Origin of the sequence: Acinetobacter sp. Tr-809, from assembly GCF_011753255.1 — a bacterium.
Lineage (GTDB): Bacteria > Pseudomonadota > Gammaproteobacteria > Pseudomonadales > Moraxellaceae > Acinetobacter.
Map to the genome: position 1 here is coordinate 519,044 of NZ_VWVZ01000002.1, position 56,399 is coordinate 575,442.

At 40.1% G+C, this 56,399-nt stretch carries 61 protein-coding genes (2 of these 61 running past the window's edge); 23 read left to right on the forward strand and 38 right to left on the reverse strand.

Translation table 11 applies throughout. The annotated features are described in order from the left end of the window. On the forward strand, positions 1–367 hold the 3' end of the coding sequence (gene serC / locus F3J02_RS06420; protein WP_167248213.1) for a 3-phosphoserine/phosphohydroxythreonine transaminase. 713 nt of this gene lie to the left of the window's left edge; the window shows 367 of its 1,080 coding nt (coding positions 714–1,080); its start codon lies beyond the left edge, outside the window; it ends in the stop codon at positions 365–367. Between the two features lie 76 nt (positions 368–443). Here the strand turns inward: serC and F3J02_RS06425 are convergent, their stop codons facing one another. Together F3J02_RS06425 and F3J02_RS06430 are read right to left on the reverse strand one after the other, a co-directional pair. Then, a complete protein-coding gene (locus tag F3J02_RS06425) occupies positions 444–587 on the reverse strand; it encodes a hypothetical protein (protein ID WP_004654651.1) in 144 nt (47 codons plus the stop codon). A gap of 36 nt (positions 588–623) precedes the next feature. Then, complete coding sequence (locus tag F3J02_RS06430) at positions 624–1,562, reverse strand: hypothetical protein (protein WP_167248214.1); 939 nt, start codon at positions 1,560–1,562, stop codon at positions 624–626. A gap of 233 nt (positions 1,563–1,795) precedes the next feature. On the opposite strand from F3J02_RS06430, the gene F3J02_RS06435 reads away from it, so the two are divergent. Together F3J02_RS06435 and F3J02_RS06440 are read left to right on the forward strand one after the other, a co-directional pair. Further along, complete coding sequence (locus F3J02_RS06435; protein WP_167248215.1) at positions 1,796–2,266, forward strand: YaiI/YqxD family protein; 471 nt, start codon at positions 1,796–1,798, stop codon at positions 2,264–2,266. A 7-nt stretch (positions 2,267–2,273) separates the two neighbouring features. Beyond that, entirely contained in the window at positions 2,274–3,167 is an 894-nt protein-coding gene (locus tag F3J02_RS06440) for a DMT family transporter (protein ID WP_167248216.1), read from the forward strand. Between the two features lie 14 nt (positions 3,168–3,181). Here F3J02_RS06440 and F3J02_RS06445 read toward each other — a convergent pair whose 3' ends face one another. Then, positions 3,182–3,763, reverse strand: coding sequence for a PilZ domain-containing protein (locus tag F3J02_RS06445; protein ID WP_167248217.1), 582 nt, complete (start codon positions 3,761–3,763; stop codon positions 3,182–3,184). A 25-nt stretch (positions 3,764–3,788) separates the two neighbouring features. On the opposite strand from F3J02_RS06445, the gene F3J02_RS06450 reads away from it, so the two are divergent. The 3 genes from F3J02_RS06450 (at position 3,789) to F3J02_RS06460 (ending at position 8,216) form a co-directional block, all read left to right on the forward strand. After that, entirely contained in the window at positions 3,789–5,024 is a 1,236-nt protein-coding gene (locus F3J02_RS06450) for a lipoprotein-releasing ABC transporter permease subunit (RefSeq protein ID WP_005211449.1), read from the forward strand. Further along, positions 5,017–5,700 carry a lipoprotein-releasing ABC transporter ATP-binding protein LolD gene (gene lolD, locus F3J02_RS06455; protein WP_005151761.1) on the forward strand — a complete coding sequence of 228 codons (684 nt, stop codon included), beginning with the start codon at positions 5,017–5,019 and terminating at the stop codon, positions 5,698–5,700. The genes F3J02_RS06450 and lolD overlap by 8 nt, the downstream gene beginning before the upstream one ends. An 86-nt stretch (positions 5,701–5,786) precedes the next feature. Next, a complete protein-coding gene (locus tag F3J02_RS06460; protein WP_167248218.1) occupies positions 5,787–8,216 on the forward strand; it encodes a DNA internalization-related competence protein ComEC/Rec2 in 2,430 nt (809 codons plus the stop codon). A gap of 1 nt (position 8,217) precedes the next feature. Here F3J02_RS06460 and F3J02_RS06465 read toward each other — a convergent pair whose 3' ends face one another. Then, positions 8,218–9,174: a lysophospholipid acyltransferase family protein gene (locus F3J02_RS06465; RefSeq protein ID WP_167248219.1), complete on the reverse strand. Its 957-nt coding sequence runs from the start codon at positions 9,172–9,174 to the stop codon at positions 8,218–8,220. Between the two features lie 138 nt (positions 9,175–9,312). On the opposite strand from F3J02_RS06465, the gene sppA reads away from it, so the two are divergent. After that, positions 9,313–10,335 (forward strand): signal peptide peptidase SppA, encoded by a 1,023-nt coding sequence (gene sppA, locus F3J02_RS06470; protein WP_167248220.1) that lies wholly within the window; start codon positions 9,313–9,315, stop codon positions 10,333–10,335. Positions 10,336–10,469: 134 nt separating this feature from the next. Further along, entirely contained in the window at positions 10,470–11,261 is a 792-nt protein-coding gene (locus F3J02_RS06475) for an alpha/beta fold hydrolase (protein ID WP_167248221.1), read from the forward strand. Between the two features lie 36 nt (positions 11,262–11,297). Here F3J02_RS06475 and purN read toward each other — a convergent pair whose 3' ends face one another. After that, a complete protein-coding gene (purN, locus tag F3J02_RS06480) occupies positions 11,298–11,927 on the reverse strand; it encodes a phosphoribosylglycinamide formyltransferase (protein WP_251111497.1) in 630 nt (209 codons plus the stop codon). Next, positions 11,924–12,994 carry a phosphoribosylformylglycinamidine cyclo-ligase gene (purM, locus tag F3J02_RS06485; RefSeq protein ID WP_004805639.1) on the reverse strand — a complete coding sequence of 357 codons (1,071 nt, stop codon included), beginning with the start codon at positions 12,992–12,994 and terminating at the stop codon, positions 11,924–11,926. The genes purN and purM overlap by 4 nt, the downstream gene beginning before the upstream one ends. A 134-nt stretch (positions 12,995–13,128) precedes the next feature. On the opposite strand from purM, the gene cxpE reads away from it, so the two are divergent. The 4 genes from cxpE (at position 13,129) to F3J02_RS06505 (ending at position 19,532) form a co-directional block, all read left to right on the forward strand. Further along, positions 13,129–14,322 (forward strand): chloramphenicol efflux transporter CxpE, encoded by a 1,194-nt coding sequence (gene cxpE / locus F3J02_RS06490; RefSeq protein ID WP_167248223.1) that lies wholly within the window; start codon positions 13,129–13,131, stop codon positions 14,320–14,322. A 20-nt stretch (positions 14,323–14,342) separates the two neighbouring features. Next, complete coding sequence (locus F3J02_RS06495; RefSeq protein WP_167248224.1) at positions 14,343–15,041, forward strand: DnaA regulatory inactivator Hda; 699 nt, start codon at positions 14,343–14,345, stop codon at positions 15,039–15,041. A gap of 113 nt (positions 15,042–15,154) precedes the next feature. Beyond that, on the forward strand, positions 15,155–17,029 hold the full coding sequence (rbtA, locus tag F3J02_RS06500) for a rhombotarget A (RefSeq protein WP_167248225.1): 1,875 nt from the start codon (positions 15,155–15,157) through the stop codon (positions 17,027–17,029). Positions 17,030–17,045: 16 nt separating this feature from the next. Next, positions 17,046–19,532, forward strand: a complete 2,487-nt coding sequence (locus F3J02_RS06505) for a CSLREA domain-containing protein (protein ID WP_167248226.1) — start codon at positions 17,046–17,048, stop codon at positions 19,530–19,532. Between the two features lie 60 nt (positions 19,533–19,592). Here the strand turns inward: F3J02_RS06505 and F3J02_RS06510 are convergent, their stop codons facing one another. From F3J02_RS06510 to F3J02_RS06530, 5 genes are all read right to left on the reverse strand, one after another. After that, complete coding sequence (locus tag F3J02_RS06510; RefSeq protein ID WP_167248227.1) at positions 19,593–19,982, reverse strand: DUF3106 domain-containing protein; 390 nt, start codon at positions 19,980–19,982, stop codon at positions 19,593–19,595. Beyond that, positions 19,972–20,295 (reverse strand): hypothetical protein, encoded by a 324-nt coding sequence (locus tag F3J02_RS06515; protein ID WP_167248228.1) that lies wholly within the window; start codon positions 20,293–20,295, stop codon positions 19,972–19,974. The genes F3J02_RS06510 and F3J02_RS06515 overlap by 11 nt, the downstream gene beginning before the upstream one ends. Next, complete coding sequence (locus F3J02_RS06520) at positions 20,282–20,899, reverse strand: RNA polymerase sigma factor (RefSeq protein ID WP_167248393.1); 618 nt, start codon at positions 20,897–20,899, stop codon at positions 20,282–20,284. The genes F3J02_RS06515 and F3J02_RS06520 overlap by 14 nt, the downstream gene beginning before the upstream one ends. Positions 20,900–21,058: 159 nt before the next feature. Continuing rightward, positions 21,059–21,835: a TrmH family RNA methyltransferase gene (locus F3J02_RS06525; protein ID WP_167248229.1), complete on the reverse strand. Its 777-nt coding sequence runs from the start codon at positions 21,833–21,835 to the stop codon at positions 21,059–21,061. Positions 21,836–21,891: 56 nt separating this feature from the next. Next, positions 21,892–22,863: a class 1 fructose-bisphosphatase gene (locus F3J02_RS06530; RefSeq protein ID WP_167248230.1), complete on the reverse strand. Its 972-nt coding sequence runs from the start codon at positions 22,861–22,863 to the stop codon at positions 21,892–21,894. Between the two features lie 177 nt (positions 22,864–23,040). Between F3J02_RS06530 and F3J02_RS06535 the strand changes: the two genes are divergently transcribed. Next, positions 23,041–23,226, forward strand: a complete 186-nt coding sequence (locus F3J02_RS06535; protein WP_167248231.1) for an NF038105 family protein — start codon at positions 23,041–23,043, stop codon at positions 23,224–23,226. Positions 23,227–23,283: 57 nt separating this feature from the next. Here the strand turns inward: F3J02_RS06535 and pal are convergent, their stop codons facing one another. The 11 genes from pal to F3J02_RS06590 all read right to left on the reverse strand — a co-directional run bounded on the left by pal (position 23,284) and on the right by F3J02_RS06590 (position 33,113). Further along, positions 23,284–23,850, reverse strand: a complete 567-nt coding sequence (gene pal, locus F3J02_RS06540) for a peptidoglycan-associated lipoprotein Pal (RefSeq protein ID WP_167248232.1) — start codon at positions 23,848–23,850, stop codon at positions 23,284–23,286. A gap of 22 nt (positions 23,851–23,872) precedes the next feature. After that, a complete protein-coding gene (tolB, locus tag F3J02_RS06545) occupies positions 23,873–25,156 on the reverse strand; it encodes a Tol-Pal system beta propeller repeat protein TolB (protein ID WP_167248233.1) in 1,284 nt (427 codons plus the stop codon). 99 nt (positions 25,157–25,255) lie between these two features. Further along, the gene (tolA, locus tag F3J02_RS06550) at positions 25,256–26,641 is read right to left on the reverse strand and encodes a cell envelope integrity protein TolA (RefSeq protein ID WP_167248234.1); all 1,386 of its coding nucleotides are present in this window, start codon (positions 26,639–26,641) and stop codon (positions 25,256–25,258) included. A gap of 3 nt (positions 26,642–26,644) precedes the next feature. Then, positions 26,645–27,097 (reverse strand): protein TolR, encoded by a 453-nt coding sequence (gene tolR / locus F3J02_RS06555; protein WP_167248235.1) that lies wholly within the window; start codon positions 27,095–27,097, stop codon positions 26,645–26,647. Then, positions 27,097–27,795 (reverse strand): protein TolQ, encoded by a 699-nt coding sequence (tolQ, locus tag F3J02_RS06560; RefSeq protein ID WP_167248236.1) that lies wholly within the window; start codon positions 27,793–27,795, stop codon positions 27,097–27,099. The genes tolR and tolQ overlap by 1 nt, the downstream gene beginning before the upstream one ends. 24 nt (positions 27,796–27,819) lie before the next feature. Continuing rightward, the gene (gene ybgC, locus F3J02_RS06565) at positions 27,820–28,227 is read right to left on the reverse strand and encodes a tol-pal system-associated acyl-CoA thioesterase (protein WP_005151801.1); all 408 of its coding nucleotides are present in this window, start codon (positions 28,225–28,227) and stop codon (positions 27,820–27,822) included. 145 nt (positions 28,228–28,372) lie between these two features. Then, positions 28,373–29,314 carry a hypothetical protein gene (locus F3J02_RS06570; RefSeq protein WP_167248237.1) on the reverse strand — a complete coding sequence of 314 codons (942 nt, stop codon included), beginning with the start codon at positions 29,312–29,314 and terminating at the stop codon, positions 28,373–28,375. Positions 29,315–29,487: 173 nt separating this feature from the next. After that, complete coding sequence (gene ruvB, locus F3J02_RS06575) at positions 29,488–30,483, reverse strand: Holliday junction branch migration DNA helicase RuvB (RefSeq protein WP_167248238.1); 996 nt, start codon at positions 30,481–30,483, stop codon at positions 29,488–29,490. 7 nt (positions 30,484–30,490) lie between these two features. Continuing rightward, the gene (ruvA, locus tag F3J02_RS06580) at positions 30,491–31,096 is read right to left on the reverse strand and encodes a Holliday junction branch migration protein RuvA (RefSeq protein WP_167248239.1); all 606 of its coding nucleotides are present in this window, start codon (positions 31,094–31,096) and stop codon (positions 30,491–30,493) included. Positions 31,097–31,104: 8 nt separating this feature from the next. After that, on the reverse strand, positions 31,105–31,773 hold the full coding sequence (locus F3J02_RS06585; RefSeq protein WP_167248240.1) for a hypothetical protein: 669 nt from the start codon (positions 31,771–31,773) through the stop codon (positions 31,105–31,107). Next, on the reverse strand, positions 31,773–33,113 hold the full coding sequence (locus F3J02_RS06590; RefSeq protein ID WP_167248241.1) for a deoxyguanosinetriphosphate triphosphohydrolase: 1,341 nt from the start codon (positions 33,111–33,113) through the stop codon (positions 31,773–31,775). Before F3J02_RS06590 ends, F3J02_RS06585 begins: the two co-directional genes overlap by 1 nt. Before the next feature lie 169 nt (positions 33,114–33,282). Between F3J02_RS06590 and F3J02_RS06595 the strand changes: the two genes are divergently transcribed. From F3J02_RS06595 to F3J02_RS06615, 6 genes are all read left to right on the forward strand, one after another. After that, positions 33,283–33,987, forward strand: coding sequence for a hypothetical protein (locus tag F3J02_RS06595; RefSeq protein WP_228284332.1), 705 nt, complete (start codon positions 33,283–33,285; stop codon positions 33,985–33,987). 185 nt (positions 33,988–34,172) lie between these two features. Next, on the forward strand, positions 34,173–38,003 hold the full coding sequence (gene purL / locus F3J02_RS06600) for a phosphoribosylformylglycinamidine synthase (RefSeq protein WP_167248243.1): 3,831 nt from the start codon (positions 34,173–34,175) through the stop codon (positions 38,001–38,003). 75 nt (positions 38,004–38,078) lie between these two features. Then, on the forward strand, positions 38,079–39,293 hold the full coding sequence (locus F3J02_RS06605; protein ID WP_216076268.1) for a multidrug effflux MFS transporter: 1,215 nt from the start codon (positions 38,079–38,081) through the stop codon (positions 39,291–39,293). A gap of 56 nt (positions 39,294–39,349) precedes the next feature. After that, complete coding sequence (locus F3J02_RS06610; protein WP_167248244.1) at positions 39,350–39,901, forward strand: hypothetical protein; 552 nt, start codon at positions 39,350–39,352, stop codon at positions 39,899–39,901. 108 nt (positions 39,902–40,009) lie between these two features. Further along, positions 40,010–40,141 carry a KGW motif small protein gene (locus F3J02_RS18660; RefSeq protein ID WP_266096160.1) on the forward strand — a complete coding sequence of 44 codons (132 nt, stop codon included), beginning with the start codon at positions 40,010–40,012 and terminating at the stop codon, positions 40,139–40,141. Positions 40,142–40,203: 62 nt separating this feature from the next. Beyond that, on the forward strand, positions 40,204–40,518 hold the full coding sequence (locus tag F3J02_RS06615) for an NGG1p interacting factor NIF3 (protein ID WP_167248245.1): 315 nt from the start codon (positions 40,204–40,206) through the stop codon (positions 40,516–40,518). 3 nt (positions 40,519–40,521) lie between these two features. On the opposite strand, the gene F3J02_RS06620 is transcribed toward F3J02_RS06615, so the two are convergent. Together F3J02_RS06620 and F3J02_RS06625 are read right to left on the reverse strand one after the other, a co-directional pair. Then, the gene (locus F3J02_RS06620) at positions 40,522–41,667 is read right to left on the reverse strand and encodes a glycerate kinase (protein WP_167248246.1); all 1,146 of its coding nucleotides are present in this window, start codon (positions 41,665–41,667) and stop codon (positions 40,522–40,524) included. Between the two features lie 134 nt (positions 41,668–41,801). Then, the gene (locus F3J02_RS06625; protein ID WP_167248247.1) at positions 41,802–42,602 is read right to left on the reverse strand and encodes an enoyl-CoA hydratase-related protein; all 801 of its coding nucleotides are present in this window, start codon (positions 42,600–42,602) and stop codon (positions 41,802–41,804) included. Between the two features lie 108 nt (positions 42,603–42,710). On the opposite strand from F3J02_RS06625, the gene F3J02_RS06630 reads away from it, so the two are divergent. After that, positions 42,711–43,283: a nicotinate-nicotinamide nucleotide adenylyltransferase gene (locus F3J02_RS06630; RefSeq protein WP_167248395.1), complete on the forward strand. Its 573-nt coding sequence runs from the start codon at positions 42,711–42,713 to the stop codon at positions 43,281–43,283. Positions 43,284–43,296: 13 nt separating this feature from the next. Here the strand turns inward: F3J02_RS06630 and F3J02_RS06635 are convergent, their stop codons facing one another. The 8 genes from F3J02_RS06635 to dapD form a co-directional block, all read right to left on the reverse strand. Continuing rightward, complete coding sequence (locus tag F3J02_RS06635) at positions 43,297–43,659, reverse strand: glyoxalase superfamily protein (protein WP_167248248.1); 363 nt, start codon at positions 43,657–43,659, stop codon at positions 43,297–43,299. 12 nt (positions 43,660–43,671) lie between these two features. Next, a complete protein-coding gene (locus tag F3J02_RS06640) occupies positions 43,672–44,241 on the reverse strand; it encodes a CAP domain-containing protein (protein ID WP_167248249.1) in 570 nt (189 codons plus the stop codon). A gap of 121 nt (positions 44,242–44,362) precedes the next feature. Then, entirely contained in the window at positions 44,363–44,824 is a 462-nt protein-coding gene (locus tag F3J02_RS06645) for a peroxiredoxin (RefSeq protein ID WP_167248250.1), read from the reverse strand. Positions 44,825–44,843: 19 nt separating this feature from the next. Beyond that, positions 44,844–45,530 (reverse strand): diphthine--ammonia ligase, encoded by a 687-nt coding sequence (locus F3J02_RS06650; RefSeq protein ID WP_167248396.1) that lies wholly within the window; start codon positions 45,528–45,530, stop codon positions 44,844–44,846. Between the two features lie 92 nt (positions 45,531–45,622). Beyond that, complete coding sequence (locus tag F3J02_RS06655; RefSeq protein ID WP_005292853.1) at positions 45,623–46,045, reverse strand: hypothetical protein; 423 nt, start codon at positions 46,043–46,045, stop codon at positions 45,623–45,625. 31 nt (positions 46,046–46,076) lie between these two features. Then, positions 46,077–46,745, reverse strand: a complete 669-nt coding sequence (gene queC / locus F3J02_RS06660) for a 7-cyano-7-deazaguanine synthase QueC (protein ID WP_216076270.1) — start codon at positions 46,743–46,745, stop codon at positions 46,077–46,079. Positions 46,746–46,821: 76 nt separating this feature from the next. After that, complete coding sequence (queE, locus tag F3J02_RS06665; RefSeq protein WP_167248252.1) at positions 46,822–47,532, reverse strand: 7-carboxy-7-deazaguanine synthase QueE; 711 nt, start codon at positions 47,530–47,532, stop codon at positions 46,822–46,824. A 119-nt stretch (positions 47,533–47,651) separates the two neighbouring features. Then, positions 47,652–48,473: a 2,3,4,5-tetrahydropyridine-2,6-dicarboxylate N-succinyltransferase gene (gene dapD, locus F3J02_RS06670; RefSeq protein WP_167248253.1), complete on the reverse strand. Its 822-nt coding sequence runs from the start codon at positions 48,471–48,473 to the stop codon at positions 47,652–47,654. Positions 48,474–48,769: 296 nt separating this feature from the next. Between dapD and carO the strand changes: the two genes are divergently transcribed. Next, positions 48,770–49,516, forward strand: coding sequence for an ornithine uptake porin CarO (carO, locus tag F3J02_RS06675; protein ID WP_167248254.1), 747 nt, complete (start codon positions 48,770–48,772; stop codon positions 49,514–49,516). Between the two features lie 100 nt (positions 49,517–49,616). Here carO and F3J02_RS06680 read toward each other — a convergent pair whose 3' ends face one another. The 6 genes from F3J02_RS06680 to F3J02_RS06705 form a co-directional block, all read right to left on the reverse strand. Next, a complete protein-coding gene (locus tag F3J02_RS06680; RefSeq protein WP_167248255.1) occupies positions 49,617–50,540 on the reverse strand; it encodes a CysB family HTH-type transcriptional regulator in 924 nt (307 codons plus the stop codon). 54 nt (positions 50,541–50,594) lie between these two features. Next, positions 50,595–51,665, reverse strand: coding sequence for a sulfate/molybdate ABC transporter ATP-binding protein (locus tag F3J02_RS06685; RefSeq protein WP_151714739.1), 1,071 nt, complete (start codon positions 51,663–51,665; stop codon positions 50,595–50,597). Positions 51,666–51,676: 11 nt separating this feature from the next. Then, positions 51,677–52,561 carry a sulfate ABC transporter permease subunit CysW gene (gene cysW, locus F3J02_RS06690; RefSeq protein ID WP_167248256.1) on the reverse strand — a complete coding sequence of 295 codons (885 nt, stop codon included), beginning with the start codon at positions 52,559–52,561 and terminating at the stop codon, positions 51,677–51,679. Next, on the reverse strand, positions 52,558–53,391 hold the full coding sequence (cysT, locus tag F3J02_RS06695) for a sulfate ABC transporter permease subunit CysT (protein ID WP_167248257.1): 834 nt from the start codon (positions 53,389–53,391) through the stop codon (positions 52,558–52,560). Before cysT ends, cysW begins: the two co-directional genes overlap by 4 nt. A 77-nt stretch (positions 53,392–53,468) precedes the next feature. Then, a complete protein-coding gene (locus F3J02_RS06700) occupies positions 53,469–54,071 on the reverse strand; it encodes an RBBP9/YdeN family alpha/beta hydrolase (protein WP_167248258.1) in 603 nt (200 codons plus the stop codon). 130 nt (positions 54,072–54,201) lie between these two features. Further along, positions 54,202–55,209 carry a sulfate ABC transporter substrate-binding protein gene (locus F3J02_RS06705; protein WP_167248259.1) on the reverse strand — a complete coding sequence of 336 codons (1,008 nt, stop codon included), beginning with the start codon at positions 55,207–55,209 and terminating at the stop codon, positions 54,202–54,204. A gap of 251 nt (positions 55,210–55,460) precedes the next feature. On the opposite strand from F3J02_RS06705, the gene pabC reads away from it, so the two are divergent. Together pabC and mltG are read left to right on the forward strand one after the other, a co-directional pair. Beyond that, a complete protein-coding gene (gene pabC / locus F3J02_RS06710) occupies positions 55,461–56,273 on the forward strand; it encodes an aminodeoxychorismate lyase (RefSeq protein ID WP_167248260.1) in 813 nt (270 codons plus the stop codon). Between the two features lies 1 nt (position 56,274). Then, a protein-coding gene (gene mltG, locus F3J02_RS06715) for an endolytic transglycosylase MltG (RefSeq protein ID WP_167248261.1) crosses the window boundary here: on the forward strand, positions 56,275–56,399 show its beginning. 955 nt of this gene lie beyond the right edge of the window; the window shows 125 of its 1,080 coding nt (coding positions 1–125); its start codon is at positions 56,275–56,277; its stop codon lies beyond the right edge, outside the window.

Here is a 56,399-nt window from a genome sequence, read left to right on the forward strand (position 1 = left end):
TGCGACTTATGCGTGGTATTTATCTGGTCTGGTATTTGAGTGGTTGCTTGAGCAGGGTGGGGTAGATGCGATCTATAAAGTGAATCAAGAGAAAGCAAAACTGCTTTATGGTTATATTGATTCAAGCGATTTTTATAACAACCCAATTGCCATTCCAAACCGTTCAATGATGAACGTTCCATTCACTTTGGCAGATGAAGCGCTTGAAAAAACCTTCTTAAAAGAAGCAGAGCAAAACCATTTGTTAAACTTAGCAGGTCATCGCTCAGTTGGTGGTATGCGTGCAAGTATTTACAATGCTGTACCATTGGAAGGGGTTCAAGCATTGGTGAGCTTTATGGATGAGTTTGCGAAACGTCATGGTTAAGCAATAGAGTGTTGCTAAAATAAAAGCCCTCAACATTGAGGGCTTTTATTTGTGAATAGGGTAGTGGTCAAAAAGTTTAAAAAAAGCCAATTCGATGAAACATGAGTGCTGCTAAAAACATACCAAGTAAAAAAAAGCAAAAAGCACCAACATCAAGTTTAAGACCTTGATCACTCGAATGAATCAGACTGGTGGTCGTTTGTTCTGGTATAATTTTCATTAGAACGCCTAAAAATGCCATTTATGTGATTTTTTGTCACTTAAGTGCAGTTTTAGCATAAATATTCGCCTGAATCCATAGGTTACCGCGAATATATTGGCCAATGTTAAAGTTTTTATACAATTCATTTTTAGTTGCAATACGAATCAGGATTGCAGGCAAATCATCTTCTAATACCAGCGTCACATCATAAAGGGTATATTCGTCCTGCATAAACTGCATTGACGTTTTACCTACGATATTACCTTGGAACCAAGCTTCATCTTCTTGGCCTAATGTCTCACCAAATAAGTAAGCCACCATTTTAGAAAAGTCGACTGTAACAGGTTCTTGATCTTCAGGAGTTTTTGGCTGCCAGTCATTAATCAATTCCTGTAAATTATCTGGGGCGACACCATTATGTTCTGTCAAAATTGCATTTAATGCACGGTGGTGTTTTATTGAAGCGGGATCATCAACAATGATTTTTTCATCGGCCGAAACAGTTTCTAATTCATATGCCCAAGCATTAAATTGAACTTGATAGGTGTGATTTTTGTCATATTGGCAACTATTTACGCTGAATAAATTATCGAAGGCATAAATAATGGTATTTTTATTTAAATTTAAACGTAATACTGCTTGAGTCGAAGAATCGCAGGTAATAATTCGCTCGATTTGCGCATCATATTTATAAGGGCTTTCAAAACTTGGAAATGCAGTTTTTAATGCGCGTGGTTTTTGATCTTCAACCGCAATAATTTGATTAATCGAAACAGCTTCGCCACTCGGACCTTGAATCAACCAGAATGATTGATCCATTTCATGTTCATCCTGACAAAGACCCATCGGCATTACTGGTGCATCAAGAGCCAATCCTAACCATTTGGGAACATCCGTTTCGGGAGTATCTGTCAATAAGTTCCAATGCTCGACATGATTACCGAAATTTTGATCTTGAATTTTAATGATTTCTGGACTGTTTTGATTTTTCATAAAGCGTAATGCTAAAAAGATTGAACTTACCCTATTAAATCGAGGGTAACTGGTATTTTTCAAGTCTGAATCTGTAATTCTCTACAAATTAATTTATTTTTTAGCGTGTAATATCAATATGCTGTTCGGACAAGATAAAAAGAAACAACTGCTCTGATTGCATGAAGGATCTTCATTCTACTTTTACCGTAATCTGTTACACTATATTTTTCTTTTCATGAGCTTTTGCTAACGTGCTGCCATTTAAATTGTGGGTGGATGCTGATGCTTTGCCTAAAATTTTACGTGATGTGATTCTGCGAGCATCTGATCGTTATCAACTCGAAGTTACTTTTGTTGCCAATCAGAATGTTGGTATTACACCGTCAATGAGGATTAACTCCATTCAAGTGATGAGTGGGGCCGATCAAGCTGATCAAGAAATTGTTGATCGTATGCAAGAGAATGATATTGTCATTACACAAGATATTCCTCTTGCAGCACAAGTGATTGAAAAAGGTGGTATTGCGATTCATCCACGTGGTGAGATCTATACTACTGCAAATGTGAAAGCGCGTCTGCATTTGCGAGATTTTATGGATACTTTACGTGGTGCAGGTGTGCAAACTGGCGGACCTCCTCCGATCTCAGAACGAGACAAGCGAGAGTTTTCAAGTTCACTCGATCAGACCATTTTAAAACAGAAACGTAAAACAGCTTCTTGAGTTTAGTATGCCATCTCGCATTAACTTAATGTTCACTTATGGATTATTGGTATTCATATGGGCAACCACGCCATTAGCCATTGTGTGGAGTGTTTCTGATTTACATCCCATGTGGGCACTGTTGATTCGTTTCTTTATTGCCTTACCTTTGGCTGCCACAGTTTTGTTGCTGTTAAAAGTAAAATTCCCAACCCATATAATTGCATTATTAAGTTACGCTGCAGGCTCATTAAGTCTAATCGGTTCACAAATCTTTACTTACGCGGCAACTGCTTATCTTAGTTCTGGATTGATTGCGTTAATGTTTGGTTTGGCGCCTATTATGGCTGGCCTAATTGGTAGATTTGGCTTCCAGCAAAAACTGGCTGGTTTACAGTGGTTGGGTATGGCGACATCGATTGTCGGATTAGCGATGATCTGCCTCAGTGGTAGTCAGAAACACGTACAACCGTTGGGTATTGTTTTAATGCTGATCAGTGTTTTTTCATACTCTCTATCAATTTTTCTGGTGAAAAAGATTAATGCTGATTTACCTGTTATGGCACAAGCGACAGGTTCAATTTTAGTTTCAACGATATTGGCAAGTATGTTGTTACCTTGGATTTGGCAATATGCACCCACTCATATCCCATCTGCTAAATCACTATTGGCTTTAACCTATACTATTGTTATGGCGTCGCTGATCGCCATGTTTTGCTACTTTAAATTGGTTCAAAATCTCAAGGCAACCACATTATCATTAACAACGGTTATGACACCGATGCTGGCGATCTTGATTGGGGCATACCTGAATCATGAACAATTGTCTGCTCAGGTATTTATTGGTGCGAGTATTATTTTATTTGGCTTACTACTTTATTTCTTTAGAGACTTAAGAGCATATCGCCGTTTAAAAGTATAATGAAAGTGTGTGAATTAAGTACTTTCTGTTTGCTGGCTTTGCTGAACGCTGGCTGCTAATTTGGCTCGATCTTGTGGGTTCAAGGTAATGAAATAGGCGCCAATACGGAACTTGCCTTGTTCATCTGCCGTACTATGTGCCACTTGCGCTGTGGCCGCGATATGGAAGAAATTCTCTGGGTGGCTCAGGGTAATATGGATATAAGTGCCTTCAATAATATCTTGTGAACTATAAAAGCTTAAACCATTTTCCGAAAAATTCACTTGTTCTGGAACGGGCAACAAAGATTGCACGATATTGTCGTAAAAAGAGCCCGTAATCAGATTCAATTTCTGGTTAAAAAGGGATAAGATGCGAGCAATTTGTTGATCTTTTTCATTTAATTGTTCTAATTCGTAGCGAAACGCGTGATCAAATTGATCTAATTCTGCAAGTAGTAGAAAATAGCGCGGTAATACGAAATGAGAGTCATAAGGATCATTCAGCGCAACATCATCTGGAATGATTTGATAGTTGATTCTCAACACGGCATCAATACGAGACATCACTCGACGTTCAGTGTTGTCGTCAACAAGATGATGTTGTGAATTTTCCATAATAAATCACCTCGGACTAGATGGTATGTTTAAGCCAATTTCGCTGTATATAGGGTTGAGATACACTCGTGCTAGGCGGAGTAATCATTTTATTTCTTTTATCGCCTTGGTTTCCATGATTGGTTTAACCCTTGGCGTTGCTGTCCTCATTACAGTGTTATCTGTCATGAATGGTTTTGATCGCGAATTAAAAACTCGTGTTCTAGGAATGGTTCCACAAGCCACTGTTTCTTCTACTCAAATTCTAACAGATTGGCCTGAGCTTGTAAAAAAAGTTGAACACCATCCACATGTCACTGGGGTTGCACCATTTACCCAATTGCAAGGGATGTTAACTGCACAGGGTCAAGTCGCTGGTATTATGGTGACAGGTATTGAACCTGAATATGAAAAGAAGGTCTCAATCATCCAAAATCACATGGTCTCAGGTGATCTAAATGCTTTGAAGAAAGGTGAATTTGGTATTGTTCTAGGTAAGGACATGACCGATGCACTAGGCTTGGGCTTAAATGATAATGTGACTTTAGTGTTACCTGAGGCAACACCTTCTCCAGCGGGTGTAGTACCGCGTTTTAAACGTTTTAAAATCGTCGGTATTTTCAGTGTCGGTGCAGAAGTGGATTCAATGGTGGGTTATATCGCCCTAAATGATGCTTCTACTTTGTTGCGCTTACCTGATGGTGCGCAAGGTGTACGTTTGAAATTGGATGATATTTTTGCTGCGCCAAAAGTGGCTAATGATATTGTCAGCCAGTTGCCAAGTAATTTCTATGCATCGAACTGGACTTATACCCATGGTAATTTGTTTAACGCGATTCAAATGGAAAAAACCTTAGTTGGCTTATTACTGGTGCTGATTATTGTCGTAGCTGCATTTAATATCGTTTCCTCATTAGTCATGGTGGTGACCGATAAAAAGTCTGATATTGCAATCCTTCGTACCTTGGGTGCTTCGCCTTCGATGATTACCAAAATTTTCATGGTACAAGGAACTGTAATTGGCGTAATTGGGACCATTGCAGGTACGATTTTAGGTGTTACGCTGGCACTTACGATCAGCGATATCATTTCTTGGTTTAATACAGTCTTAGGTTTGAATCTGTTTGATGCTTACTTTGTTCATTACTTGCCTTCATATCTCAGATGGCAAGATGTAGTTGTGATTGTAACGGTATCTTTGTTATTGAGTTTCTTGGCAACAGTTTACCCTGCATTGCGTGCAGCGAAAGTTCAACCTGCTGAGGCGTTACGTTATGAGTAAGATTGTCTTAGAAGCAAAAGATATCTACAAACATTTTGATGATGGTAGAAGCAAAGTTGAAGTGATTAAAGGTTTATCACTTCAAGTAAAAGCAGGTGAGTTTGTCTCGATTGTCGGTTCAAGTGGTTCGGGTAAAAGTACACTACTGCATGCGTTGGGCGGTTTAGAGCAACCTTCACAAGGGCAAGTGTTTTTACAAGGACAGCGGTTTGATAATTTAGGTGAAGCTGAACGTGGCTATAAACGTAACCAGTATTTAGGTTTTGTTTACCAGTTCCATCATTTACTGCCTGAGTTTTCCGCACTTGAAAATGTGGCAATGCCGCTAATGATTCGTGGTGAAAGCAATTTCAAAGATGTGAAAAAACAGGTGGAATACTTACTGGATCGTGTTGGTTTATCGCATCGTATGGATCATAAGCCAGGTGAACTGTCTGGTGGTGAGCGTCAGCGTGTGGCATTGGCACGTGCGTTGGTGACTCGGCCTGCAGTTGTTTTAGCAGATGAGCCGACTGGTAATTTAGATCGTAAAACAGCGCTCAGTATTTTCGAATTACTGACAGATTTGAAAAAAGAGCTGAACATGGCGATGTTAATTGTGACGCATGATGAGCAATTGGCACAGTCGGCTGACTCTATTTTGCATATGCAAGATGGCTTATGGCTTGATCAATAATAAATATTTTAAATAAGCTCTTGTTAAAGCCCTGAAAACGGGCTTTAATTTTGTCTTTAGAATAATTAAAAAATTAATTTAGTAAAATGTTAAAAATTACTTTATTGGGTTGGATTGCTGGGATTGCCTTTATGGGGGTGGACCTTCCTTTTGTGGCTACCACATGGTGGATGTGGTTAGTTCTAGCAATTGCAGTCTTTGCTTATGGGTTTTATGACAAACGACTATATTCCAATAATCCTATTTATAAAGCGCTTATTTTAATCAGTGTTAGTTGGGCGTTATTTTGTACTGGCTTTCATTATGCTGATACAGCCTTAGAACAACGGTTGAAGCTTAGAGAGGTAGAAACGCAGCCATTTGAAGCAATTGTTTATATTAAAAAAATAGATGAATTAAGCGATGCAGGACAAAAACAAATTGCCGAGGTACTCAATCGACATACTCCGCCTGTCAATTGGGTGTTCTATGAAAGAAAAATTCAAGTGGAATTGGGGCAACCCGCTGAGCGACTACAATTAGGTCACTATTATCGAATTGATGGAGCTATCAAACCTGCACATAGTTATGCAGTCGCAGGTGTATTTGATCAAGAAAAATGGTTCTTACAGCAGAATGTGATGTCGGCATTTTCAGTAAGGCATATTCAGCCTCTAAGTCGTGATGAAATCTATCGCCTAGGTTATCAGCAGCATCTCAAGCAGCAACAAAGGCTTCAAGCAAGATTCTTATTAAAAATTGAGACTATGCGACTGTCATTTCGAAACATGTTTCAAGCTTCGGAATTTCAACATAAAGGGCTACTTCTCGCATTGCTGACAGGGGATGAAAGTCTTTTATCGAGTCGTTTAAAGCAGCAATTTCAGCAGTTGGGAATTTCACATCTATTGGCGATTTCAGGTCCCCATGTGCTGATTTTTGCGTTGCTGCTGACATGGTTATTGAAAAGTATGCTGCAACGTTACTGCCCAAAATTATATTTATGGCAACCGCGACAGATATTACTGTTATTTCCCTTTGTACTCAGTGTATTGCTTTATGTCGTCTTTGTTGGTTTCGAAATTCCAGCGATAAGGACGTTATTAACCGTCATTATTGCGAGTCTTTTTCTATTATTTCGTCAGTCGATTCAACCCTTATCACTCTTGGTTTATAGTGCCAGTTTGTTACTCATCTATGATCCATTTAGCATTCTATCCGCTGCATTTTGGCTATCTTATGGAGCGTGTTTTATTTTGCTGAGGATTTATCAAACTTTAGCGCAACTTCCAAAAGATCATATGTTGACCACTGCTCAACATATGATCTTTGGTGCAAAAATTTTAATTGAATCACAATGGAAGATTTTTGTTGCTCTATTACCTTTGATTTTAATTTTCTTCCAGCAAGTTTCATGGCTTGCACCATTGGGCAATCTTATTGCAATTCCATTATTGAGTGGGGTGATTGTACCTTTGAATATCATCGCAGCATGTGTTTGGTTAATTATTCCTGTGTGTGGACAAGTGCTTTTTCAATTCAATGACAGACTATTATCTGTATTGATGTGGATGCTAAATAGCTTAAAGCCGATTTCTCCAGACTTATATGGCGTCAGTTTTACCCCTGTGATGATACTGAGTTTAATATTAGGTCTGATCATTCTATTTATGCCTAGAGGAACAATCCCAAAGATGTGGGCTGGGATTTGTTTATTGCCAATCGTGTTAGGAGTAAAAACCCAGCCTACCATCTTGAATATCCTTGATGTAGGGCAAGGGCAATCGATCTTTTTACAGCATCCGCAGCAGATTTTAATGTTCGATACAGGCGGCTCTTATGATGAAGCCAAATTTAATTTAGGTGAGCGGGTGGTGATTCCCTTCTTAAGGCAGCAAGGCATCCGTACATTGGATCACGTCATTTTGTCCCATTTAGATCAAGACCATAGCGGTGCATTTCCTTCCATTCAAAATGCGTTTGATATTACTCAGGTTCAATCTAATGAACGTAGCGATACAATGCCTTTCAAAGATAATTTTTCATTATGTCAGCAAGGGCAAAATTGGTCTTATTCAAATCTAAAAATACAAATTCTATCACCCGATCTGGATGGTTTAGCGCTTACAAAACATCAGAAAAATGAGCAATCCTGCGTGGTATATCTACAATTCCTCAATGCTCAACCTTATCAAAACTTTCTGATTATGGGCGATGCGGGTTGGGAAACTGAATATAAGCTATTACAGCAATATCCTGATTTAAAAGTAGATGTTTTGGTACTTGGTCATCATGGAAGCAAAAATAGTTCTGCATATGATTTTTTAGCAGTATTAAAACCTAAACTAGCGATTGCCTCAGCTGGGTTTGAGAATCGTTATGGTCATCCAAGCCAAGAATTACAAAGTCGTCTTCGAGCTTTAAATATTCCTTTGCTGAACACCGCGCAGACAGGCAGTCTGAGTTTTGTGTTTGAGCATGACACCGTAGCGTTAAAACAACAGAGACAACAATTGAAGTGGTTGAGAAGAGAATAGCCTAAGTATTCTCTTTTTGTTGCGTTTGTAGACGAATTTCAGCAACTTTTGCGAGTGCTTCTTTTTCATCAATATCATAAATTTTCTTTAAAGCGGGATTTGCACGAAAACGTTTGTAGCTCCAGTGATAATGTTCTGGGTAGCGTCGAATTAGCTGTTCCAAAGTTTGGTGAACAATCAGGGTTCCATCTTCAGCATTACCTTCATAGATTTCAGGATTGATCGGTTCGATATACATATCAAAACCATCTTGATTATTTCTGATAGCATAAAATAATAAAGCTCGAGCTTTGGTTTTTTGGATGAGCTTGGCACTGAGACTACTCGATGCCAGCGGAATACCGAAATAATCGACCATATCTCCACCATGATCTGGGGTATGGTCTGGAAGAATAACAGTAGTACCACCTTGTTTTAATACTTTAAAAATCTGTCGTACCCCACTTTCATCGGTAGGGACTAAATTTGCCTGATTGCGGCTACGTGCATCACGAACAAAACGATCAGCATCAGGATTTTTGACAGGTTTGTATAAAATGGTCATTTGCGTATGTTGCGCTAACCATGCATTCATCACTTCCCAAGTCCCCAAATGAGGTATTATCAAGACTACGCCTTTTTTTTCTGCTAAAGCTTCATGGAAATAATGCTCACCGTGAATATTGTGGATTCTCTGAATGTTTTTCGCATCTGTTGAGCCCCAAATACTGAAAAACTCAAAATAAGAAATCAGTTCATTTCGAATAGCTTGTTTGGTGAGTTGTTGTCTATGTTGCTGATCCATTGCTGGAAACGCGATTTGTATATTTAAACTAATCGTTTTGGAAAGCTTGGAAAGCGGAAGGGTAGTGACCAAGGCCGCAACCATACGTGCAAAGAAGCGCCCTAATTGAATTGGTTGGCGACTAACAAACTGAATAAGACGGTAACTTGTGCTGCTTGATTTAGGCTGAGTCATGTATCAATAATTAGAAAAAATTACAAAGGGAAGTATAAAGCAAAAAATAATTATAAGTTAAGACAAGTTATTTAAACAGTTTTGCCCAAATCCACGTATATAATAAAGCCACTTTAAAATATATTGGATTGGAATCTTATGTCCGATTGGCCACCAAAACCACAAAATGAATCTACAAATAGTAATAATGTAACAGGCAAAGAATGGCAGATTTTAGAAAAAGCTGTTCTTGCTTCTGTTGAAGAACAACGCCGTAGCCGTCGTTGGGGTATTTTCTTCAAATGTTTGGGCTTTGCATATTTGCTGATTGTATTATTGGCAATGACCAAGAGCTGTACCACCTCATCAGATAAATCAACCACAAGTATTAGTAGTAATCACTTGGCTGTGGTTGATATTGTGGGCACTATCGATTCATCTGCAGGACAGTCTACAGTGAATAGTGAAGATACCAACAAAGCTTTAAAACGTGCATTTGAGGCGAGTGGAAGTAAGGCAATCGCTTTGAATATTAATTCACCAGGTGGTTCACCAGTACAGTCTGATGAAATCTGGCAAGAAATCCGTTATCTGAAAAAACAGCATCCAGATAAAAAAGTTTATGCGGTGATTGGTGATATGGGTGCATCAGGTGCGTACTATATTGCTTCTGCAGCGGATGAAATTATTGTGAACCCATCAAGCCTAGTGGGTTCAATTGGTGTGATCATGCCGAATTATGGCCTAAGTGGCTTAGCTCAAAAATTAGGTATTGAAGACCGTACGCTTACTGCGGGTAGCAATAAAGATATTTTAAGTATGACCAAACCGCTTGATCCAGCACAGAAACAACACGTGCAGTCAGTACTTGATAATGTGCATACTCACTTTATTAATGCAGTGAAAGAAGGTCGTGGTAAGCGTTTGAAGTCAAACGACCCTGCTATTTTCTCAGGTCTATTCTGGACAGGTGAGCAAGCGGTTGCTTTAGGTGTGGCTGATCGTAATGGCAGTCTGACGACGTTGATGCGTGATCTAAAAATTGAACAAAAAGTGGACTATACGGTGCAACGCAATCCGTTGGAGTCTATCTTGGGACGTATGGGGGCACAGCTTGGAGCAGGTATTAGTAGTTCGCTTGCAGCACAACTAGAAACTCAGCAGAACGCGAAAATACAATAATATTTCAAAAAGGGGTTGTGTTGATCACAACCCTTTTTTTTATTCTAAAAATAACTGGACAGTTATCCTTTTAATTTGCAATACCTATGTAGAGTAGGATAATTGACCAATCAGTGAAAATAAAAGACAAGCTTATGAAACCTTTGATTCATTTTGCCCATGCCAATGGCGTTCCATCTAAAGTTTATCAAAAGCTGTTTGATCAATTAAAAGATCAATACGACATTATTTATGTGGCAGAAATTGGAAACGATAAACGCTATCCAATTACCCACGGCTGGACGCATTTGGTCGATCAGATTATTGATAGCATTGTGCAGCAAGCACAAGGGCGTAAAGTGATTGGCTTGGGGCATTCATTGGGTTCAGTATTAACACTGATGGCTGCTTATCGTCGTCCAGACTTATTTTCACAAGTCATCATGTTGGACCCACCTTTGATCATTGGTAAGGCTTCTTTTGTTTTTCATCTTGCTAAAATCTTTAAGCCTAAACTCGTGGACAAGATTACCCCAGCTGGTTTGTCAGTACGTCGTCGTGATCATTGGGAGTCGCGTGAACAAGCTGCTGAGTTATTAGGTTCCAGAGGTTTTTATCAATACTTTGATAGAGATTGTTTCCAAGCCTATATTGATCATGCTTTGACTGATGATCCACAAAATGGTGGTGTAACACTCACCATACCTAAAGATGATGAAGTGGCAATGTTTAGAACCACGCCATCCATGTGGTGGCTGCCAATGCCAAAACCACCAGTACCGGTGCATTTGGTTGTAGGTCGTGACAGTATTTTCTTAAAGGAAAAGTTTCCGCAGGTGGCGAAAAAGAAATTAGGTATTCCTTTCTCTATTATGGATGGTGGACATATGTTTCCGTTAGAGCATCCGATGGAAACAGTAGAAAAAATTAAAAGTTTAGTTGTTTAAATTAATGAAAAACGCATCCTTAGATGCGTTTTATTTTTAGAATTGTGCAAACTGAATTGGCCGTTCTAAAGGTTTCTGATTGAAATAGGCTTGACCGTTTTGCCAAGTTAATTGACCTGTACAAAACCATTGTGCAACTTGAGGATAGATAAAATGCTCAAGTTCATGCACACGTTGCGCCAAGCTAGTTACAGAATCATGCAAACCAACTTGAATTGCCGATTGGGCAATGCTTTGTCCTGCATCGAGTTCGGCGGTGACAAAATGAACTGTACAGCCATGCAAACGATCTCCTGTATTTAATACTCGTTGATGTGTATTAATACCTTTATAGAAAGGCAGGAGAGATGGGTGAATGTTTAACATTTTGCCTTGCCATTTGCTAACAAAACTTGGTGTTAAAATTCGCATGAACCCAGCCAGAATAACTAGATCTACTTGCCATGCTAACAATTGTTGATGCATAGCGTCGTCAAAGCTTTCTCGACTAGGGTAATCTTTATGAGAAATAACAGCGGTCGCAATATTGGTATCCTCGGCACGTCGCAATGCGTAGGCATCAGCTTTATTTGAGAGTACACCAATGATTTGCCCCGACAGATTTGCATCTATCAGGGCTTGTAAGTTGCTACCGTTGCCAGAGACAAGGACAGCAATTCTCATTATGCAAAGATCACACGAATTTTTTCGTCTGCACCTTCAACTGATTCAGCATTTTCTTGGATATAACCAATTTTCCATGCTTTTTCGCCTTGGGCATTTAAGAGGTCAATGGCTTTGTCTGCTTCACTTGCATCAACTGCAATCACCATACCAACGCCACAGTTAAATGTACGATACATTTCAAAGCGTTCTACATTGCCTTCACGTTGTAGCAATTGGAATAACTCAGACCATTCCCAGCTAGATTCATCAATAACCGCTTGTGCGCCATTCGGAAGTACACGTGGTAAGTTACCAGGTAAACCACCGCCAGTGATGTGAGCCATGGCATGGACATCAACTTGTTTGCAAAGTTCTAATACTGGTTTTACATAAATACGTGTTGGTTCCATCGCGACGTCTGCAAGTGGGCGACCATCGACGATTTGAGTTAAGTCTACATTCTTAACATCTAAGATTTTACGCAGTAATGAGTAACCATTTGAGTGGGCACCACTTGACGCAACACCAAGAAGTACGTCACCAGACTTTACTTTAGTCCCATCAATAATTTTGCTGTGCTCAACCACACCAACTGCGAAACCAGCTAGATCGTAATCTTCACCTTCATACATGCCTGGCATTTCAGCAGTTTCACCGCCAACTAATGCACAACCAGCAAGTTCACAACCCTTACCAATACCTGTCACTACATCTGCAGCAACATCAACATTCAAATGACCCGTAGCATAATAGTCAAGGAAGAATAATGGTTCTGCACCACAAACGAGTAAGTCGTTCACGCACATTGCAACCAGATCTTGACCGATAGTGTCATGGCGATTGAGGTTTAACGCTAGACGTAATTTGGTACCTACGCCATCTGTTCCTGAAACTAATACAGGCTCTTCATAACCTTTTGGGATTTTGCATAGTGCACCAAAACCACCAAGACCGCCCATAACTTCAGGACGAGTGGTGCGTTTAGCGACAGATTTGATACGATCGACTAGTGCGTCGCCCGCTTCAATGTCGACGCCAGCATCTTTATAGCTTAAACCAGTATTTGGGGTAGAAGTTGAGTTGCTCATAGTGAAGTCTCCGCAGTGGCGGCAGATTATAACCTGAATATACGAAACTCTTATGTTATTTATGCTCGAAAATGCTATCTTTAATTAAAATTTTTTCCCATTTATAACGATTACACGAAAAAAGGCTAGATTTTATGCAAGATCAGGTACTACGTCGTATCTTTATCCTCGCTGGGCTCGCATTACTTCTTTGGGTGCTCTATTTATTGAAACCCATTGTAATTCCTTTTGTCGGTGCTTTTTTTATCGCCTACTTGTTCAGTCCACTTGTCGATGTTCTTGTTAAAATAAAACTACCGCGTTGGTTAGCAATTAGTATCGTGTTTATTGGCATTGGTGTGACTTTGACCATGGTTTTATGGTTTCTAGTGCCGCTGATTTGGAAACAATTGATGTATGCGCGGGATAGCATTCCTGCTGGTATTCATTGGGTTAATGCAACTTTCTTACCTTGGGTCTCTCATACCTTTAATGTTGTGCCAATGGAAATTGATACGGAGCAGATTACCAAAGCATTGATGGATTATATTCAGACTAACTACAGTGCGGATAGCATTCAAACGATGGCATTAAGAGTTGCCCAATCTGGGTTGAACTTTATTCAAATTGGCGGGGTAGTCATCCTTATTCCAATTATCTCTTTCTACTTCCTGCTTGACTGGGAAAGAATGCTGGAAAGTTTTAGACGTTTAATTCCACGCCCTTATGAAGCTTCAACTTTAAGAATTGTCCGTGAATGTCATAGCGTGTTGGGTGCCTTTGTCAAAGGTCAATTCTTGGTGATGCTTTTATTAGGTATTGTTTATGCTGTTGGATTACAACTGATTGGTTTAGAAGTTGGTTTAATCATTGGTATGATTGCGGGCTTGGCAAGTATTATTCCTTATTTAGGTTTTGGTGTCGGGATTATTGCTGCGGTGATCGCAACACTATTCCAGTTTGGGTTAGATTGGACGCAGCTGCTTCTGGTTGGTGTTGTATTTATGATCGGGCAAATGGTTGAGGGGTATATTCTTCAGCCATTCTTACTAGGAGATAAAATTGGTTTATCTCCAGTAGCGGTTGTTTTTGCTGTATTGGCAGGCGCGCAGTTGGGTGGTTTCCTCGGTATGTTGATTGCTTTACCTGTGGCAGCCGTCATTGTTGTATTGTTAAAACATGCACGTGATAACTATGAAAAAAGCCGCTTATATGGATTACCAACAGAAGTTGTATTGGCACAAGGTGAAACTCAACATATAAATGTTGAAACAGGTCATGTAGAGCTTGATATTCAAATTAAAAACTCTCAAGATACAGAGACTTCAAACTCGAATGACTTAAAGTAATTGAGGAACAAATTAAGTATATGCGTCAACTACAACTGGATATAGAACCTCAACTCGATGCTCGAATTAGTGATTTTTCGGGGCCGGGTTGGGGACCTGTGGTTGATGCAGTTAGACAGTTACATGCAGGCTTAGTCAGTCGTTTTTATGTCTATGGTGGTGCTGGTACGGGTAAGAGTCATCTACTTTCAGCGATCTGTGATTCATATTTAGAATTGGGTCGACCTGCAATCAAAGTTTCTTTATTAGAATTATTAGATGCCCCAATTGAAGCAATTACCTCTTTAGAATTTTATGATTTAGTGGCGCTAGATGATATTGATTCGATTAGTGGAGTTCCGCATTGGCAGAAAGCGGTTTTTCATTTGATGAATAATCATGAAGGGCAATTGGTATTTTCATCTCGTGTTGCACCAATTGAGCTCAAGCTTGAATTACCAGATTTACAGTCAAGATTGACCCAGGCAGTCAGTGTCAAAGTACCTAATGGAAGCTCGTATATTGATCGGCAAGCCTTATTACAATCGGTGATGACGCGGCGTGGTATTCATTTTGATCAACAGATTGTTGATTACCTTTTAAGTAACGGACCACATCAGGCATCAATTTTATTACAAACACTTGCTCAGCTCGAAAAAATGTTAAAGGGCGAGAAAACTAAGCTTTCAAATACAACACTTAAGCAAATTTATGCGCTGATTGATGAATATCGCCAATAGTATAAAATTTCTTGAGTAATTTTGAGAGCTATGACAAAGTACGCACAAAGGAATGTGGTTGCAAACACTGAGTTTGCAATACGAAGAAAAATGAAAAATAGAAGGAGATCGGTATGCTCAAACGGACGCTTGCCTGCGCTTTATTTGCGATTACTGGACATGCATATTCTGCGGATATTCAAGTCACAACATTGGTTGATGAAGACAAAGATGATGCCGTTTGTTCATTACGAGAAGCTGTTGAGTTTTTAAATAAAAGAAGCCAAAAAGAATTCGAAAATGGTTATCGAGGGTGTGGTAATAAAGATGCAAGTAGCACTATTATCTTACAGCGAGATCAGACTTACCAACTAAATTCAGCAGTAAATATTAAAGCTGCGATGACAATCCGTACCGCGAGTAGTGAAGCTTTTAATGATAATAAGCAAGGGCTGAATAACGCAACGATTAAAATGCAGGGTTCTGATCGCCTTTTTGTAATTGATGATGGTAATGTTGAAAGTACTCAACTTTTAGTGGGTTTCATTGAACTGAATTTACAAGGGGCTTCGAGTAAGGTTAATGATGGTGGTTTAATTCTCAATCGTGAAAATTTATCAATCCAATATTCTCGTTTAAGTGGTGGCTCAGCAAATAGAGGTGGTGCGATTTATAATGTTGGTGTTGCATCGGATGCAAAAAACACAGCAGGATATGTTTCTATTAATAACAGCATCTTACAGAATAATAAAGCAGATCAAGGTGCTGTTGTTTATAGTGAAATGCCAATGTATCTGATTACACAGTCAGTAGTGCGTGATAATGAAGGTATAGCTGGGACAAATGGTGCTTTGCTTTATGTGCAGACAGGTTTTAATAATGACACAATTGCAGGGGCCTTAGCCGCTAGATCTTCTGGTATCAGAAGTAGCACTATTTTTCATAATAAGGGCGGGTATGTTGCAAATATCCGTGAAGGAATGATTCTTAACAATAATACGATTATTAAAAATGCTGCTGGATTATATTTACAGTCTTTAAATCGAAAGGTGACCACAACTGAAAATGGTGAAACTAAAGTCCAAGAATTCCCGAGCTCTTATGTTTCAAATAGTATTTTAGTTGCCAATGGAAATGCGAACTGTGGGAACACTTCAGATGATACTACCGTTGTTCAAAGTAATTTAACCACATCAGACTGCGACCGTAATGCAGAAAAACGTCTACCCAACTTTATGTGGAATCAAAATGATCCAGAGCAGGCATTAATTGCGGGTGGTAGCAATGATGAAGGGATCTGTGCTGCTCCTCCAGCAAAAGGATTGCTATGTCCATATTCGATTCCAAAAGATCAAATGTTAGGTTTCTTTAAACCACGTTTATTGACTTCTTATAAACAGTTATCCGATTCTTTAATTGTGAATAAAGGGCGGATTTACAGTGATGGTACAAGCTTTAGTGTGTCAAGTTGTGAAGCCACAGATCAACGTGGAAAAAGCCGTACTGGTTTTAATGAACTATGTGATTTAGGCTCGATAGAGTTAACTGTGGATCGTAGCAATATTGCTGTTGCGGGAATGGATATTCGTTTTAAACAGGTGGCTAAGTTTAGTATTGCAGACAATTTGTTAGATGGAGAGTTGTTAGATCCGAATTCTTGTGAACAATTATTAGGAAAGCGTTCAGATGGGCAGGCCTGGCGATATGGGTGTTTAGATATTGTGCAAAACCAGACACCATCTAAAGGAAAGGTTACTTTAGATCAAGATGGTAATGTGACCTATACCCCTGATAGTGATTGGCATGGCGCAGATATATTTAAAATGCGCATAATGACGACTATCACGCGTTTTAATAATGTTACGAATTACTATATTGAAATTCCAACGAATATTGTCCAAGATCCACCCGATACTTTTCAAAGTAAAACAGTAAATGTTGGGAGCTTTAGTTGGGGTGCTATCTTGGCATTATTTGGTTTAATAGGATTGCGCCGTTTAAAATCATAATCAGGGATATGATGAGATGAAAAACTATAAAAAAGCATTGTTGGCAACGATGGTTATAGCAACAATGCCATTAATGGCAGCTGGGACCAGTAATACACCAATTAAGGTTACAACTTTTGAAGATGAAGATGGCGATAACCCAAATGCTTGCTCATTACGTGAGGCATTAAAAACAGCTGCAGATCGTGTTTCGTATGGTGGTTGTACTGTTACAGACAAGTTGTCAACGACACAAAAAGTTATTCAGCTTGAAAAAGGTGTCTATACTCTAAAAAAAGAACTCGCACCTACCGTGAGTGTTTCCATTTTAGGATCAAGCCCTTTAGATTGGGAAGAGAAAAATGTTTTATTGAATGATGTGGTTAATCTATATCCAGCAGAGATACCATTACAAACGACCATTAAGGCAGAAAACTCACGCATTTTTAACACAACACTTAAGGCAACAAACTTAAGCCTTACGAATGTAATTTTAACGGGTGGGCGCTCTACTGATTTTGGTGGAGCAATCTATGCTGGTGCGGATGTAGTATTGCAGAGTAGCCAAATTTTGGATTCTCATGCAAAAGAGGGTGGTGCAATATTCTTGGCTGGACCTTCATCGACCTTAACCATATCTAAAACTGTCATACAAGGAAATCAGGCTGAGAAGGGCAGTGTCCTTTCAATGGGTTGCATGACAGATGCAAAATATATTAAAAATACAATTAATTTAACTGCGAATAGTTTTATCAATAATGGCTCTGAAAATTCAAATAGTATGTTTGAATTTTGTGGTGAAGCAGCAGCTACTTTAACGACCAATACAATAGCAAAAAATATTGCAAATGTTGCTACAGGGAATTTGATCAAATTCACTGGTGATACTAAAGTTGGGAGTGAGGTAAATAATCGTCCAAGTATTTTGAGTGAATCGAGTAGTTTGTTGTTGACTAGTAATACGATTGTTGAAAATAAGGCTTATACTTCCCTTTTATACGATAAACTTGGTGCTAAAATATTGAATTTTAATGTTATTGCTTACAATGGTGATAGCAGTAGCTATGCTTGTCGATATTTATTTGGTAATGCAGCTGAGGAGACAAAAGTACGGTTTGCCATTCTCGATAATGCATTTGCTTTAAAAGAAGAGGGCTCAACATCTGCTATTAATAACGTATGTGATGTACCCAAAGAGTCGCTTAAAGATAATAAAACTAATTTGAATGTCAGTAAGATCAATATTGAAACTTTGTTAGATTACCAACCTGCTTCAGCACATACGTCTTTCATGCCAATGTATTATCCAAAACCCAATGTCACTAGTGTGCCTGTAGATGATAAAGGGAATACAAAATTAGTTGGCTTGTTGGATATTGATGACACAGGTTGTAGTGAAACTGATCAACGAGGTTTAGCTCGTATTACTGATGGGACGTTGCATTATGATCCTGATGCCCGTAACCGCTGTGATATTGGCTCGGTTGAGTTAATGCGATTTAAGGCTGGTGATATACAGGATGTAACTAATACATCAATTAGTAACTCAATGACAAGTTATCAAGATCAATATGATTTCTTTGATAATTTAGTGAAAAATCCAAATAATCCAGATTTTTTGACCTACTACAAATTTCGTTTTGATCAGTATCAAAGGTTATTAAAATATACGAAAGCAAATTTGCACTATCGTGCGATTTATCTTGACTTAAGAAACTATCAGTTGCCTTTGCCACAAGACGTAAAACAAGCAGATGGTAGTTATAAGTTACAATTTTTTAGCCCAGATATATATGATGTAACAACCGAGGCTTTAGGTAAGGGGCTAATTAGTAATATAGATGAAAGTGATAAAGAAAACTTAGTTTGTAGCTGGAACAAAGACTTACAGCAAATTATTTTTTATCGCAAGGATGATACTATTACTCAAGCTGGTGATAAGATCTTCTGTAAATATACAATTACATCTAAGTCTAATCCGAATATAAGTTCATCTGGTTTAATTCGAGCAGCTTTTGTAAATATTGCACCTGTTGCAACAGATACATCCTTAACGTTTAAATATAAAGAAAAACAAAAGCTAAGCCTGAATTTATTGAACTTTGCTAACGATAATGGCGATACTGGTGAAGGTGGTGCTGGACCAGAAAAAAATCCAAATAAACCCCAGTTTTGGAGAAATAAGGATGGTGTGGAATTACCGATCCGTATAACGAATGTGCCTAGAGATCTGAGCATCACTGCTGATCGTCAGGGAGCTTGTCCTGAACCAGATCAAAAAGAAACTTGTTATGGTGGTAATATCTACGTTCAGGAAGTAAATGCTTTTAACCCATTCAATTTCGATTTTAAATATCAGGTGTATGATGCTGAGGGGGTATCATCAAATGAGGCAACAGTCAGAACAATTAATACAGCTACAACGACTGATGATACTCGTTCTGCCAGTGGTGGTGGTAGCTTAGGTTTCTATTCAGTATTTGGTTTATTGGGGTTACTGGCTTATCGCCGTTTTAAAAAATAAGTAGACCAAAGAGAAAATAGCGCCTAGAAGGCGCTATTTTTTATTCTTATAAGATTAAAATTAATGTTCAGCATATTTGCTGAGATATTCTTCTCTAATGTTTACACGTTCTTCAGTGCTAGCATTGAGCATACGTTTACGCAAAGTATTACGTTCTTGAGTACTCATTTTTTGCCAAACATCACGCATTTTCTGCTTTTCGTCTTCAGGCAGTTGTGTAAACCATTCCATCCGTTGTTGTAGTTGTGAGCTCTGATTGGTCGGAATTTCCTTCAATGTCTGATAGCGTTTAATTAAAACGCGTTGCTCTTCTGGTGATAAGTCATCCCAAGCTTCTTCTGGTGCCGCTTTATTTGGTTTGGAGAATACCCAAAAGCGTTCTGAACCTGCAAAACTGGTTTGTAATAAGCCGAGTGTACACACAACAAGTGCTAATTTTTTAGCTGCCATGTGGAACTTTATCCTCACCTAAGACCAATAACATTTCCATATCTTCAACCATTTGTGGCGAAAGTTTTGGATTCACGACAACTTGGTTCTGTGGTTGATCAGCCAATTGCAGAGAGCTAGGCAGAACAACAATTCCCATAATTGCGGCAGCGAAGGCAAAACCTGTCATTTTCCAAATACTGTAATAAGAAGTTGGCTTCTTTTGGACAGTATCAAGAACATGATTCATCACTAACATTTTATTGTGATGTTGTTCTTTCGCAAGCTGGTCAAGTTTGGAAGTCACATGTTTAGTGAACTCATCTTTTTTCATCTGATGATCCTCCTGTATGTGGGTTTAAATGCTCTAGAGCAATTCTGAGCCCCTGGATTGCGCGGTGGTAATGTGTTTTAACACTGCCTTCACTGCAATCCATGATTTGTGCTGTAGTCATGGTGTCAAAACCCTCCCACGCTCTTAGCATAAATGCTTGTTGTTGGCGGACGGGTAATTGATTAATTGCAGCTTGAATTTCCTCCATAGTGACTTCTTGATTAAGAAACTCAAACGGATTTGGAGTTGATTCATCGACAACATCAATAATTTGTTCGTCATCATCTAAACTAATTTTTTTAAATAATGAAAATGGATTGGCACGACGGGCTTCTTTGCGTCGCCAGTCCTGAAGTTTATTATTTAAGATTGTATAGAACAGGGGATACCATTCTTCTGTGCTTTTATCAGCATATGACTTATGCAATGAAATAAATGCTTCTTGCACTAAATCCATGGCAATGCCTTGTTGTCCCTGAGTGGCGCTTTCCATCATAACCAAGGCACGACCTGTTACGTCTTGCATAAAAAAACGCAGACGTTGTTCAACAGTACTACGATCGGTACTGTTTTCAGTTCGAGCCTGTTTCGGTGCTAAATCCATAGAGATGGAAAATCCTGTCATGGATACCCACCATTAATTCCAATTCATTAATCATATAACGTTGAAAATGGTGGGCGCGTTGACAACTTAAGCAATTATTTTTAGTAGTGTAATTGATTTTCTCAGTAAAAAAATCGTATTTAAAATAATTTAACGTTTTTACTGACGTTGGCGAACCATTTCAAAGAAGCAAACTGATCCAGCAATCGCGACATTGAGTGACTCTTGCCCACCAGGTTGAGGGATCGCCACTGCCTGAGCATGTTCAAGAGCATAGTCACTTGCACCTTGACCTTCGTTGCCTAAAATCCAGACGCAGGCTTGAGTTAAATCTTTGCTATATAAACTGGTTGAACGATGTGAACTGGTCACAAAAACTGGGATTTCAAATTTTGGAAGAATATCTGTGAGCTGGAAATTTTCAAAACATTGCAGACTAAAATGGGCACCCATACCAGCCCTGAGTACGCGTGGAGACCAAAGTGCAGCTGAACCTTGTGTACAAATAATCTGTTTGATGTTTGCAGCAGCAGCAGAGCGAAGCAATGTACCTACATTTCCAGGATCTTGAACATTTTCTAGAATTAAAGTATCGGCCTTAAAATCAATGGTGGCAGCGGTTTTGGGTAGATCAACAATCGCTAGACAAGGCAGGGTTGTGCCTAAGGTGCTTAAATCCTTATATAGGACTTCACTAATCACGAAGATATGACCTTGATGAAGTTCAATCACTTCTTGTAAATCTGGATGTTCTAATGCTTGTTCAGTGGTAAATAAAGAAAAGATTTTTTTCTGCTGTTGCAACCAAGCCAAGCACAGATGTGTACCTTCTAGAACGGTTTGCTGATGTTTTTTTCGAGCACTGTTGAGTTCGATCAGACCACGCAAATGTTTGATTTTTGCATTGTCTTTTGATTCTAGGAAAATAACCGCCATAAGATAAACATCCAAAAGGGCATCATAGATTTATAATGCCCTGATTATAAAAGTAATTAGTGATAGCTTGTTACGCGTTCGACTTCATTTTTCGAACCAATAATCACTGGAACACGTTGGTGTAATTCAGTTGGTTGAATGTCTAGAATACGAACGCGACCTGTAGTAGACGCACCTCCAGCCTGTTCGATCAACATACTCATTGGGTTTGCTTCATACATCAGACGTAAACGACCTGCCTTTTTAGGGTCTTTTAGATCGTAAGGATAAAGGAAAATACCCCCACGACATAAGATACGGTGGATGTCACCTACCATACATGCAACCCAACGCATATTGAAATCTTTTTCACGTACTGATGTTTTACCCGCTAAAAGCTCATCAATATAACGTTTTACAGGGTTTTCCCAATGACGTTGGTTTGAAGAGTTAATCGCAAACTCTTGTGTATCTGCTGTAACTTGTACTTGCTCGGTAGTTAGCAAGAAGCTTTGTGTGGTTGGATCAAAAGTAAAGAAGGCAACACCTGCGCCCACGGTAAGCGCTAACATGGTTGATGGGCCGTAAAGGACATAGCCTGCAGCAACTTGTTCTGTCCCTGCTTGCATGAAGTCCGCAGATTGAGTGACTGTATTTTTCGCAGGTAGGATAGAGAAAATCGTACCGACACACATGTTAATATCGATATTGCTTGAACCATCCAAAGGATCGAACAAAACTAAGTATTTACCATTTTCTTGGGCAGGGGTGAAGTCATCTAATTCTTCTGAAGCTAAACCACCCACTTGAGGGTGTACTTTTAAAGCATCAATCAGGTAATCATTAGATATAACATCTAATTTTTTTTGTGTTTCGCCTTGAACGTTTTCATTGCCTGCACTGCCCAAAATACCGGCTAAAGCGCCTTTTTGAAGTGCCTGATCAATGGTTTGGCATGTAGCAGCAATTGTTTCGATAACTTGTGCCAACTCTGGAGTCAAATTCCCATTTTGTTGTTCTAGGTATTGGGTCAAAGTAAGGTTTGACATATTGAATAGCTCCGATTTGGCCGTGTCAAAAATTGATAAAAAAGAATGTGGGTATTCTAGATGAGATCGTGCAAAAATAAAAATTATCTTACTTTATTTATGTTGCTTTTATGATTACAAGTGCAGCATTACATGCTATGTTGCATAGATACTAAACAGGATGTTTGGAGGCTAACGATGTCAACCAAGAATTTTGAGGCAACTCCCACGCCGAGTGAGCCAATTAGCTTAGATACGATTTCTAAAGAAAATGTGAAGGATGCATGGAAAGAGTATGAAGCGAAACCAGAATACAAAGAGTTTAATAAGCATGATTTGATTGAGTCGATGCAAAACAAGTCTGACTCTCCATCTTCTTCTTAATCGATAAATAAAAATGCTCACCTGAAGTGAGCATTTTTATTTATCGTGAAACCACTATTATTTTAATAGTGGTGGAACCGCTTCGTAGTTGATTTCTACACGACGGTTTTCTTTCCACGCAGCTTCATCATGTCCAGCATTCACTGGTGACTCTTTACCGTAACTAACAGCTTCGAGTTGTTGTGGATTAACGCCATTGGTAATCAAGAAGCTTTCAACCGCTTTTGCACGACGTTCGCCAAGTGCCATATTGTATTCACGTGTACCACGTTCATCTGTGTGGCCTGTAAGGGCAACACGAGAGTTAGCATTGGCAACTAAGAATTGAGCATGTGCTTGTAGGGTCTGATAATCTTCGTTAGATAAATCGCTGCTATCAAAGTTGAAGTGTACAACGCGCTTTGCTAAGAATGCTTTGTTTGCAGCAGTTACGCCCTTAGAAGATGCACCTGCCAAGTTTTGTGCATTTAAAGCTGCATCTTCGCTTAAACCATCTGTACTTACAGTGGTTGAGCCATTTGGTGTATTACCCGCAGTGATATCAGTTGCTGGTTTGCGACTTGCACAACCAGTGAAAACTAAAGTTGCAGCAATCAGTGGAAGCGTTAGATATTTAATGTTCATATGATTCTCCAATCGATTAAACTTATTTTGGTGCCCAAGCTGGTTCACGAACTTCACCTTGCTCGCTTGGTAAATTCATGCGGAAACGACCATCAGTCGACATGACTGATAACAAACCACGATTACCTTCACGCGTTGCATACACCACCATTTGTCCATTTGGTGAGAAGCTTGGTGATTCATCTAAACTGGTCGGGGTCAGAATATTGGTGATACCAGTATTGATATCTTGGATTGCAACTTTGTAGTTACTGCCGCTTGGACGATGTACTAACGCAATCTTTTTACCATCAGCACTCAAAGTCCCGCGTGCATTAAACGCGCCTTTGAAGGTCAAACGTTTTACCGAACTATCATCAAAGCTGTAGCGGTAAATCTGTGGTGAACCACCACGATCAGAAGTAAAGATAAATGACTTACCATCTGGTGAGTAGCGTGCTTCAGTATCAATCGCAGAGTCATTGGTCATGCGCTGTACTTGACGGGTGCTTAAATCCATTTGATAAACTTCTGGGTTGCCATGCATTGATGCAGTAAACAACATCGATTTACCATCTGGTGAGAAACTTGGTGCACCATTTAAACCACGGAAGCTTGCTAAAACTTCACGTTGGCCAGTGGCTAAGTCTTGAAGATAAATCGCAGGGCGTTTGGTTTCAAATGATACATAAGCAATTTTCTTAGCATCAGGTGTCCAAGCAGGAGAGAGGATTGGATCACGTGACGACAGTACAGTTTTAGGTTGCTCACCATCAGTATCTGCAATTTGCAAGGTATAGCGTTGAGCAGGTGTCGCCTGATTACGCAGTACATAAGCAATACGACCACTAAAGTCACCTGCAATACCAGTCAAAGCCTGATAAATCGTATCACTGATTAGGTGGCCCGCTTGGCGTACTCGTGAACTTGGTACAGTCAGAACTTCATTGAGCAAATATTGTTGTTTCTGTACATCATATAACTGGTAATGAATCTCAAAAGTATTGGCATCAACCGCTTTTAATTGTCCAACGACAACATACGGCACACCTGCATTTTGCCAGTCACCCGCTTGAATCTGATTCAAGCTTGCTGTAGCTGGTAAATTTTGAGATGCACTGGTAAATCGACCTGAACGGTTCAAGTCGCTTTCCACAATTGGATAGATCGCATTGTCATTTGCAAATGGGATAATCGCAATTTTAGGTGCTTGTTCAGGTGCTTTAGCAATTTCGAGATGTAATTGTGCAAAAGTTGCTGTTGGAACAACTGTGCTAATTGCAGCGAAAACTGCCAACGAGAGGAGGTGTTTACGAGTCTTGTCCATAGTTACAATTACTTGCGTTCGTATTTTTGTGGCTGTTGATTGTTTAACATAGTTACAGGCTTTGTGCTATTAAAAGCCTGTAACGTTAACTATTCATTACTATTTTGCAGTAAAACTTGAAGTAAAGCTTCTTGCTTCACGACGGGCGGTTGGATCATCTGGCATTGGGTAGGGGGCAGCAGCTCGCACTGCAGCTTCTACACTCGCCTTAACGTCAGGGTCACTCGCTGTTACAACGACAGAAAGTACAGCACCACTATCACTTAAAGTCACACGAGCACTTGCACGCTGACCTGATGAGCCTGATGGCATGTTCCAAGCACGATAGATTTTTTGTTCGAAATCACGTTTCGCAGTTGAAGCAACTCGTTTTGCATCCGCCTTTTTCTGTGCGGCTTCCTGCTCAGCTTTTTTAGCAGCTGCAGCTTTGGCATCTGCTTCAGCCTCAGCTTTACGTTTCGCGTCTGCATCGGCTTTTGCTTTCGCATCGGCCTCAGCTTTACGTTTCGCGTCTGCATCAGCTTTTGCCTTGGCATCAGCATTTGCTTTACGTTTTGCATCTGCGTCAGCTTTTGCTTTCGCATCGGCCTCAGCTTTACGTTTCGCGTCAGCATCAGCTTTTGCCTTGGCATCAGCATTTGCTTTACGTTTTGCATCTGCGTCAGCTTTTGCCTTTGCATCGGCTTTGCGTTTTGCATCAGCATTTGCTTTACGTTTTGCATCTGCGTCAGCTTTTGCCTTCGCATCGGCCTCGGCTTTGCGTTTCGCATCAGCATCAGCTTTTGCCTTCGCATCTGCTTCGGCTTTACGCTTCGAATCCGCGTTGGCTTTTGCTCTCGCATCTGCCTCAGCTTTGCGTTTCGCATCCTGTTGCGCTTGAAGTTTTGCATTTTCGGCAGCTTTTTGCTGTCTTAATTTCGCATCTTGTTCAGCTTTTTGACGTGCTTTGGCTTCAGCCTCGGCTTTAGCATTTTGTTCAGCTCTACGCTTCGCATCAGCCTCAGTCCTCGCTTTTGCCTCAGCTTGGCGTTTAGCTTCAGCGTCTGTACGTTGTTTTTGTGCTTGAGCCTCTGCAAGTTTGCGTTGTTCTTCAACTTGTTGAGCTCGAGCAGCTTCATCCGCTTTGCGTTTTTGCTCAGCAAGCTTGGCTTGTTGTGCTTGTTCAATTTTTTGCTTTTCGGCAGCAAGCTGTTGTGCAGTTGGTGGTGGAGGCGCTACTGGAATATTCTCAGGGAGCGTTTTATCCACAACTGGGCTTTGCACTTCCTCCGCCTGATGCTCTGCAGAGACTTGTTGTTCGGGATTTTGTAAAGATTGTGGTAAATCTTCTGGCTTCACCAAAATGGTGGTCAGTTTTTTAGGTTCTTCAGGTGGTTTACTCAAGCCTAAAAACAGTAAGCCAACAATTGCGATCGCATGGACACCGAGTGTGAAACCCAGCGCAATCGCATTTTGTTTAAAAGGCGGCTCTTGAAATTTTTTCATAGCTTATTTTAACGGCTCTGTCAGTAAGCCAACTTGAGTCAGGCCAGCTTCTTGTAGACTCGCCATGAGTGAAACGACTTCACCGTAAGGACGAGATTTATCACCATTTACTAGAACAGTCAGTTGTTTATTTTCTTGCTCAGCTTGCGTTTGAGCTTCGCTTAAAAGAGTTTCAAGCTGTGCAAGTGATAGCGGTTCACTACCTTTGTGTTCTTGATATTGCAAAAAGATATTACCATCTTTACCAATGGTGACCATCGCTGGCATATCTTTTGATTCAATAGGATGATTATTGGCCTGAGGTAAATCAACTTTGATACCACTGGTAATCATAGGTGCAGTGACCATAAAAATGACCAAAAGTACCAACATCACATCGATATAAGGAACGACGTTCATATCGCTTTTCAGTGGTTTTTTAATCCGCTCAAAACGTCCAGATCGTTGAATCGCCATTATGCATCATCCTGTGTCGTTCCAATCGCTTGACGCTGTAAAAGGGCAACCATTTCTTCTGCAAATAAAGCACGGTCTGAATAGGTTGATTCACCTTTAGCCGTAAAGTGGTTAAATGCAAGTACAGCAGGAATTGCGGCAAATAAACCAATTGCGGTTGCAATCAGAGCTTCTGCAATACCAGGTGCAACGGTAGCTAAGGTGACTTGATCAACTGCTGCAAGGCCAATAAAAGCATTCATGATGCCCCAAACTGTACCAAATAAACCGATATAAGGCGCAACTGAACCAATGCTGGCAAGAGCTCCCAAGCCGACTTCTAAACCACCTTGATCACGACTTAAACCTACACGAAGGATACGCTCTGTCCCTTCGATGGTTTGATTGGCGTCTGCTTTGCGCTTTTGCAGTTTGAAGAACTCACCTAAGCCTTGGTAGAAAACATCTTCTAGACCGCGGCGTTTAGAGTTAAGTTGGGCATTATTGTAAAGCGTATTTAATTCGGCACCTGACCAGAACATTTTTTGAAAATGCTCATCCTCTTGTCCTGCTTTTTTAAAGCCCATATATAATTTGGCAATCAAATACCAACTATAAATTGAAGAGAGCAGCAGGATCAGCATGACCAGTTGTACAACAGGACTTGCTTGTAAAATTAGGTCGGAAATATGCAGGGAAGATTCTAAGTTAGTTGCCATAAGTTGCTGTGCCGAAAGTTTATTTTAGTCCTGTGCCAATTCTTTTTGAATCAGATCACGAATTTCATCAGGAAGTCTACGTGGCATTAGATCTTTGTTTAAACATGCCAACACAACCTCACCTGAAGCCAGCAAGATTTCACCACGATAAATATTTTGTTGCAACACAAAAGATGCGGCTTTACACGAAATAACACGTGCTGTAACGGTAATTAAATCATCCATTAATATTGGGCGTACATATTTAACCTGAATCTGATGTACGACGAAGCTGTAGTCTTTTTGGTGCCAGTAATGATCTACCCCTGCCGCACGCAACCATTCGGTACGAGCACGCTCCATAAAACGGATATGATTGGCATGGTAAACAATACCACCGGCATCTGTATCTTCGATATAAACGCGAATTTTGAACTCAAAATGATTTGCCATGTCTATTACCTATTTTTGCGTACTGTGAGCAATCACGAATGATATTGCGTCAAACGGGCTAAGGAAATAGTAATAAATAACATATTGTTGAGCCAGTTAAAAAAATAAGCCCTAAGAAGAGGGCTTATTTTTGTTTAAACAGAAATTAGTAGAATTTAATCCAGTCAATTGTTTGAGGGAATCCCGTAACGGTATGATTGTTGGCATATGCATTAATTAAAGCTTGACCATTGATGGTTTGAGTAATAACAATCGAATTTTGTTTATTACTGATATCTTCTATATTTAGCTTAGCTTGACTAGGTTTCATATTTTCAAGATCTTTAGTATTGTTAAAGGCAAAATTAGAATTAAAGTTTACAGAGAAAGATTTTGCTTTAACTTCACCAGTTAACTCACCTTTAGCATTACTATCTATATTTCCTTTGGAGATCGAGTTGTTTGAGGTTAAAGAGTAATTGTTTAAAATATACTGAAGGTTGTTAGTTTTATCGATTTTATCTGAATGCTTGTAACTAAATTGATTCGCTTCAAATAAGTCCTGATAGTTATCGGTATTGATAGAAGTAGAACTACTAGTTAGTTTGCCATTAACGAGAGCGGTTTCATCTGCTAAATCAATACTAAAATTAACTAAAGTTAAATCGGTTTTTTTTAAGGTTGTTGTTCGGGTAAGTTTAGCTTGAATTGTACCAGACACGATAACAACTTCATCTTGATCAAAGATAGGGCGAGAATCAGTTTTTGAGTAAATAGTCAGGTTTTTACAGTTATTTAGGGTTACACTGCCATCATTGTTTAAGGTGGTGCTGCCTGATTGGCACGACGCTGTGTAGCTGCTAGGATCTTGGTTGCTAATTAGATAGTGAAGTTCTTGTGCTAGGGTGATAATGTCAATTACTGGATTGTCATACTCATTTGAAATAGCAACTACAGGCTCATTAATAAGTTCAATATTCTCTTTCTTTGTATAGTCTAACTTTTCTTTGCTATCGAATGATATTTGATTGTTATCTCCACCACCTCCACAGGCGGTTAATAATAGTGCCCCAGAGCATATAGTAGAAATTAATAATTTTTTTGACATTTCTTTCACCCTTGATATTGAATTTTGGTTAGCTTGAATCTGTGGTTTAATTTTAAGATGGGAAATTATAACAGGAAATTTTATTTTTAATATCTAGATATTTTATTTTTGAAATATTGAAATAGTTTTTAGAATAAATATCGTATTAATACGATATTTATTCTATTAATTATTTATTCAGGCGGTGTCATACCAAACTGTAAATACGCCATATTGGTTGCAATGCGTCCACGAGCTGTACGCATGACATAACCTTGCTGGATTAAATATGGTTCAATCACATCTTCAAGCGTTCCACTATCTTCAGCCATTGCAGCGGCTAATGCTTCAACACCTGTTGGTCTACCTTCAAAGCGTTCCAATAACATACTGAGATAACGACGATCGAGCGTATCTAGACCTGCTTTATCCACGTTTAACATGTCTAAGGCACGTTGAGCCATGTCTTGAGTCACTTCACCCGTACCTTTGACTTGAGCATAATCACGTACACGACGTAATAAGCGGTTGGCAATACGTGGTGTGCCACGAGCACGACGGGCGATTTCAGTTGAACCTTCTTTGGTAATTGGAACATCCATTAAATTGGCAGAACGTGTCACGATATGAGTCAAATCTTCAACCGAATAAAACTCTAAGCGCTGAACAATCCCGAAGCGATCACGTAAAGGAGAGGTGAGTAAGCCAGCTCTTGTTGTTGCAGCAACTAAAGTAAAGGGTGGTAAATCGAGCTTGATTGAACGAGCCGCAGGGCCTTCACCAATCATAATATCTAATTGGTAATCTTCCATTGCAGGATAAAGAATTTCTTCAATCACAGGCGAAAGACGGTGAATTTCGTCAATAAACAGAACATCACCCTCTTCCAGATTGGTCAGCATGGCTGCTAGATCGCCAGCACGTTCTAGTACAGGACCAGAGGTAGACTTTAAATTACCACCCATTTCTCTTGCGATAATATTGGCAAGGGTCGTTTTACCTAAACCTGGTGGACCAAAGATCAAGGTGTGATCAAGCGCTTCACCACGACCACGCGCTGCACCAATGAAGATTTCCATTTGTTCGCGTACCACAGGTTGACCAATATAGTCCGCCAATGAGGTTGGGCGAATCGCGCGATCAAATTGATCTTCAGGTTTTTCTGTTCCGCTTATAAGACGATCTTGCATATATCTATTACTTCATCATTGATTTAAGCGCAGCACGAATAATATCGGCAGATTCAGTATAGTCTGCTTTAACTGCTGCCACGGCTTTTTGTGCTTCTGCTGGTTTATAACCGAGAGATTGTAATGCGGCTTCTGCTTCAGCAACAGGTGAATTTGCCATAAATTGAATTTGAGCAGCTGCTGTATTTGTCGTACTACCAGTTGAATGTGCTAACGCTTTAAAACGATCACGTAATTCAATCATTAAACGTTCAGCAGTTTTCTTTCCTACACCCGGAACTTTAATCAAAGTATTGATATCATCATGTTCAATCGTATGGATGAGCAGTTCAACACTTAATGTCGATAGAATGCCCAAAGCCATTTTAGGGCCGACACCATTCACTTTGAGCAGGGTACGGAAAATGGTTTTTTCTTGTGCATCACTAAAACCATAAAGTTGCTGAGCATCTTCACGAACCACTAAATGCGTCCATAAAGTGACTTTCTGTCCTTTTTGTAATTGGCAAAATGTCGAAAGTGGTGTGTCAATCTCATAGCCAACGCCATTTACGTTGAGTAATACGGTTGGGGCTTCTAGGGCAAACACTTCGCCAATTAAACATCCGATCATTGAGTCTTTCACTTATTTGTTAATGGTTGAATAGTAGATGCCATTTGTTCTAAACGCAAAATGGCTTTTAGAATTTCTTTACGATTTCGTGTGGATTTTATCCAAGCAGGTAAACGGGAAAAATAACTACCATTTCCTGTTTGAGAGGTTCGTTCTCGCAACTCAGCTTGAATATATGTTTTTAACTCTTTTAAGTGCTCAATATTATAAACGGAAATCTCCCCATGCCGAGTTGGGGTTTTTAAATATAGTTCTAAGCCATAGATTGTACGGCCTATATTTTGATCCAAAATAAAATTAAGCCCAAATTGGTCAAATTTTGAGATATGTTGGCAAAGGTGGCATCTTGCCTGAATAAATGGTGGTAATGAACCTGCATTAAGCAGCTTTTGCTTTGCGCTTAACCATGCTCCACCACATTTTTGACAACGTTTGTACGTTGTAGCGTAATAATGACCATTATGAAGCTGAGCAGTATCACTTTGGCTTGGATTAATTTGGTAAGCACAATGTAAACAACTCAATAAAAATATACCTTGATACCTATTTTTTTTAGGTGTTTGTGGTTCTTTGTATTTTAAAATACATGGCTGATTGCACTTAGGGCATTTAACCCATTGATCAAGATAAATAAAATTTGATAGATAAACTCCATTATCTACATGCCGCTCCAGCATTAAAAGAATCCTATCTTATTGCCTTGTAACTCTTGCGCCAAGCTATAAGCCTGATGATCAGAGAACTTACTAATAATATCGAGAACTTGCATAATATTATTATAGTGGTTGTTTTGCAGATTCACCCCTGAATGTTGCAAAATTGACATCAACCGCTGTTCTTTAAAGCTTAAGGTCTTATGCGGCATGGTTAAAGGAATAAAAGCATCTAAAATCGTTTGCAAACTTTGATGGGCAATAATTTCTAAACCTGATTTTTGAGGGTGCTCAAAAATACGGTCTCTGGCCAGATTCTTAGCCGTTTGAATGCCTGCTTCAATATCGGGAGAGCAATATTGTAATAGGCTGCCTTTGAGCTGACCGGTTAAAATTTCATACTGATGTTTGGCAAATGCAGTGGTCACTTCATCGACTAAACGCTTCATTACACGCCCACGTAGGGCAGCTATTTTTTGTTGCCATGTGGTATGCGATAAATGTAATTCTTCTGGATAGCCGTAATCCGCGATTAGATTCAGAAAGATCGGCTCAACTTCGGTATAGTTCAGCATATTAAGAATAATGCCATCTTCTAAATCAATTAGCGCATAGCAAATATCATCTGCTGCTTCCAATAAATAGGTCAGTGGGTGGCGACAATAGTGATAGTCACCGAGCTGAATAAGACCGAGTTGTTCTGCTAACTGTTTTAAAATTTCTTTTTCAGATTGATAACAACCAAACTTTGCCCGTTGATGGGATGGCATATCGCCTTGTTCTTCGATGGTTTTGGATAACCATGGATATTTTAAATAAGCACCGAGTGTTGCGCAGGTAAGACGCATGCCACCATCATCGGGATGGTAATCAATACGGCTGAGTAGGCGAAGTCCTTGGGCATTGCCCTCAAACTGGCGTACATCGGCAGCTTCTTCTGGTGTGAGTTTAGTCAAGAAATCACGATGCGATGCATCATCAAACCATTCTCGAATCGCATATTCGCCAGCATGACCAAATGGGGGATTCCCAATATCATGCGCCAGACAGGCGGCTTGGATAATCGCACCGACATCTGCTGGGGAAATCCACATCGGTAATTCATCTTTGATTTTTTCTGCGGCCAACATGCCGAGTGAACGCCCAATACAAGACACTTCTAGCGAGTGTGTGAGGCGGGTATGGATACCATCATGTTGCGTAAGCGGGTGAACCTGTGTTTTTCTATTCAGCTGACGAAAACTTTGAGAAAATATAATTCTGTCATAATCTTTGTGGAATGGGCTTCGAGCCAATTCAGTACTGCTTTTTTTACTACCTAAACGAATTGCAGATAGCAATTCTACCCAACGCATTTGTTCCATTTATCATTATTCAAACTAAGTTCGCTTCATCATGCCAAAAAAAAGATTAAAGCACTAGAGTAGGGCGACATAAGTTGTCTTGGATCAGTATGCAGTCGTTTATAGTTTTGTATTCAATGATAATTTAAGATCATTAATTTGAATATTAGGGGGAAGAATGCAGAATAAGATGGCTCTTATGCTGGGTTTATTGCTTTCGGCTTGTCATCAAGCCGAGCCGCCTGAATCACTGGATGTGAAACACCAGCAGGTCGCATCTGAAACAATTAAGCAAAAAGTGGTAGATCTGCCAAATAAGACAAATGTTGTTTTATCAGTATTCGCTTATCAAGAAACCGCAGATCAGCACTTAGATCAACAATGTATATGGACCAATGATGCCAATGCAATGGCAAAGCGCTACTGGAGTATTCAACCCAATATCGAATTGAATGGGCATTCTCGTTTTACCAAAGCTGATATTGCTTTATCTGCTGTGCTATTGGGAAAACCTATTCAACATTGTGCAGCGTTTTATAAGACGGCACAAACCAAGTTTGCTTATGCAATTAATAATGAAAGAGATTGGGTCAATAGCATCCCGATTACATCAGATCAACTGATTCAAAATGAAGATGGAACAGTTTCTATTGATTTAGATCGTAATGGTCAAGCTGAGCAAACTTATGTCTGCTTAAACAGTGAAAGTATGGATGTGTTCTTTAAAGAAGCGATTCTGGATAAAAGTTTTATTCATGCACATGTGCAGCTTTCATATAGTGTTGATGGTGGTGTAGATGACGCTATGGCTTGTACGGATCAATTCTTTTCTAAGCTCGGTATTTCAGCAAAAGAAGATCCGCAAACAGGGAATATGGTTTATACCGCACGCTAAATGAATTGTTACGAATAAAGTAAAATGGATAAAGCTACAAGAAATTAAGCCATTTGCAGTAGAAAACTCTGATTTTTAAGATGGATATAGCTAGCTGAAATGAGCCTTTCACAGTAGAATATGCGCTCTTTCATAAGTCACATTGTGGTAGGTTCGTTAGACCCACCCGTGGAGCCAAAGTCAACATGTTTATCGTGGCCGGTGCATCAGCACATTCTTCTTTCAAGAAAGCTCAACTCTTAAACCGATTAACGTCAATGAGTTCTGTTCAATCTTTTGACAGCCAGTGGGTTTATTTGTTTGATCAAGCGCTCAACGAGCAGCAACATCAATCGGCATTACAACTTTTAAACGATGGTCAATCTTTCGAACTTCGCCAAGCTGCAAGTGATGAAATCCAGATTTTAGTGACACCGCGTGTGGGGACAATTTCTCCGTGGTCATCTAAAGCAACGGATATTTTCCAAAACTGTAATACGCCCATTCACCGTTTAGAACGTGGTCTGTTATTTACACTGAAAGGTGTGAAAGAGATTTCGAACGAAGTGAAATTGGCCTTGCATGACCGTATGACAGAGAGTGTTTTTGCTCAAATTGATGATGCAAAAGCTCTATTCTCAGAAACAGCACCGAAGCCATTAAACTCAATTGATATCTTGGGTCAAGGAAAAGAAGCGTTAGTTAAAGCCAACAATGAGTTTGGCTTTGCTTTATCTGAGCAAGAAATTGATTACTTAACCGAAGCATTTACCAAGCTGGGTCGTAATCCAAATGACATCGAATTGATGATGTTTGCACAAGCAAACTCTGAACATTGTCGTCATAAAATCTTTGGTTCTGAATGGACAATTGATGGTGAAAAACAACCATTGTCTTTGTTCCAAATGATTAAAAATACCTATAAAGAATCTCCAACAGATGTGTTATCAGCATATAAAGATAACGCCTCTGTCATTGTGGGTTATGACACGATGCGTTTTTATCCGAAAGCGGATGAAAATGGTCACTTCGTTTATAAATATAAGAGCCAAGCTGCTCATATTTTAATGAAGGTTGAAACACACAACCATCCAACTGCAATTGCTCCATTTGCAGGTGCTGCAACAGGTTCGGGCGGTGAAATCCGTGATGAAGGTGCAACAGGCCGTGGAGGTAAACCAAAAGCAGGTTTAACAGGCTTTACTGTTTCAAACCTAAATATTCCTGGTTTTGAACAACCTTGGGAAGATAACTACGGTAAACCTTCACGTATGGCATCGCCATTACAAATCATGATTGAAGGTCCATTGGGTGGTGCTGCGTTTAACAACGAGTTTGGTCGCCCAGCTTTAAATGGTTATTTCCGTACTTTTGAACAGAATGTAAATGGTGATGTGAAAGGCTTCCATAAGCCAATCATGATCGCTGGTGGTTACGGTAACATTCGTCCTGACCACGTTGAAAAAGATGCGATTCAACCAGGTGACTTGCTCATTGTATTGGGTGGTCCTGCAATGTTGATCGGTCTTGGCGGTGGTGCAGCATCTTCTGTAGACAGCGGTACTATGGGCGAGAGCTTGGATTTTGCTTCGGTGCAACGTGAAAACCCAGAAATGGAACGCCGTTGCCAAGAAGTCATCGATACCTGCTGGCGTTTAGAAGACTTTAACCCAATCGTGTCTGTACATGATGTGGGTGCAGGTGGTGTATCTAATGCTATGCCTGAACTTGTGAATGATCATGAGTTGGGTGCAGTGCTTAACCTACGTAAAATTCCATCATTAGAGCCAGGTATGAGCCCGATGGAAATCTGGTCAAATGAAGCGCAAGAACGTTATGTGCTTGCGATTCGTCCAGAGTCTTTAGAACAGTTTGAAGAAATTTGTGCACGTGAGCGTTGTCCGTTTGCAGTACTTGGTGAGGCGACTGAAGCGCGTCACTTAACTGTTGAAGATCCTTTGTTTGAGAACAAACCTGTCGATATCCCAATGCAGGTGATCTTAGGCGGTACACCGCGTATGCAACGTTCGTATGAAACGATTGAGCGTACAGGTAATGATTTTGATACTGCAAAAGTTGATTTAAAAGATGCGATTTTCCGCGTATTGAAAAATCCAACAGTTGCGTCTAAATCATTCTTGATCACTATTGGTGACCGTTCGATTACTGGTATGGTTGCACGTGATCAAATGGTGGGTCGCTGGCAGGTTCCTGTTGCAGATGCTGCTGTAACCACCACGAGTTTGCAAGGCTTCACAGGTGAAGCAATGGCAATGGGTGAACGTCCACCAGTTGCATTATTGAATCCTGCTGCATCTGCACGTTTAGCTGTTGCTGAAGCGATCACCAATATTGCTTGTGCCAACATTGAACAAATCAGTGATATCAAACTTTCTGCAAACTGGATGGCAGCGGCAGGTCAAAAAGGTGAAGACCAAGCTCTGTTCGAAGGTGTGAAAGCGATTGGTATGGAAATGTGTCCTGCATTAGGTATCGCAATTCCAGTTGGTAAAGATTCACTTTCAATGCGTACCACTTGGAATGATGGTGAAGACAAAGCAGTGACTTCGCCAATGACAGGTGTGATCACTGCATTTGCACCAGTTTTAGATGTACGTAAAACCTTAACGCCTGAATTGAAAAACTTAGCAGACTCAGTACTGGTCCGTATTGACCTATCTAAAGGGCAGTTCCGTTTAGGTGGTTCGATCCTTGCACAAGTATATAAAGCGATTGGTTCAGTGACGCCTGATGTCGATAGTTTTGATGATTTCAAAGCATTCTTTGCCTTGATTCAAGACTGGAACAATCGTGGTGTGATTAAAGCTTACCATGACATCGGTGATGGTGGTTTATTGGCGACTGTTGCTGAAATGATGTTTGCTTCACGTTTAGGTGTTGCATTAGAAAATCAAACGACTGAAAGCTTATTTGCAGAAGAAATTGGTGCTGTATTACAAATCACAGCAGCTGATTGGGCGCAATTGCAAGTTGAAGTTGCAGCATCAAGCCTGAAAGATGCAATCGCAGTTGTGGGCCGTGTCAATACAACTGATCAATTGGCTGTGAATGGTTTGACTTTAGATCGTGCTGAATTACAACAAGCATGGGCTGAAGTATCACACCAAATCCAGCGTTTACGTGACAACGTTGAAACGGCTGATCAAGAGTTTGCATTGATTGCGGATAAAAACCACAAAGGTTTAATTGCTCAAGCAACTTATGATTTGAATGAGCCAGTTGAAGCGCCGTTTATCAATACACGTCGTCCAAACATGGCCATCTTGCGTGAGCAGGGTGTTAACGGTCATGTTGAAATGGCAGCTGCTTTTGACAAAGTTGGCTTCAATACCATCGACGTACACATGAGTGACTTACTTACAGGTCGTGTCAGCTTAAGCGACTTCGAAGGTTTAGTGGCGTGTGGTGGTTTCTCATACGGTGACGTGATGGGTGCTGGTGGTGGCTGGGCGAAATCAGTATTGTTCAATGCGAAATTACGTGACCAGTTTGAGCAGTTCTTCCATCGTCAAAATACATTCAGCTTAGGCGTATGTAATGGCTGTCAAATGATGTCTCAACTTGCACCACTGATTCCAGGTGCAGAGCATTGGGGCCGTTTCCACCGTAATACCTCAGAAGTATTTGAAGCGCGTGCTGTGAACGTTCGTGTAGAAAAATCAGTTTCTGTATTGCTTGAAGATATGCAAGGTTCGATTTTACCAATCGCTGTTGCGCATGGCGAAGGTCGTCTGGTTGCAACTGAACAGCAAATTGCTGCTTTAAATGCTGAGAACCAAGTGATCTTGCGTTATGTGGATAGTTTGGGTAATCCAACTCAACACTATCCGTTGAACCCGAACGGTTCACCTGAAGCGATTACAGGTTTAACCTCTAAAGATGGCCGTGCAACAGTGATGATGCCGCACCCAGAGCGTAACTTCCGTGCTTTACAGCATTCTTGGAAGCCAGAAGACTGGGCTGAAGATGGTGCTTGGTTGCGTATGTTCCGTAACGCACGTAAATTTATTGGTTAATTAAACCTATGCAATAAGCCACCGTCAGGTGGCTTATTTAATTCAGTATAAAATAATGATCAATGGACAAGAAAAATGAAATCAAAAATCCATTTCCGCGAATTTGCACTGCTGATGGCATTACTCATGTCCATCGTCTCATTTTCAATTGATGCTGTTTTACCTGCACTGGGTGAAATTGGTCGTGTTTTTACGTTGCAAAATAATAATCAGGCGCAATGGGTCATCATTAGTATTTTTTCAGGAATGACCATCGGTCAATTGATTGCAGGACCATTGTCCGATGCGATCGGACGGAAACGGATTTTATTCACAGGAATTGTGATCTACTTTTTAGGCAGTTTATTATGCTATTCCACCCAAAGTTTTGAATGGTTCTTGGTCGGGCGTTTTATTCAGGGTGTGGGTGTTTCTGGGCCTTATGTGGCTTCGATTTCCATTGTTCGGGATAAATACAGTGGTGCCCAAATGGCACGGATCATGTCTCTGATCATGATGGTGTTTATGGTTGCACCTGCAGTTGCACCGAGCTTGGGGCAGTTGATCATCCATTTCTTTGGCTGGCGCGATATTTTTGTATTGTATATGGTCTATGCCATCGCTGTTGGAGCTTGGGTCGCTTTACGATTGGAGGAAACGCTGATTCCTGAAAATCGGTTGCCGATGCGAGTACAAGCATTTAAGGATGGCTTTAAGGAAGTGGTGAGCAATAAAACCACCATGAGCTATTTACTATGTGCAGGTTTCTGTTTTGGCGGCTTTATTGGATATCTCGGGACTTCGCAGCAAATTTTTATGCAGCAATTCGGTAAAACAGGGCAGGAATTCAGTGCCTATTTTGCTTTATTAGCAGGTGTTATGGGGATTGCATCTTTTACCAATTCTCGAATTGTCATGAAGTTTGGCATGCGTCCAATCTGTATTTATGGCTTTCTTGGCCTGTGTTTAATTTCATTGGTATTTCTGATTATTCAGCTAGTGGGTATACCAGTTTCGTTCTGGATGTTTATGCTATATGCCTGCATCTTGTTTTTATTGTTTGGAACACTGTTTGGAAATCTGAATGCGATTGCCATGGAACCGATGGGACATGTAGCAGGTATGGCTTCAGCGATTATTGGTGCATCGTCTTCAGTATTGTCTTTGATTTTAGCTTCAATTATTGGGCAGTTATATAACGGTACTTTGATTCCGATGACCAGTGGTTTTGTGATTTTATGTGGTTTGGCTTTTGCGATGACACAGTATGAGAAAAGACATTTAAAGACTTCTAAAGATATAAGTCATTAAATAAATTAATAATGGTGTGAGTCTATACTCTGCTCTAGGCTAGTGGTGTTAGGAAAATGAAAAGAAGACTTCTCGATACAGCCACAATCTTGTTGGATAAATTTGTTAATCGTTATCATGATTATGAGGATTTTTGGGGAATAGGTGTTTTATACACTTATTGCCAGTCTGTAGATAAATTCTTCTTAACATTTAATCTTATAGATCAGGACTGTTTTGGAAGTGATGAGTTCTTGAAGCAAGTAAATATAAAATTTTCGGACTATCTCGATAAGTATTTAGCTATTCATAAGAAAAAGAGAGGTGATTTAGCTGAGGCAACAATAAAAATTGCATTTGATAAAGATCATAAAATATTGCCAGAAACTTTATTTGGTGATTATTTTCAAGTTAGAGTGAAGCTTATTGATTCATATGGTAGGAGTTTCATGCGATATAGTGATGGATATTGCGTGTCACACACCTTGTGGATAGAACAACGCAATTATATAGATTCACTATCAATAGAAAGCCATCATATGATGGGGAACATTCATTTTCCATTATCACGACCTATAAAATCACTAGCAGATACTGATATTTTATTTAGTCATAGTAAGACACAATAGCTTATCAGAGGTTGTGAAAACCTGTCTTTCTATTGATGACTAATTTGTTTAATTGGCTCAATTCTTGCTGCTTATATTTCAACAATGAATAAGATATGCGAGAGCAGCATGATGAAAAATGAAAACTATTTGAGAACAAGCTATTCAAAAGACAAAGGTTGGTTTTGGTTTGCCTTAACTGTGCTTATTCAACTGCTATTTATCGTCGTGAGTTATTTCATTATCAACATTTCTCTTTGATTGTTAGACTTTTATAACGTTATGATTGAAGTCTCATTGATTTCGATTTGGGCCATTTTACGATGTTAAAACTGATTTATTACGTGCCTGAATCTCATCTGGAAGCTACCAAACAGGCGGTTTTTGGAGCAGGCGCAGGTGGTATTGGTAATTACGAACAATGTGCTTGGCAAGTAAAAGGCATTGGGCAATTTAAGCCCGTAAAAAGTGCAAATCCGTTCTTAGGGCAATTGGATGAGTTAGAGCAGCTTGAAGAATGGCGTGTTGAAACCATTGTCTTTGAAGAAAAGGCTAGTGCTGTGGCGAAAGCTTTAAAGGCAAGCCATCCTTATGAAGAACCTGCTTTTGAGTTTATTCAGATTTTAGATATTCAATAAACTTTATTCTTTTCTAAGCATGCTGCTTTGAATCAACCGTGCGATATCTGTTGTCCGTGCACGAATCAGCTCTGCTGCATTTTGACAGGCTGCTTCTAGGCTGGTCGGGCCTGAAGTTAAAGAAAAGGCAGCACTAATACCATGCTGATATAAGGCTTGATAATTCTCTCCAAGCGTTCCTGCTATCACGATGACGGGTACATTGGCAGCTTGTGCGATTTTAGCAACGCCAAAAGGTGTTTTTCCATTTAAAGTCTGCTCATCAAACTTTCCTTCACCTGTAATTACCCAATCCGCCCCTTGGATTCTGGCGGCGAGCTGATTTAGTTCCGCAATGACTTCGACTCCAGATTGAAACTCAGCCTTTAAAAATGTTTTAGCAGCAAAACCAAGTCCACCTGCAGCTCCTGCACCCGCCTCATTACGTTGATCAACGCCAAGCATTTGTGTGGTGACATCGGCAAAATGGGAGAGGGCTTGATCTAACTCCAACACGTGTTGAGGTGAAGCACCTTTTTGTGGCCCAAAAATATGAGAAGCACCATTTGGCCCACATAAAGGATTGGTCACATCGGCAGCCAATAAAAATTTAGTCTGTTGAATCCGTGAATCAAAATTTTCCAGATCGATCAGTGTCAAGTTTTGCAGGGCAATACCACCAGCAGGCAAGACTTGATGATCTGCATCTAGAAATTTAGCACCTAATGCATTGAGTAAGCCTGTACCTGCATCATTGGTTGCGCTACCACCGACAGTCAGTACAATTTCCTTTGCACCTGCATCTAATGCAGCGAGAATCAGTTGTCCAGTGCCATAAGTACTGCTATGACATGCATCGCGTTGTGATGGTTGAAGCAGTTGAATACCACTGGCTTGAGCCATTTCAATGATGGCAATCTTTTTAGAATCTAACCAGCCCCATTTTGCCAGTACGGGTTGCCCAAGCGGGCCTTGTACCATTTGCTCACGCCATTGCCCTGAACAAACTTCTAATACCGCTTCGATAGAACCTTCACCACCATCCGCCATTGGACACTGAATAATTTCTGCATCAGGAAAGACTTGTTGCAAACCTAAAGCAATTGCCTGAGCAATACCGTGTGCAGATAGGCTGTCCTTAAAAGAATCGGGGGCAATCACAACTTTCATAAATTCTTTGTAATCTAATTTTAATCTAGCTTGAGCTTAGTCTGTCCGATGTTGAATATCTAGATGAATGACAAAAATAAAAAAGCCACTAAGTTGAGCAACTTAGTGGCTTGGTTTAATCAACGACTAGCGCATTAATTAAACTGAGAAAAATCAGGTTTACGCTTTTGCATAAAGGCTTGAACAGCTTCCATCATTTCAGGAGAACGCACACGTTGCATAAAGATTTCAGCTTCATCATCTACACAAGCGATGATTTCAGCCAAGTCTTGTTTCATCAAAGCCTTACTTTGTTTGATTGAAGCCAATGGCAATGCAGCTAAATGTTGAGCTGTTTGTTGTGCAGTTGCATAGACATCTTCAACCACATCATTTACCAGATTTGCTTTAACAGCAGTTGCTGCATCAAATTTCTTCGCAGTAAATAGCAACTCAGCTGCTTTTTGATAACCTGCTTGTTTAACCAATAAACGACTTGCAGCACCTTCTGGAGACAGACCAAGGCTGACAAATGGAATTTGGAACAGGGCAGTATTATCTGCGAAAACGAGGTCAGCATGTAATAGCAGCGTTACACCAATACCAATTGCGACACCTTTGACCGCAATGATCAATGGCTTAGAAAAACGTGCAGCAGCTTTTAACAATACAAATGGAGGTTGATCGCCAGCTTTACCTTCATGTGGCTTTTGGATAAAGCCCATAAAGTCTTTCATGTCATTACCCGCAGTAAAGTCTTGTTCTGCACCACGGAAGATCACCACACGAACGTTTTTATCGGCATCGGCTTCATCCAAAGCTTTTGCAATCCAAAGATAAAGTTCGCCATAGAGTGCATTTTTTGCTTCTGAACGGTTAATGGCTAAGGTGAGTACGCCATCTTCTAAATTTGCTTGCAAATGTTGATGAGGTTGTTGAATACAGCTAAGTGTCATCGTACTATCCTTGCTTTAATCCAGATTGATTTTTAAGTGCCCTCATTATGTCGCATATTTACTAGAATGGTGCAACTGATGAGTTCACAAAAAAGTGAAATTACGCCTATGTACACATTTGACTATCTTGTTTTTATTGGACGCTTCCAGCCATTTCATCTGGCGCATATGCAAACCATTGAAATTGCATTACAGCAAAGTCAGAACGTGATCTTGGCTTTGGGCTCGGCTCAATCTGAACGGAATATCAAAAATCCCTTTTTAGCCACTGAACGTGAACAGATGATTTTGTCGAATTTTTCTGCACAAGATCAAAAACGGATTCATTTTGTGCATGTCGTCGATGTGTATAACGATGAAAAATGGGTTAAACAAGTTAAAGATTTGGTCAATGCGGTCATTCAACCCAATGCGAAAGTGGGGTTAATCGGTCATTTCAAGGATGAGTCTTCGTATTATTTACGTTTATTCCCAGAATGGCAGATGGTGGAGTTAGACAGTTTGAAAGATTCAATTTCAGCAACGCCAATGCGTGAGGCCTATTATAGGGGAGAGATTCAAACCGAGTTTTTTCCTGAAGGGACAATCCAGTTTCTGAGAGAATTTCAAAAATCAGCGATATATCAACAATTGCAGCAAAAGTTTAAGCACAATGACCGTTCGAATGTTAATGAATCTTGATACCGAGGAGAAATTAGGCATCTTCCCAAAAGATAATTCGATTTGAAAATGGATCGGTGATACTCAGTTCCAATGTTTCCCAGTCGGTTTTCTCAATTTGAGGTTTGGCAAATTTATAATCTTTTGCATCCAATTCTGCATGAAGCAAACTGAGATTCTCCCAATAAATACGAATCGCACTATGCGGGCTAGCATCACCGAAATGCTCTGATAAATGAATGATGCAGTCATCTTTGGAAATCTGTAGATAAATAGGGAAGTTATCCCCAAAAGTATGTTGCCAATCGAGCTGGAAGCCCAAGTAGTCAAGGTAAAATGATTGGGCGAGTTTTATATCGAAAATACGTAGAATCGGTGTAATTGAGCCAGATTGCATGCTTATTCCTTGTTATCGGACACCAAATTGTTGAGTCCAATAACTCTTTTGCTTGGTTGATGTATCGACTGTACAGGCTAGCGCATAATCTGTAAATTTTGGATGCATTAAATTGCGACAATGCACTGGACTGGCTAGCCATGTAGCCATCACATCATTTAAGTTTTTTTGCCCACGTGCAACGTTTTCACCACCGCCTCGACCTTTAAATTGTGTTTGTTTTAAACGGGTTCTAAAATCCTGACCTGTGCTACTCACATGTCCAAGCACACTGTACTGTGCCATGTCTTCAGCATGAGCATAGGCACTTTGATATAAGTGATTGTTCCATCTAAGTGGTGCAACTGCGGGAAAATGCTGTCCACCACATTGACGTGGATGTTGTCGAATTTCATTAATTGCATTCAGAATGACCTGTTGATAGGCAGGGTTTTGTAGGTCTTGGCAGCGTATTTCGGTCGCTGATTTTTGAATTTGTGTGACTAAGGGGAGAGAGTCTTGAAAAGTGGTCGGTGCATTGGAGTTACATGCCGCTAGAAAAAATAACAAGGATAGGGGCAAAAAAGCATTGAGATGAGTCATTTTAAATGTCTTTCATTTAATTATTTTAATCTATTCATCATACGTCAAGCGCGAAGCTGACAGCAATTTGCTTGAATAAAAAAAGCGAGTCTTTAACTCGCTTTTTTGTTACTCAACATGATTATGCCGATTGTAATGCTTTTAAGTCTTCAAGCACTTGCTCAGCATGTCCTGCAGCTTTGACTTTACGATAGCTTTTCACCAACTGTTTATTATGGAAAATAAAAGTTGAGCGCTCAATGCCCATCACCTGTTTGCCATACATATTTTTTTCTTTAATCACATCGAAATGCTTGCACAGCACTTCTTCTTTGTCACTGATTAGATCAATTGTCAGCGATTGTTTTTCAGTAAAGTTCTGATGTGCTTTAACCGAATCGCGTGATACACCAATAATCTGACAGTTTAATGCATCAAATTGATCTTTTAAGCAAGAAAAACCTACCGCCTGAGTCGTACAACCAGGGGTTGAATCTTTTGGATAGAAATAAAGCACCAACCATTCACTGCTAGTCTCAGCCAGATTGATTTCACCTTGTGTGGTTGGGAAAGTGTGATTCGGTAATTGAATATTCTCAGACATTGTTTATCCTTCGATAAAATTAATTTTGTTCAAGCTCAAGCGGTAAAAAAGCATATTCCTCATGATAAACAATATCGCCACGACGTACAGGAATAGCTTTGTTAAAAATTGGTCCATCAATCACAGTGGTGTGGAATTCTCCACCTTCACCACATGGGTCAATGCCACGATTTTCTAATTCTTGGATATAGTCTAGGGTTAAAATTTTACCCAGATCCTCAGCTTGCATACCAAGCTTTAGGTTGACTGTCACAATGACACTTTTGAATCCCAGATTAATAAATTCTTCGACCACTTCACGGTGGGGGCGTAACCAAAGTGGCATGCCCAATTTTAGTCCCACTTGCTGAGTCACTTGATCATGCCAACAGCCATGTTCAGGCATATCTAGATCACCTGTTACCAGTACTTCAGCACCTTGTAGTTTGGCTTGATTGAGTAGCGCAATAAACTTTGTTTCATAATCAGCCCAACTCGATGACGTCATATACACAGGTAAACCAATTGAATCTGCTTGTGCACGGATAATATCCAGCGGCATCGCGTGTGATCGAGAACGTTGTCCCTGTTCTTCCAGCATCACAATCAGCCCGATCACAGTACCTGTCTGCATAGCATGGTATAAGGCGAGGGAACTGTCTTTGCCACCACTAAAAGAGACGATTGATCGCCTTTGATCCGCATTGGTTTTCCATTGGTCTTGCATGGTGTTATTCAACTTATTCATGATAAAAAGATTTTAACAAACCCTATAAAAAAGCCTGCATAAATGCAGGCTTTGTTCTGAGCAAGACAAGCTTATTTTTTTGGCGCTTGTTGCTGCTGTTGAGCAGCTTTCATTGCTTCTTCAGTTAGCTTTTCAAGCTTAGTTACAAGCGGTGCACCTAGGCAAGCTTGTAAGTCTTTATTTTGCTGTTGTACAAAACCTAAAGAACTTGGGCTTTTCTTCGCGTTGATTGCGCTCTGGATTTCCCATTTTTGCGCTTCAGTTACTTTACCTTGTGCATCAATTTGGCATCCACAGAACTTGCTTACTTCTGCCGCTGTTAATTTGCCGCCTTTCGCAGTTTGGTCTTTACATACATTGACCAACGCTGCTTTTACATTGGTACTTTTATACGCAGTTTGTAATGGATTATCAGCTGCGTGAGTTGCTGTTGCAAATAATGCAGCAGCTGACATCATTGTAGAAAGAATAAGATTTGATTTAGAAAACTTCATATAATGTACCTAATTTTTTACCCTATATCGGTTATTCAGCGTAACGCGTTGGATCCGCAATACCTGCTTCGATAAAACCTTGTTGACGTAAACGACAGCTGTCGCATTTGCCACATGCACGTCCTTGAGCATCTGCCTGATAGCAGGATACCGTTTGACTATAGTCTACGCCATGTTCAATACCTAAGCGTATAATATTCGCTTTGGATAAATGTAACAGAGGTGTTTCAATTTTAAGGGGTTTTCCTTCAACGCCAGCTTTTGTTGCAAGACGAGCCAAATTGGCAAAAGCGTCAATAAATTCAGGACGACAGTCTGGATACCCTGAATAATCAACAGCATTGACTCCAATGACAATGGCTTCAGCGTCAAAAACTTCTGCTGCTGCAAGGGCATAAGACAAGAAAATTGTGTTACGAGCTGGAACATAAGTTACAGGAATGCCTTCTTGTAATTGTTCTGGGACTTCAATGTTATGATCTGTAAGCGCTGAACCGCCTAAATTGCCCAAATCAATATTAATGACACGATGTTCAACACCTGCACGTTGTGCAAGCGCCTTTGCTGCATCAAGCTCAGTCGTCGAACGTTGACCGTACATAAAACTTAAAGCAATACATTCATAGTTTGCTTGTGCCCAGGCAAGACACGTTGTTGAGTCTAAGCCACCAGACAATAATACGATGGCACGAGAACGCATATTATTTTCCATGATTCAACCTAAAAATAAATTTGAAAAAGCCGATCGATGTTGCAGAACGGTCTTTGTGAGCTTTTTAACGACCAGATTCATCATTCCATAACAGCTTATGTAACTGTAGTTGGAAACGGACAGGGAGATGGTCTTCTAAAATCCATTGGGCTAAGTCACGCGCCAAAGCAGGCAGTGCGACAGCACCTTTTTCAATTGCAAAAGCAGGTGAGAACCATACAGTACTCACTTTATCTTGCAACTGGAATTGTTCAAGTAGTTGTTTAGACCACTCATAATCCGCACGATTACAAATCACAAATTTAATCTGATCATGGGGTGTTAAATAGTCAAGATTACTGTATAGATTTCGATGATCTTCTTTAGAGGTCGGTGTTTTTAAATCAAGCACTTTAGAAACACGTGGGTCGACTTTAGACACATCTAAGGCGCCACTGGTTTCTAGGGAAACTTCAAACCCGAGGTCACACAGACGCTGTAATAAAATTAGGCAATTTGGCTGAGCAAGCGGCTCGCCGCCAGTGACACAAATATAGGGGGTTTTATGCTGACTTGCAGTTTCGATAATGTGTTCAAGCGATAAACGCTCACCGCCTTCAAAAGAGTAGGTGGTATCGCAATAACTACAGCGTAAAGGGCAACCTGTTAAACGAATAAAAACAGTCGGTAGACCAAACGTATTCGCTTCGCCTTGCAAAGAGTAAAAGATCTCCGTGATGCGTAAACCAGCCGCAGGATCAGAGACAGGAATTGCAGAAGAACGTAAGGAAGCCATAAACAGTTACCACAAACAGGTGCTACACAAGCAGCATGCTACATAAAAAACAAAATCTCTACGACCATGACTGATCGTAGAGACAGGGAACGATCAAGTTCCGCAATAAATATTAGAAATTAGTCAGCGCGTAATAAATCGTTTAGGCTAGTTTTTGCACGTGTTTTTGCATCAACTTTTTTCACGATGATAGCAGCGTAAAGGCTATAAGTACCGCATTTAGATGGAAGGCTACCCGCAACAACCACAGAACCTGCTGGAACGCGACCGTAGTGAACTTCACCAGTTTCACGATCAAAGATCTTAGTTGATTGACCAATGAAAACACCCATTGAGATTACAGAACCTTCTTCAACAATCACGCCTTCAACGATTTCAGAACGTGCACCGATGAAGCAGTTATCTTCAATAATCGTCGGGTTTGCTTGTAAAGGCTCTAAAACACCACCGATCCCAACACCACCAGATAAGTGAACATTTTTGCCGATTTGTGCACATGAACCTACAGTTGCCCATGTATCAACCATTGTACCTTCATCTACATAGGCACCAATGTTGACATATGAAGGCATTAAAATCACATTCTTCGCTTGGAAACTACCACGACGAGCTACAGCTGGCGGTACAACACGTACACCCGCAGCTTTGAATTGTTCTTCAGTCCAACCTGCGTATTTAGTATCTACTTTGTCATAGAAACGAAGATCACAAGCTTCGATTGGCTTGTTGTCATTGAGTTTGAATGAAAGTAAAACTGCCTTTTTTAACCATTGGTGAACAACCCATTCACCATCGATTTTTTCCGCAACACGAAGTGTGCCGTTGTCTAAAGCAGTCAATGCTTCTTCTACAGCTAGGCGAATTTCTGTTGGGCAGTCCGTTGCGCTATAGTTGGCACGGTCTTCAAATGCTTGCTCAATGATTGTAGAAAGCTGAGACATGATCTTCGTTCTTCCAAAAAAATTTTCAAGATTTTACACTAATTTTCGGTAAGAATCTTTGAAAAAAGTAGTTACAATATATTGTTTTAAATTTGCGCAACAAAACTGTAATAAAAATGGAGTTCATTGTTTTTTATCTATAATTTGCAAATACATAATTCATTCGAATTTGTATCAAAAAATAACAAAAAGTAATCAGTTTCTGTATAAAAAGTTAGCGATCATTCTTTTATGCTTATTCCACAAGCAACAATTATATATTTATTTAAATAAAAGCGTTTTGTGAGGAGACTTCAATGAAAGCTTTGCGTGTTATGTTAGCAGCAGGTGCTTTAACAGCGATTGCAGGTACTGCATTTGCAGCAGATGAGCAAGTTGTGAAGGAATCAGTTTATGCATTCCCTTCGTACTTAGATCCAGTTTCAGTTCGTGCTGAAGTAGGTACAACAGGCTACGGTGGTGCTATTTCATATAAAGTCAATCCATATGTAGGCTTGTCATTGGGTTACAATGGTGGCGATATCTCTTGGTCAGATGACATCAAAGTAAATGGCTCAACTTATGATGTAGACATGGACAATAAAACTGCATATTTAAATGCTGAAGTGCGTCCATGGGGAACAAGTGAAAGCGTATTTGCTAAATCTCTATATGTAGCAGCTGGTGTGGCTTATTTAGATAATGATTATGATTTAACTCGTAATGTAAGTGCAACTCGTGCTTTCCGCGTGAATAATCAAGACTTCTTGGCGAATGCTGGTGGCGTTAAAATCGATGGTAAGATGGAGTATAAAAATGACATCGCACCATATGTAGGCTTTGGTTTTGCACCAAAAATTTACAAAAATATCGGTCTTTTTGGTGAAGTAGGTGCATATTACACTGGTAATCCAAAGGTTACTTTGACATCTACAGGTACAGCAACGACTACGGGTAGTCAGTCTTTAACTGAAGCTGTTAATGCTGAAGCTCATAAAATTGCGAATGACGACAAATATCAATGGTTGCCAGTTGGTAAAGTGGGTGTAAGCTTTAATTTCTAAGCTGCGCATTTGACATAAAAAACGAGCTCAATGCTCGTTTTTTTATGCTCTTTAATAAGTAAAACAAAAGGCTCATATGAGCCTTTTGTTTTTAGATGATTTATTCTTCAGGGTAAGCCACTTTTTTCAGTGCTTTAATGTCGGTCTCTGGTGAGCAGAGAGAAATAAACTCATAACCATAGCCACGGAGAAGGTGTCCTTTACGTACCGCAATCCATGTGGTATTCACACCAAAAACATCCGTTTTAATTTGTTGCAAGCGGTAGTCACGTTCAGCATCATAAGCGACATCATTGACAATCCCAACGCCCATATTCAGTTCAACATAGGTTTTGATGACATCGGCATCGAGTGCCGACATTACAATATCGGCATGCAATTGTGCATCTTCAAATGCCTTGTCAATTTTCGAACGTCCAGTAAAACCACCATGATAAGTAATCAACGGATATTCAGCTAAGACGTCCAAGCTGATTTTATCTAGTTTCGCTAGAGGGTGATCTTTCGGTGTAATGATGCTGTGGTGCCATTCATAATAAGGTACGCTTGCCAAATTATCTTCTGTTGTTAATGACTCGGTTGCAATACCAATATCTGCTTCACCTTGAAGTAGCATTTCTGCAATCTCAACAGGGCTCGCTTGTTGTAATACCAAATGTACTTTTGGAAATAACTTTTTAAACTGATTCACAATTGGTGGCAGTACATAACGAGCCTGAGTATGCGTAGTCGCGATAGTCAGTGTACCTTCATCCACTTTATTAAAATCATCGGCTAGACGTTTAATATTGTCAGCATCGACTAACATGCGTTCTACAATGCTTAATAAGGATTGTCCTGGTTCGGTGAGGCCTAATAAGCGTTTACCTTTACGTACGAATAGTTGTACGCCTAATTCATCTTCTAAATCTTTAATGTGTTTACTGACACCAGATTGGGAGGTATAAAGTGCCGCAGATGCTTCGGTTAAATTAAAGTTTTGGCGAACAGTTTCTCGAATAATTCTGAGTTGTTGGAAGTTCATAAAAGTTTTTCCTCATAAGAGGATGGGGTGTGTTTTTACCCCATCAATATTATTTTAAGCAACTTGCGTTGTTTGATCTGCGAATAAATGAAGTTGAGCTGCACTGATCCAAACGGTTTGATTTGGTTTGAATTGATGTAAGTTCGCTTCTTCTACACTTAATAAAATTTCGATAGTACGTCCACTACGATCTTGTAATTCCGCCACAACTCTCCCTGCAATCCACACCTCACGTAAGAACGTTGCCTCAATGGTATTGGCTTGAGGTTGGGTATGAATATGTAATTCATTTGGTCGTGCAAATGCAATGACTTTCCCTTGTGGCGCATCTAGTAGAGTCGGTAGCTGAATACGGTCATCGCCGATACGGATAATACCGTCAGTATGCTCACCTTCAAAACGATTTGCTTGACCAAGGAAATCAAAAACAAACGGGGTTGCTGGTTTTTCATACACTTCACGTGGTGAACCAATCTGTTCAACGTCACCTTTGTTCATGACGATGATCTGGTCAGCCACTTCTAATGCTTCTTCTTGATCATGGGTTACAAAAATTGAAGTGATATGTAGCTCATCATGTAAGGTACGTAACCAGCGGCGTAATTCTTTACGAACTTTGGCATCAAGTGCACCAAAAGGCTCATCTAAGAGTAAAACACGTGGCTCAACGGCTAAGGCACGTGCCAATGCAATACGTTGACGCTGACCACCAGAAAGTTGGGCTGGGTAACGATCTGCCAAGAAGCCGAGTTGTACCAAATCCAGTAAGCGAGTCACACGTTTTTTGATTTCAGCTTCTGAAGGGCGTGTTGCACGAGGGCGAACACGTAAACCAAAGGCAATATTGTCAAAAACAGTCATGTGGCGGAACAGGGCATAGTGTTGAAACACGAAACCAACCTGACGCTCACGTACATGGATGTCCGTTGCATCTTCACCTTCAAGTAAAACCTGACCACCATCTGCAGATTCTAAGCCTGCAATGATGCGTAATAAGGTAGTTTTTCCGCAGCCTGAAGGACCAAGTAGGGCAACCAATTCACCTTCAGGAAAGTCTAAAGAGATATTTTTGAGCGCATGGAATGCACCAAAGTGTTTTTCAATATTTTTAACTTGAATACTCATGTGTTCATTCCTTAGTGATTTGGTTGATGTTCATTTGCTTGGTCTTGGCGTACTTCAAGCCAAGTTTTCAAAATCAATGTAATGATCGCTAAAAATGCCAGTAATGAAGACACAGCAAATGCAGCACTAAAGGTATATTCGTTATAAAGAATCTCGACGTGTAACGGTAAGGTGTTGGTTTGACCGCGAATATGTCCTGAAACGACAGAAACAGCACCAAACTCACCCATTGCACGGGCATTACATAGAATCACGCCGTAAATCAAACCCCATTTGATATTTGGTAGGGTTACTTTCCAGAAGGTTTGCCAACCTGAAGCACCAAGTACAATCGCTGCTTCTTCTTCCTCAGTCCCTTGCGCTTCCATCAATGGAATTAGTTCACGAGCAACAAAAGGAACAGTAATAAAAATCGTGGCTAATACAATCGCAGGCACGGCATACAAGATTTTGATGTCATGATCCATTAGCCAACTGCCCATCCAACCCTGTGTACCAAAAATCAGAACCAACATTAAACCTGCAATGACTGGTGATACCGAGAAAGGCATATCAATAATGGTGGTTAAGATCGCTTTCCCTCGGAACTGGAATTTTGCAACCGCCCATGCTGCTGCAACACCAAACACCACATTAATGGGTACTGCAATCGCGGCAGTGAGTAAGGTCAGTTTGACCGCCGATAAAGTATCAGAATCGGTTAAAGCATTGATATAAACGGTCAGACCTTGTTTAAATGCTTCAACAAAAACCAAAATCAGCGGTAGGATTAAGCAGCTCAGGAAAAAGATCAGAGCAACACCAATCAAGGTATAACGGACCCAAGTGGGTTCTCGGGTTGCATCTCTGGCTTGTAATTTAAGCGCTAAAGCATTGCCATTGGTATTTAGACTCATTGTGCAACTCTCCCTGTACGACGGCTAGCCCATGCTTGCACCAAGTTAATTAAAAATAAGATGCCGAAAGAGAGGACGAGCATAACCACAGCGATGGTGGTTGCACCTGCATAATCATATTCTTCTAAACGCGAGATAATCATTAACGGTGCAATTTCTGTTTTATAAGGTTGATTACCTGCAATGAAAATAACAGAGCCATACTCGCCAACACCGCGTGCAAAAGCTAAGGCAAAACCTGTCAGCAAGGCAGGGAATAAAATTGGTAAAATGATTTTGGTAATGGTTTGCCAGCGATTGGCACCTAGTGCAGACGCAGCTTCTTCCAACTCGGTTTCAATATCACTGAGTACTGGTTGCACGGTACGAACCACGAAGGGTAGACCAATGAAGATTAAAGCAAGTGTGATACCAATCGGGGTATAGGCTACTTCAATTCCAAGTGGAGAAAGATATTGCCCGATCCAACCTGTTGGAGCATATAAAGAAGTTAATGCAATACCTGCAACAGCAGTGGGTAATGCAAAAGGCAAGTCTACTAAAGCATCTACAATACGTTTGCCAGGGAAGGTATAACGAACCAGGCACCAAGCCAATAACAGACCAAAAATAACATTAACTAAAGCTGCAATCAGTGCGGCACTAAAGCTAAGCTGTAAGGATTTTAAGATTCGTTCTGAAGTTAAGATTTCCCATAAGCCATCCCATCCAATCCCAAAAGATTTGATAAATACAGCAGATAAAGGAATAAGCACAATCAAAGACACGTAAGCGAGGGTGAAGCCTAATGAGAGACCAAACCCAGGCAGCACTCGGGAACGCTGCGACATGATATTTCCTCAAAGAGAAATGTTTGCTAAAACAAGCAAATAAATAATGCGAATACTAGAATTACGGAAAGCTGGGGCTAGGCAAATTTCAAATTAAAATTTGCCTGACTCATTCGGGCAACCAATTGCGTCTTTTTTTCAGGCAGCAGGTAGTTCAGGATCTGTGGGAAAGGACCAAATCCAGAAGCAACATTGATATGACCAACTGGGCCTAAATTGATTGGTGTTAATTTCCATGCTTGTGCGAGTTGTAATGCATCGACATAACCTAACCAAGGGTCATTTTCACTAATCAATAATGTGGTTGGCACTTCAATTTTGAGCTGTTGAAAATACTGCTTATAGTCAGTCAGGCTATGGCGTGCAAAGCCTGCTTCGCCAAACCGTGCTGGGTTCGCAGGTGCAACCAAAATCAGATTTTTAACTTTTGCTCTAAGTTCTGGATGTTCAGCAAGTGCCGCAACACTGGTTAAGCAGCCAAAGCTATGTGCAACGATTTGAACAGGCGCTGGAGCTGCAACAACAGTTTTAACAAATTGAGCAACCCATTCACTTAACACAGGGCGATCCCAATGTTGTTGTTGAACGCGAGAGCTAGACACGAGTTGCTGTTGTAACCAAGATTGCCAATGCTGCGCTTCGCTACCACCTACACCTGGAACAATTACGGTATGAATCATGTCTATTCTCCTTATCCCCTTAGAATCCCTCCTAATCTCCCTTTAAGAAAGGGAGGAGTAACACGAATTTAGTAACTAAACTAAAATCTGTGTAATTCCCCTCTTTCAAAAGAGGGGTTAGGGGAGATTTTTATTTGCCTGTGTTGTTGAGCTTGACGATTTGATCAAACACACCACCATTATCAAAGTGAGTTTTTTGCACTTTGGTCCAACCACCAAACTCTTGATCAATCGTCACTAATTTAAGTGGTTTAAATACATTGCTGTATTTCTTTAACACCGCTGCATTACGAGGACGGTAGAAGTTACGTGCAGCAATTTCTTGTCCTGCTGGTGAATACAGATAGTTCAAGTAACCACGAGCAATTTGTAGATTGCCTTTTTTCTCAGCATTCTTTTCAACGACAGCAACTGGTGGTTCTGCAAGAATCGAAAGAGAAGGTGTGACGATTTCGAATTTGCCTGGTTGCTCACGTACCGCTAGGTAGGCTTCATTTTCCCAAGCCAGTAAGACGTCACCAATACCGCGTTCAGCAAAGGTTGTGGTTGCGCCACGTGCACCTGAATCAAGTACTTTGGTTTGTTTATAAATTTGACGAACAAATTCTTGAGCTTTAGCGTCGTTACCACCTTTTTGATGTTTCGCCCATGCCCAAGCACCTAAGTAGTTCCAACGTGCACCACCAGATGTTTTTGGATTTGGTGTAATGATTTCTACACCTGGCTTAACGAGATCACCCCAATCTTTGATTTGTTTTGGGTTGCCTTTACGAACAAGGAACACAATTGTTGAGGTATATGGCGTAGAGTTGTTCGGTAATTTCTTTTGCCAGTCAGCCGGAAGTAATTTTGCATTTTCCGCAATCTCATCGATGTCAGCTGCAAGTGCAAGAGTGACTACATCTGCATTTAAGCCATCAATCACGGCACGGGCTTGTTTACCTGAACCACCGTGTGATTGTTTAAAGTCGATGTCTTGGCCAGTACGCTGTTTCCAGAACGTGCCGAACTGTTTATTGAAATCTGTATACAGTTCACGCGTTGGGTCATAAGAAACGTTTAAGAATTCTTGTGCCGCGAACGAAGAAACTGAGAGTAATGCGGCAATGACACCGACTTTAACTTGAGAAAAACGCATGGAAAACCCCTTAAAAACTAAATCACTGTTTGGAATATGTACGCAGCATAACGCCAGTTTTTTTGCAAAAAAAATAATTAAAATCGAATTTGTTATGAAAAAAATAGAAATAGATAAAACAGATAAGCTTTGCTGAATTATTGATATATAAGCGATTTTTAATTTTAGGTTTTAATTGTTATACTTATTTAAAATCAATGGTTTATTGGTTTTGGTAGTGCTGGCTTATAAAGTGGAAAGGTATCTAGATTATGCATTGTTATAAAAATGGGCAATTTGTTGACTCCATCCCTTTACTAGACCGAGCTTTTCATTATGGTGATGGCTGCTTTACCACAGCACGTATTTTTCACGGAATTTTTGAACTAAAAGAACTTCACTTTGCACGTTTAAAATTAGCATGCCAGTCCTTGCAGCTAGATGCAGATTTATCCTGTGTAGAAAAGTCACTTGTACAATTACAGCAGCAATATTCAAATCTCAATGGCACATTAAAAGTTGTGATTAGCCGTGGTGAAGGCGATCGCGGTTATAGTCTGCCTTTACATGCCGCTGATGTGTATGTCTGGTATTACCCAAGAGTGACACAGGCTTTTCAGCCTGAGTGGATTGAAAGTGGCATGCTCAATCATGCTTTGGGTTTGAATATGCCGCATTTAGTGGGTTTAAAAACGCTGAACAGATTAGAACAGGTCTTGCTGAAGCAAGAAGCTGATCAGCGTGGCTGGCTAGAAGCCCTCGTTAGTGATGTACAAGGCTATATTGTTGAAGGGGTGAGCAGTAATTGTTTTATTCGTATAAATGATCGGTGGATTACGCCTGAACTTCGTTATAATGGCGTCCACGGTGTGATGAGAGCCAAAATCTTATCGAGAATGCAGCAATATCAGATTGAATGTGAGCAGCGGTGTATTGATATGAATGAGATTGGTCATATCCAAAGTTTATTTTTTTGCAATGCGTTACATCCAATGAAAGCGGTTGTTCGATTTAATGATCGAGCCTTAGCGCAGCAACCCTATCTTGATTTATTTGAAACTTTAAAACTTAGCCAGATTGATTAATATGCCAAAGCCGCCTAGTTCCAGCAAAAGTAAGAAAAAGCCCAAAGTGAAACCGAAATCTAGATTTTCTTTTTTTAAAGCCTTATTGATTGCCATCGTTATTTTTGTATTGGCGATCTTAGGAAT

What these genes read in the sequence shown, in the direction of transcription:
- F3J02_RS06425 (WP_004654651.1), bottom strand. Translation starts at nt 587, where the DNA reads ATGAAAATTATACCAGAACAAACGACCACCAGTCTGATTCATTCGAGT.
- F3J02_RS06430 (WP_167248214.1), bottom strand. Translation starts at nt 1,562, where the DNA reads ATGAAAAATCAAAACAGTCCAGAAATCATTAAAATTCAAGATCAAAAT.
- F3J02_RS06440 (WP_167248216.1), top strand. Translation starts at nt 2,274, where the DNA reads ATGCCATCTCGCATTAACTTAATGTTCACTTATGGATTATTGGTATTC.
- F3J02_RS06445 (WP_167248217.1), bottom strand. Translation starts at nt 3,763, where the DNA reads ATGGAAAATTCACAACATCATCTTGTTGACGACAACACTGAACGTCGA.
- F3J02_RS06450 (WP_005211449.1), top strand. Translation starts at nt 3,789, where the DNA reads ATGTTTAAGCCAATTTCGCTGTATATAGGGTTGAGATACACTCGTGCT.
- lolD (WP_005151761.1), top strand. Translation starts at nt 5,017, where the DNA reads ATGAGTAAGATTGTCTTAGAAGCAAAAGATATCTACAAACATTTTGAT.
- F3J02_RS06460 (WP_167248218.1), top strand. Translation starts at nt 5,787, where the DNA reads ATGTTAAAAATTACTTTATTGGGTTGGATTGCTGGGATTGCCTTTATG.
- F3J02_RS06465 (WP_167248219.1), bottom strand. Translation starts at nt 9,174, where the DNA reads ATGACTCAGCCTAAATCAAGCAGCACAAGTTACCGTCTTATTCAGTTT.
- sppA (WP_167248220.1), top strand. Translation starts at nt 9,313, where the DNA reads ATGTCCGATTGGCCACCAAAACCACAAAATGAATCTACAAATAGTAAT.
- F3J02_RS06475 (WP_167248221.1), top strand. Translation starts at nt 10,470, where the DNA reads ATGAAACCTTTGATTCATTTTGCCCATGCCAATGGCGTTCCATCTAAA.
- purM (WP_004805639.1), bottom strand. Translation starts at nt 12,994, where the DNA reads ATGAGCAACTCAACTTCTACCCCAAATACTGGTTTAAGCTATAAAGAT.
- cxpE (WP_167248223.1), top strand. Translation starts at nt 13,129, where the DNA reads ATGCAAGATCAGGTACTACGTCGTATCTTTATCCTCGCTGGGCTCGCA.
- F3J02_RS06495 (WP_167248224.1), top strand. Translation starts at nt 14,343, where the DNA reads ATGCGTCAACTACAACTGGATATAGAACCTCAACTCGATGCTCGAATT.
- rbtA (WP_167248225.1), top strand. Translation starts at nt 15,155, where the DNA reads ATGCTCAAACGGACGCTTGCCTGCGCTTTATTTGCGATTACTGGACAT.
- F3J02_RS06505 (WP_167248226.1), top strand. Translation starts at nt 17,046, where the DNA reads ATGAAAAACTATAAAAAAGCATTGTTGGCAACGATGGTTATAGCAACA.
- F3J02_RS06510 (WP_167248227.1), bottom strand. Translation starts at nt 19,982, where the DNA reads ATGGCAGCTAAAAAATTAGCACTTGTTGTGTGTACACTCGGCTTATTA.
- F3J02_RS06515 (WP_167248228.1), bottom strand. Translation starts at nt 20,295, where the DNA reads ATGAAAAAAGATGAGTTCACTAAACATGTGACTTCCAAACTTGACCAG.
- F3J02_RS06520 (WP_167248393.1), bottom strand. Translation starts at nt 20,899, where the DNA reads ATGGATTTAGCACCGAAACAGGCTCGAACTGAAAACAGTACCGATCGT.
- F3J02_RS06525 (WP_167248229.1), bottom strand. Translation starts at nt 21,835, where the DNA reads ATGGCGGTTATTTTCCTAGAATCAAAAGACAATGCAAAAATCAAACAT.
- F3J02_RS06530 (WP_167248230.1), bottom strand. Translation starts at nt 22,863, where the DNA reads ATGTCAAACCTTACTTTGACCCAATACCTAGAACAACAAAATGGGAAT.
- F3J02_RS06535 (WP_167248231.1), top strand. Translation starts at nt 23,041, where the DNA reads ATGTCAACCAAGAATTTTGAGGCAACTCCCACGCCGAGTGAGCCAATT.
- pal (WP_167248232.1), bottom strand. Translation starts at nt 23,850, where the DNA reads ATGAACATTAAATATCTAACGCTTCCACTGATTGCTGCAACTTTAGTT.
- tolB (WP_167248233.1), bottom strand. Translation starts at nt 25,156, where the DNA reads ATGGACAAGACTCGTAAACACCTCCTCTCGTTGGCAGTTTTCGCTGCA.
- tolA (WP_167248234.1), bottom strand. Translation starts at nt 26,641, where the DNA reads ATGAAAAAATTTCAAGAGCCGCCTTTTAAACAAAATGCGATTGCGCTG.
- tolR (WP_167248235.1), bottom strand. Translation starts at nt 27,097, where the DNA reads ATGGCGATTCAACGATCTGGACGTTTTGAGCGGATTAAAAAACCACTG.
- tolQ (WP_167248236.1), bottom strand. Translation starts at nt 27,795, where the DNA reads ATGGCAACTAACTTAGAATCTTCCCTGCATATTTCCGACCTAATTTTA.
- ybgC (WP_005151801.1), bottom strand. Translation starts at nt 28,227, where the DNA reads ATGGCAAATCATTTTGAGTTCAAAATTCGCGTTTATATCGAAGATACA.
- F3J02_RS06570 (WP_167248237.1), bottom strand. Translation starts at nt 29,314, where the DNA reads ATGTCAAAAAAATTATTAATTTCTACTATATGCTCTGGGGCACTATTA.
- ruvB (WP_167248238.1), bottom strand. Translation starts at nt 30,483, where the DNA reads ATGCAAGATCGTCTTATAAGCGGAACAGAAAAACCTGAAGATCAATTT.
- ruvA (WP_167248239.1), bottom strand. Translation starts at nt 31,096, where the DNA reads ATGATCGGATGTTTAATTGGCGAAGTGTTTGCCCTAGAAGCCCCAACC.
- F3J02_RS06585 (WP_167248240.1), bottom strand. Translation starts at nt 31,773, where the DNA reads ATGCTGGAGCGGCATGTAGATAATGGAGTTTATCTATCAAATTTTATT.
- F3J02_RS06590 (WP_167248241.1), bottom strand. Translation starts at nt 33,113, where the DNA reads ATGGAACAAATGCGTTGGGTAGAATTGCTATCTGCAATTCGTTTAGGT.
- F3J02_RS06595 (WP_228284332.1), top strand. Translation starts at nt 33,283, where the DNA reads ATGGCTCTTATGCTGGGTTTATTGCTTTCGGCTTGTCATCAAGCCGAG.
- purL (WP_167248243.1), top strand. Translation starts at nt 34,173, where the DNA reads ATGTTTATCGTGGCCGGTGCATCAGCACATTCTTCTTTCAAGAAAGCT.
- F3J02_RS06605 (WP_216076268.1), top strand. Translation starts at nt 38,079, where the DNA reads ATGAAATCAAAAATCCATTTCCGCGAATTTGCACTGCTGATGGCATTA.
- F3J02_RS06610 (WP_167248244.1), top strand. Translation starts at nt 39,350, where the DNA reads ATGAAAAGAAGACTTCTCGATACAGCCACAATCTTGTTGGATAAATTT.
- F3J02_RS18660 (WP_266096160.1), top strand. Translation starts at nt 40,010, where the DNA reads ATGATGAAAAATGAAAACTATTTGAGAACAAGCTATTCAAAAGACAAA.
- F3J02_RS06615 (WP_167248245.1), top strand. Translation starts at nt 40,204, where the DNA reads ATGTTAAAACTGATTTATTACGTGCCTGAATCTCATCTGGAAGCTACC.
- F3J02_RS06620 (WP_167248246.1), bottom strand. Translation starts at nt 41,667, where the DNA reads ATGAAAGTTGTGATTGCCCCCGATTCTTTTAAGGACAGCCTATCTGCA.
- F3J02_RS06625 (WP_167248247.1), bottom strand. Translation starts at nt 42,602, where the DNA reads ATGACACTTAGCTGTATTCAACAACCTCATCAACATTTGCAAGCAAAT.
- F3J02_RS06630 (WP_167248395.1), top strand. Translation starts at nt 42,711, where the DNA reads ATGTACACATTTGACTATCTTGTTTTTATTGGACGCTTCCAGCCATTT.
- F3J02_RS06635 (WP_167248248.1), bottom strand. Translation starts at nt 43,659, where the DNA reads ATGCAATCTGGCTCAATTACACCGATTCTACGTATTTTCGATATAAAA.
- F3J02_RS06640 (WP_167248249.1), bottom strand. Translation starts at nt 44,241, where the DNA reads ATGACTCATCTCAATGCTTTTTTGCCCCTATCCTTGTTATTTTTTCTA.
- F3J02_RS06645 (WP_167248250.1), bottom strand. Translation starts at nt 44,824, where the DNA reads ATGTCTGAGAATATTCAATTACCGAATCACACTTTCCCAACCACACAA.
- F3J02_RS06650 (WP_167248396.1), bottom strand. Translation starts at nt 45,530, where the DNA reads ATGCAAGACCAATGGAAAACCAATGCGGATCAAAGGCGATCAATCGTC.
- F3J02_RS06655 (WP_005292853.1), bottom strand. Translation starts at nt 46,045, where the DNA reads ATGAAGTTTTCTAAATCAAATCTTATTCTTTCTACAATGATGTCAGCT.
- queC (WP_216076270.1), bottom strand. Translation starts at nt 46,745, where the DNA reads ATGCGTTCTCGTGCCATCGTATTATTGTCTGGTGGCTTAGACTCAACA.
- queE (WP_167248252.1), bottom strand. Translation starts at nt 47,532, where the DNA reads ATGGCTTCCTTACGTTCTTCTGCAATTCCTGTCTCTGATCCTGCGGCT.
- dapD (WP_167248253.1), bottom strand. Translation starts at nt 48,473, where the DNA reads ATGTCTCAGCTTTCTACAATCATTGAGCAAGCATTTGAAGACCGTGCC.
- carO (WP_167248254.1), top strand. Translation starts at nt 48,770, where the DNA reads ATGAAAGCTTTGCGTGTTATGTTAGCAGCAGGTGCTTTAACAGCGATT.
- F3J02_RS06680 (WP_167248255.1), bottom strand. Translation starts at nt 50,540, where the DNA reads ATGAACTTCCAACAACTCAGAATTATTCGAGAAACTGTTCGCCAAAAC.
- F3J02_RS06685 (WP_151714739.1), bottom strand. Translation starts at nt 51,665, where the DNA reads ATGAGTATTCAAGTTAAAAATATTGAAAAACACTTTGGTGCATTCCAT.
- cysW (WP_167248256.1), bottom strand. Translation starts at nt 52,561, where the DNA reads ATGAGTCTAAATACCAATGGCAATGCTTTAGCGCTTAAATTACAAGCC.
- cysT (WP_167248257.1), bottom strand. Translation starts at nt 53,391, where the DNA reads ATGTCGCAGCGTTCCCGAGTGCTGCCTGGGTTTGGTCTCTCATTAGGC.
- F3J02_RS06700 (WP_167248258.1), bottom strand. Translation starts at nt 54,071, where the DNA reads ATGATTCATACCGTAATTGTTCCAGGTGTAGGTGGTAGCGAAGCGCAG.
- F3J02_RS06705 (WP_167248259.1), bottom strand. Translation starts at nt 55,209, where the DNA reads ATGCGTTTTTCTCAAGTTAAAGTCGGTGTCATTGCCGCATTACTCTCA.
- pabC (WP_167248260.1), top strand. Translation starts at nt 55,461, where the DNA reads ATGCATTGTTATAAAAATGGGCAATTTGTTGACTCCATCCCTTTACTA.